The organism is Cryptosporangium sp. NPDC048952 (genome assembly GCF_043197895.1).
GTDB lineage: Bacteria > Actinomycetota > Actinomycetes > Mycobacteriales > Cryptosporangiaceae > Cryptosporangium.
The window spans coordinates 283,816-339,769 of the sequence record NZ_JBICTY010000004.1 but is presented as its reverse complement, the minus strand read 5'-3'; the positions used below and the strand labels follow the sequence as shown (position 1 = coordinate 339,769).

Genomic DNA, 55,954 nt, shown 5'->3' with positions numbered 1-55,954 from the left:
TTGACGTAGTCGGCGAAGTCGTACTGGGACATCGACGGCCGGTAGTCGATGCGGACCACCGCGCTCCCCGGCGGAATCGGAACGAACGAATAGATTCCCTGGGCGCTGCGCACCAGGAATCCCTGGGAAGCCATGCGGTTGAGCCAGGCCTCCTCTTTGTCGAAGTCGAAAAATAGCTTCAGCCTCCGGACCATCCCGCACCTCCTTGCTCACGCTCGAAAGCGCGAATCATGTGCGCCATTCTCTGTGCGTCGTGCGCCAGCACTTTGGCGCCGATTTCCGTGAGCTGATACACCTTGCGACGTGGGTCCGCACTCGGCACCCGGACGATCATGTTCTGCTTCCCCAGCGTCTCCAGCGCCCCGTACAGCGTTCCGGGTGCCAGCCGCACCTGCCCCGCGCTCATTTCGTCGACGCGCGACATGATCAGGTAGCCATGGGCCGGGCGGGTGAGCGCCAACAGGATGTAGAACACGGTCTCGGTCAGCGGCAACTGCGGTTCCCGGTTCATGACACCCCAACTATATCGGCGGCCGATATACCGGGCAACTGAGTAATAGTGTCAGATCCTGGTCAGATCGAGGATGCGGACGGTGTCCGGGCCGTCGTGCCAGACCACGATCTCCGGCGCGACGGAGCGGGTGGCGCCGCGGGCCTCCAGTTCGGGCCGGGCGGCCAGCTGCTCGGTGCGGTGGGTGCGCAGGTCCGCGAGCATCAGCGTCGACGCCGTGTTGTAGCGGACGAAGCGGTCGGCGGCGATCGGGAGCCGATCGTCCGCGGTCGCGCCGGGGAGTGGCCAGGCCGCGGATCCGTCGCGCGCCTCGGCGACCTGGGCACTCCCCCGGTGGCCGACGCACCACGTGAGCGAGCACGACCCGTACTTCAGGGCGCCGGGGTTCGCCGTGCGTTTCTCGCCGGTGTCGGCGTTGAGCAGGATCTGGTCGTCGAGGTCGTGGGTGGCGTCGCGTTTGCCGTACCAGGGCCAGCCGAGCTGGGCGTCGTAGCTCCGCAGGTCGGGACGGGTGCGCGTGCCCGGGAGGACGCTGACCCCGGTCGTGTCCGGGGGACGGCCCTGGGTGATCCAGACGTCGTCGTCGACCAGGTCGAGGAACCCGATGACCGCGCCGGTGGCGAGCTTGCGGGCGCCCGTGCCGTCGACCGGGGCGATCCAGACGTCGCCGGTCGAGCCCAGGCGAGGGCTGGCCTGCCAGGCCACCCAGCGGTCGTTGGCCGCCACGTCGAGCGAGATCCCGCCCTGCTGTGCCGAGCCGTCGATCAGGCGCAGGTCTCCAGTGGCCGGTGTCCACACCCAGATGCCGGTCGACGTACTGCCGCCGGCCAGGTCGGTCACGACGAGTCGCCCGTCCCCGAGCACCCGGACGACGCCGTACTGCGCGCCACCGGGCAGCGCCGCCGGAACCTCCACCGCCCGCTCGCTCCAGGCCGGGGATCCCGCCGCCGGGGATCCCGCCGCCGGCGAGGCCGGTCCAGACGCGGCGGGGCCGGACGCAACGGGGCCGGACGCGGCGGCTCCCGGCGCGGCGGGATCGGACGCGGCCGGCGGACCGGCGCACGCGGCCAGGAGGCCGCACGCGACAGCGAGACGTGAACCGGCTAACGCGAGGCGGCGCAGGGACGGCATGGACGCGAGGCTATAGCGTCCCCGCGCGTCACCAGCCCATGGTGCCGGGTGCTCCCTTGAACGGGCCGGTGACGTCCGCGGTGATCCAGCCGCCGTAGAAGTCACCCTCCTGCGGCTGCACCAACTCGCCGGCCACCCGGCACTCGTCGACCCGGCTCGGATAGAACGCGACCGCCCCGGTCAGCTCCACGTACGCGGGCGTGGGATCCGCGTACGACCAGCCCACCCGCGGCACCCGCGCAGCCCCCACCACGAGGTCCCAGTAGTCGGCGACTCCTTTGAACTCGCAGAACGACTGCCCAGCGGCAGGCTCCAGCACCCCGTCGGCGATCTCGTCGCGCGGCACGTAGTACACCGGCGGGTGCGAGGTCTCCAACACCCGCCAGCACCGATCGCTGTCCACGATCACCTGCCCGGCGTGCGCGATCGTCACCCGCCGCCCAGCACGCTCCAACCGCGGCGGCCGCGGATACTCCCAGACCGACTCCATCGGCTCAGCCTGCCAGCCCACCTGCCACTCCGCACGACGGCGACCGCCGCTAGCGGTAGCCGGTGGTGTCGGCGGGCTTGCCTGCCCGGTCGACCTCGATCATGTAGCGCCACGCGTCCGGGCGGCTGCCGTCGACGTCGTCGATCGCGTAGCGCTTGGCGAGCGTGCCGGTGTCCACCGACTGCCCGGAGAGCTCGCCGCGCCGCGGATCGGCGGCCAGCGCCGCGATCGTGCGCCCCACGAACGTCGGCGACTCGGAGATCGCGAAGTGCGGCACCGTGTCGGTGGCGTCCCGCCAGTTGTCCTCCCGGACCCCGAAGATCTCGAGCATCGTCTCCGACCGCAGCCAGCCCGGCGTCACGGTGACCGCGGCGGCGCCGTGCGGCTCCAGCTCGAACGCTTCGGCCTTCACCAGCTGGTGGGCAGCGGTCTTGGCGACGTAGAACGCCGTCGACGTGCCCTTGCGGAACACCGCGTCGTACTCGGGCGTGCCGTCGGTCATCTCCACGACCAGCCCGGCCTCGGCCTTGATCACCAGCGGGAACAGCGCGTGCGCGGTGATGACGTGCGCGTCGATGGCCAGGTGCAGCATGCGCAGGCTCGCGTCCAGGTCGTGCTCCCAGACCGTTTTGCCCCACTCCAGGTGGTGGTCACCGCCCCACACGCCGTCGACCAGGATGTCGAGCCGTCCGTGCGCGGCGTCGATCCGCGCCGCGAGCGCACGCACCTCGTCGGGCACCAGGTGGTCCACCCGGACCGCGGTGGCCTTCCCACCGGCGGCCTCGACCAGTTCGACGGTCTGCTCGATCGTCTCCGGCCGGTCGACCTCCGAGCGGCTGCCGGTGCTCGACCGGCCGGTGACGTAGACGAACGCACCGGCTCGGCCGAGTTCGACGGCGATGGCACGGCTGGCACCGCGGGTCCCGCCGGCGACGAGGGCGATCTTTCCGTTGAGATCCATGACCACACCGTCCCCCGAAACCCTGACAGCCAACGGCAGGGTTACCGGACCGGCAGCGACACCATCGCGTGCATCTCCGAACGGATCAGGATCTCCCGGACGAAGGTCGGCAGGCCGCTGATGATCACCGGGGAGTACACCCGTTCGATCAGCCCCGACAGGAAGTTCAGCGCGGTGGCGCCGAAGAACGTCACCGCGCTCAGGTCGAGCACCACGCGGTCCTCCCGACCGGCGGCCGCGCGGATCCGGTCCAGCACGTCGACGTGCTGGGGGTCGATCGCGCCACGCAGCCAGACCAGCAGCAACCGGTCATAGCGCACCCAGTGCACGGCGTCGGGGTTCGCCGGCAGTGCGGAAGCGAAAACGTCGTCCACGGAACTCCTGCAGTCCGTCGTGATCGAACCGGGCCGCTGCTTGACCGCGGGAACGACGCTCACTCCGCCGTCCCGTTCTCCATTCTGACGCAACCGGCCGGAACCGGCATGCCGAGACCGTGACCGAGCGACCGGTTTCACGAAGTCGCCCGCGATCGCTGCCGATGCACCGGATGACGTGTGTACGGCGATCGGCGGAGGAGGGCGGTCCATGGCGCGTGCCGGACGCCCGGTCAGCCGCGTGGTCGCAACGTTGGTGCTCCTCGGTGTGCTGGTGTGCCTGCACCTGTTCCCCGACCGCGTCGACGCGCTCTACAGCGCGTCGATCATGCTTCTGACGTGCGGCGGGGCCGCGTTGCACGGCTGGACGGCACAGCGGTCGACCGGCCGTGCCCGGCGGGTCTGGATCACGACCACGATCGGGCTGGCCTGCTGGGGCTACGCCGAGGTGTCGGTCGGCATCCCGGCGGTCGTCACCGGCACCGCGCCCGACCGGACCCTGCTCGCGAACGTCCTCAACCTCAGCGCGATGGCGTTCGTCGTCATCGCGATGCTGTCGATCCCCGGGGCGCCCCGCGACCGGTTCGCCCGCCTGAAGATGCTGCTCGACGGCGTCGTGGCGGCAACCGCGCTGGCCGGCATCGTGTGGATGCTCGTGCTGGAACCGTTGATCCGGGTCAAAGGAGCGTCGCCGGCGTTCATCGACCTCGCCTACCCGGTGGGGGCCACCGGGGTACTCGCGGTCGGCGTCGTCCTGCTGGCGGGGCAGCCGCTCCGGCAACTGTCCGCGATGACGCTGGTCACGACCGGCGTCTCGGTACTGACGGTCGGCCTGCTCGTGGAGATCGGGGGCGAGATCACCGGCGACGGCTCGATTCGGCCCTGGGCGCTGGACACCTATCTGATCGCCGCGTCGCTGCTCGTGTCCTCCGCGTTGGCGCCCCTTCCCGACGACCACGAGCGGGACTGGCAGACCGCCGGCGGTGGCCTGCTGCCCTACGTCCCCGTGGCGGTTCTGTATTTGACGGCGGCCCTGTACATGCTGACCGGCCGCACGCTGGAACCGCCGGTCGTGTGGGCGGCGATGATCATGACCGCCGGGGTGCTGGTGCGCCAGCTCCTGGCGCTGCAGGCCAACGCGAGGCTCACCGAGGATCTGGCCGCCCAGCGCGCGAAACTGGTGTTCGAGGCGACCCACGACGCGCTCACCTCACTGCCGAACCGGGCGATGCTCCAGCGCGCGCTGGCCGCACTGCCCGGCGCCACCCGGGCCGGTGACCCACCCCCGGCCGACGGCCTGCCGACGCTGCTCATGATCGACCTCGACGGGTTCAAGAGCGTCAACGACACCCTCGGGCACGCCGCCGGTGACCAGCTGCTGGTCGTGATCGCCGAGCGGATCCGCGGTGCGATCGAACCGCTGGGCGACGTCGCGCTGCCGGTCCGGCTCGGCGGCGACGAGTTCGCGGTGCTGCTGCACAGCGGGGGCTCCCCCGTGGCCGTCGAACTGGCGCAGGACCTGGTGCTCGGCATCGGCACACCGATGTCGCTGGACGGGCACCCGGCCACGGTGGGAGCCAGCATCGGAATCGCGACGCACGGCCGGTCCGAACGGATGCTGCACGACGCCGACGTCGCCCTGTACGAGGCCAAAGCCCGCGGCAAAGGCCACTACCGGCTCTTCGACGAGCGGCTCTCCGCTGCGGTCGCGGCCCGCCAGAGCCTGGAGGCCGACCTCGGCGGCGCCCTCGCCGGTGACCAGCTGTCGCTGGAGTACCAGCCGCTGGTCGACCTGATGTCGGGCGACGCCCCTCGCTGCGAGGCACTGCTGCGGTGGAACCACCCGACGCGCGGGCGCCTCACACCCGACGAGTTCCTCACGGCCGCCCAACACGTCGGGCTGCTCCCGGCACTCGACCGCTGGGTGCTCGCCACCGCCACCGCGCAGGTCGCGGAGTGGCGGGCGACCGACCCGGAGTTCGTGGTCAGCGTCAACGCATCGGCTGCGTACCTGGCGTCGGGCACGCTGCCGCGTGACGTGCGCCGGTCGATGGAGAAGCACGGACTGCCCGGCAGCGCGTTGATCGTCGAGGTGACCGAGGGGTCGCTGATCGTCAACCTGGAAGCGGCCGCCGGACTGCTCCGTGAGCTGCGGGAACTCGGGGTCCGAGTGGCGCTCGACGACTTCGGGGTCGGCTACTCGTCGCTGAACTACCTGCGCCAGCTTCCCGTGGACGTCGTCAAGCTCGACCGGTCGTTCACCCGCGAGCTGGGCACCGGGCCGGACGCGGTGATCCTCGTCGACGGCGTGCTCGACCTGGCCTACCGCCTGGGCCTGGAGACAGTGGCCGAGGGCGTGGAGACCGAGGAACAGGCCGGCCAGCTGCGTGACCTCGGCTGCCGCTACGGGCAGGGCTTCTACTTCGGCGCACCGACCCCGCCGATCGCCGATCACCCGCCGAGCGTCGGCGACGGCTCGCCGCACTATCCACCACCCGCCTCCTTCCGTACGACCCCCGGCACGGTCAATCCCGGTTCTGGGGGCCGCCGATCGGAAGCCGCACGGTGAACGTCACGTCCGGCTGGTAGCGCGAGGACACCCGGACCGTTCCGCCGTGCGCCCGCACCACCGCGAGCGCGAGCCGGTGCCCGAGCGTGGAGTCGCCGGGGTCCGGCCCGGGAACCGCCCGGTCGACGCCGATCAGCGTGAGCTCCGCGACGCCGGGCTCGTCCTTCAGCCGCACGTACACCTCACCGCCGGTGCCACCGGCCACCGCGGCACCCAGCAGGGCGTCGACAGCGGCCCGCAAGCGTTCGACGTCGCCCTGGAGCAGGAGACGCTCGGGCAGGCCGACGTGCACCGACGCACGGACCGGCGCGCTGAGCGCGGCGACGGCCTCGGCCACGACGGCGGCCAGGTCGAGCTCCCGGATCTGCAAGTCCACCAAGCCCGCCTCGACAGCGGCGAGGTCCAGCAGGTCGTCGCGGGCGGCCCGGGCGGCGGCGCCGTCGCGGTCGAACGCCCAGAGCAGCGCGCGGAAGTCGTCGCGGCTGCGGTGCAGTTCCGAGGCCAGGTCCTCGGCGCGACGCCGGGACAGGAAGTGGCCGATCTGGTTGGCGATGTTGCCGAGCTGGGCGACCAACCGGTCCCCGTTGTACTCGCGGTGATCGGCCACGCAGGTCAGGACGCCGAGCACGCGCCGGCCGTCGCGGACCGGCACCGCGACCGCGGCCCGCACCCCGACGGTGTGGGCGCGCCGGGCCCGCTCCGGGAAGTTGCTGGTCCTGATCCTGTCGGTGGCGAGCAGATCGGGGATCCACAGCGGTTCGCCGGTGTCCCACACCGTGCCGCCGATCCCCCAGCCGCGCTCGATCGTCGGCGGGATGAGCGCCTCGAGCGTGCGGCCCGGCGCGTCCCACTGCGCGGTCAGGCGCAGGACATCGGCGACCTCGTCGACGAGCCAGAGCTGGGCGTGGGGCCAGCCGAGCGTGCTCGCGACCGCCCGGACCAGCGCCGGACCGACGTCGACGACGGTCGTGGCCTCCGCCAGCGCACGGGCCACCAGGACCTCGCACCGGCGGAATCGCGCCGCGCGTTCAGCCAGCGTGGTGTCGCGGAACGCGGCGACCGCGCCGGACGTCCCTCCGTCGGCGGTGCGGATCGGCCGCGCGTTGACCTCGGCGTGGCGGGCCTGACCGTCGGGTACCACGATCCGCACGCCGACGCCGTCCACGGTCTCACCGCGCAACGCCCGCTCCACCGGGTGGTGGGCGGGCGTCAGCACGTCACCGTCGGAATCGGCCAGGCTTTCGCGGATCAGCCGCTCGACGGTGCGGTCGGCATCACCGAGCTGGTACAGCGTCCGCAGAGCGCGGTTCGCGAGCACCAGGCGTCCGGCTTCGTCGAACACTGCGACGCCGACCTGCAGGCAGTCGTAGAGCGCGGACGCGAATCCGTCGGGGCATTGAACGCCGCCTTCGCGACGGATCCGGTCCGTTGCCATCGGAGGCCTTCCGCACGCAAATCGGTCAGATTCGATGCGAGCGTAACCGTCCGAACCATATGCCACGATCCCGCGAGGACCTTTAGGGCAAACGGTTTACTACTTCTTCTTGGATGCCTTCTTCTTGCCCGACGCCTTCTCGGTCACGGTGGTGTCGGGGTGACGCTTCGCGGTGGAGCCCTTCACGAACCGACCGGTGATCGCGCTGCGCTTCTGACCGGAACTCTTCTTCGACGAAGCCTTCTCCACGACCGTCGTCTTTGGCTTCTTCTCGACCGTCTTCTTGTCGACGTACTCGCCGGTGACGGCGCTGCGGCCCTTCTTGGCGGCGGTCTTGGCCATGGGGGTGTCTCCTTCAACCATTGGGGACTGGTCTACAGCAGAGGTACCCCGTGGTTCACACGGACGAACCAGTGGTTTTCGCGGTGATCGCCTGTAGTACCAACCGGGCCGCGGGGGTCGGCTCGTGACGGCCCGCGCGGTACAGCACCCCGATGCGGCGCACGCCGAGCGCCGGTGCACTGAGGACCCTGATGCCCGGGGGCAACTCGGCCGGCAGCGCGAGCCCGGGGACCACGGCCGCCGCCAGACCGGCCTCGACCAGGGCGAGCGCTGCGGGATACTCGAGCACCTCGTGCTCCCGATCGAGGACGACGCCGTGCCGGGCGGCCAGCCGATCGAGCGCCGCGTGCACCGCGGTACCGGGCGGGCTACCCACCCACGGACGCGTCAGCGCGGCGTTCAGGTCCGGGCCCCAATCGGGTGGGGTGAGGATGCGGAACGGGTCGTCGAGCAGTCGGGTGCCGCCGAGACCCGACAGTTCCGTGTCCGGATAGCTCTCCGTCGTCACCAGGTCGACGCCACCGGCGCGCAGTGCCGCGAGCGCGGGCTCGGGGTCGAGTTCGCGGACCGACACCCGGACGTGCTTCGTCGCCGCGTGCACCGCCGCCGCGGCCGGTCCCACCAGGTGCTGGATCAGCGTCGGGAACGCCCCGACCACCACCCGGCCCGTGACCTGACCCGTCAGCGCCGCCAGATCCCGCTCCGCCTCGGCCAGCACGACCGCCAGCCGGGCCGCGTGCTCGGCCAGCAGCCGACCCGCCGGCGTGAGACCTACCTGCTTGCCCGCCGCGGACCGGTCGAGCAGCGTCACGCCGGTCTCCGACTCCAGCCGCGCCACGTGCTGAGACACCGCCGACGGCGTCAGGTGCAGCACTTTCGCGGCCGCGAGGACACCGCCCGCGTCGGCGACCGCCCGGAGGACGGCGAGGCGACGGGGATCGATGGGCATTCAGCAAAACTACAGGGCTGGTGCAGAAATCGGCTCTACTGCTAAATGCCCAACTACCTGCAGGATGACGTCATGAGCCTGATCGATCTTTCGCACGAAATCAGTGCCGGCATGACGACGTACCCGGGACTGCCGGGACCGGAGATCACCCCGCATCTCACCCGTGAGGCCTCCCGGGAGGTGTACGCGCCCGGGGTCGAGTTCGCGATCGACAGCATCACGATGGTGGGGAACACGGGGACGTACCTGGACTCGCCGTTCCACCGGTATGCAGGGGGCACGGATCTGGCCGGGTTGCCGCTGGCGTCGGTGGCGGATCTCCCGACGGTGGTGGTGCGGTGTTCTTCGCGTGCGGTGACGGCTGACCTGTTGTCGTCGGTTGACGTGCGGGGGCATGCGGTTTTGTTGCACACCGGTGGGGACCGAGGGTGGGGAACGCGCGCGTACGCCTCGGACGCGCCCTATCTCTCGGAGGACGGGGCTCGATATCTGGTCGAGGCGGGGGCCGTGCTCGTCGGTATCGACAGCGTGAACATCGACCAGGTGACGCCCGAGGGGTTCCGGCCCGCGCACTCGATCCTGCTCGCCGCGGAGATCCCGGTCCTGGAGCACCTCACGAACCTCGGTGCGGTGCCCGACACCGGCGCCCGCCTGCACGCGGCCCCGCCGCCCGTGCGGAACTTCGGCACGTTCCCGGTGCGCGCGTACGTGGTGGTGTGAACGATGTCGGAGATCGCGGGGTGGGGCGGGGCGCTGGTTCTGCTCGCCGGGTACACGCTGCTGTCGCTGGGGCGCATCCCCGGCGGGGGGTGGTACCACGCGTTCAACCTGGTGGGGGCCGCCGGCCTGATCGTGAACGGCGCGGCGCACGGCGCCTGGCCGTCGACCATCCTCAACGTGGTGTGGGTGGCGATCGGGGGCGTGGCGCTGGGCCGCCTCCATCACGCGTCGCGCACTCGTACGCGCCCACTCGCTGCACCGGAAAGCGGCGGCGCCGGCCACGCGCGCCCTACCTAGCGCGGCAGCGCGTATCCCCGGCGGATGGGAGTGGTTGGCGTGTTGGGTGGGCGGGGTGCATCTGGGCTTGTTATTTTTGAGCCATGTCGGAGTCGTATGCCACTGTGGACGCGTTGGCTGCTGCCGCCGGGGTCGGGCGGAGTCCCGCGCGGTTGCGGCAGCTCAAATGGGTCACCGGGGAGCTCGCGGTGTTCGTCACCCAGCAGGTGGACGCGGACCCGACCTTCCGCCGCCCGCGCTCACTGCGTGACTGGTTCGACCCGACCCTCATCGGCCCGTTCCTCGCCGCCGCGGACGCGGGCTCGCTCCGGCGCCGCGGTTCGGCCGGGCGCCCCTCGGGCGACGCGACGCGCAGCGTCCGGCGGAGCTGTCTGCGGATCCTGGCGCACCAGGCCGGATTGGACGATCCGGTGCCGGACGAGGTGCCCCGCCCCGCTCCCCTGACCCGGGTGGACCCGGTGCCCGCGGGAATGGCGCTGGGCCACCTCGCCACCCGCGCGGACCGGACGCGCTCGGCGGGCGCGGTGCGTGCCGCCGCGATGGCCGCTGTCACCCGTGAGTTGGGGCTGCGCACCGGTGAGATGGCGGACCTGACGCTCGCGGACGTCGACCTCGCGGCCGGGAAGCTGACGTGGCGGCCGGCGGCGCCCCGGTCGGGCCCGTCGCCCGAGCCGCGCACCGCCACGTTGACGCGGGGCACGCTCGCGGCGCTGCGGGACTGGTTGGAGGTTCGCCCGGCACTGGTGACGATGGCGCCGCGGTCGAAGGCGCTGTGGGTGTCGATTCGGGGGAACCACGACGGGTCGGGGGTGCGTCGGCCGCCCGGGATGCCGTTGCGTCCGAACGGGATCCGGCGTTCGCACGAGCGTGCCGTGCAGGATTGCAACGTGAACCTGGCCGGTGAGCCGGGGTACGAGCCGCTGCCTCGCGTCCCGGGTCGCCTACGCCCGGACGAGCCCGAGGCCTGAACGTGCGCGGGAGGACTCCGCTGCCGGCGCCCCTTGGCCGCGGAGTCCTCCCGTTGTGGCGCGCCCCGGCTGTCGCCGCCGCACCGGCGACAGCCGGTAGTGCGCTGCCAGGGATCAGCTTTCCGAGGTGGCGTTTCCTCGGGGCATCCGAAGAGTTTCGGCTCTGGAACATCTCCGGACGGACGGCACGCCCCTCGCGCCCGCGATACCGCACCATTTTGCCCACATACGTTACTTTCTATCCGTGTTCATACCTGCACACGAACACCCGATCCGAGCCCTGGCCCGAGCGCTGGCGCTACCCCTAGCGCTGGGCGCAGCACTGCTGGCCGCACCCCCAGCCGCCGCGGCCCCACCCCCCGCCACCCACGCGGCCGGAGATCCCGCCGCCGGCCCGGATACGAATCCGGCGGTGGAGCCGAGGGTGGAGCCGTGGGTTGAGGGAGAGGCGCCGCTGGGGCCCGAGGAGCTGACTACGTCGATCGGCCGGATCGGGTTGGTGTTGCCCGGGCAGCAGGTCACGTTGGTCGGGGCAGGGTTCCGCGCGGGAGAGACGACGCAGGCGACGCTCGACCCGGTCACCCCGGCCGCCGTCCCGCTCGGCACCACGACGGCGGACAGCAGCGGTGACGTCAGCCTCCCGGTCACCCTCCCGACCGGGCTCGACGTCGGCGAGCACACGATCATCCTCACCAGCACCGACGCCACCCGGACCCTCCGGGTACTCACTCCACCCACCACCCTCACCAGCAACGGCACCGACACCCAGGCCGTGGCGCTCCCGATCCCCGTCGGCGGCTGGGTGACCCTGCTCGACGCCACGGAAGAACCCGTCACCCAGGTCACCAGCCGCGACCAGGGCGTCTACTCCCTCGACCCGTCGACCGGCCGCGTCACGTTCGTCCCGAAGAAGATGTTCTGGGGCGCGGTCCGCCCCGCGCACTTCCGGCTCACCGACGCCGCCGGCCAGACCGTGCAGGGCACCTACGCCCCGAAGGTCGACGCCCGCCCCCTGCCGTTCGTCCGCGCCGCGGAGCGCACCCTCACCGACGCGAGCGGCGACAAAGCCCAGGTCGGCTGCACCGCCGGCCCGATCGCCGTCGTCAAGTGCGAAGCGACGCTCACCGCCGTCGTCGGCAGCGAGGACGTCGTCCTGGGCACGGGAACCGGCGAGACCGCGACCCCGGTCGTCGGCACCCGGCTCGCGGACGTGACGCTCACCCCGCACGGCCGCCGCCTGGCCGGACGCCCCGGCGGCATCCCGGCCGACATCACCGTGCGGATGTGGGTCCCGGACGTGCCCGAGCCGCTGGAAGCCACCGGCACCACGGTCCTCACGGCGCTGACCGTCAGCGCGCCGCGGGCGATCCGCTATCCCGCGGGGGTCCTCGACATCCCCGACGCCGACCTGCCCTATGTGAACGCGCTGCGCGCCCGCCTGGCCGACGTCACCACCGTGACCTGCACCGGCGGCACCGACAACCTCGGCGACCCGGAGACCAACCGGAGCGTCGCCGAGGATCGCGCCCGCCGCGTCTGCGAATACCTCACCGCCAACACCGTGAGCGGCCAGGTGCGTGCCGTCGTCCGGAGCGTCGGCGCGGATCAGCCGGTCGCCGACAACTCCACCGAGGAGGGACGCGCCCGCAACCGCCGCGTCGAGATCGCCTTCGGCTACGCCCCCGAGGCGAGCAGCTAGATCAGCTGGTCAGCCGCGTCGATCCCGCGCACGACCCACGACTTCCCGTTCCACAGCACGCGGATGTCGCAGTCGGCGAAACTCTTGCCGTCCAGCCGGCCCCGGGGCTGACCGAGCGGGCTCGTCCCCGAGCGCGGGCTGCGGTCGTAGGACACCGCGACCGTCATCACCTGGCCGGCGAAGTCCTCGATCGTGTTCGCCTCGCGCACGGTGTAGACGCCTCCCTGCAACGACCCACCGTCGTTGTAGTTGTCCTGGATGACGCCGATCGCGGCCGTGCATTCGCTGCACTTGCCGTCGCTGGCCTTGCGGAGCAGATCGACGTCACCGGTCTGCACGCCGTAGCTGAGCACCGAGAACCAGTACTCGGTGAACGCGGCCGCGCCGACCGTGTCGTGCTGGCCCGCCTCGGGCGAAAGCGCCGGTGGCGTCGGCTTCGCACTGGACGGAGCGGACGACGGCTCGATCACCGAGCCGGCGTTCGACTCGGACGAACAACCGACCATCGCCACCACGAGACTCACAGCGGCGACGACTCGAGCTGTCCGGGCAGCACGCATCGCACCACCCCGTCTCGCGATCACGCCCGGAAGATTAACCGTGGATAACCACGAGTGGCGTGCGTTCACGTGAACTGCGTCCGCTATCGAGTCAATTCCCCGGGAAATACCGAAAACCGTGATCTCCGCGTGACACATAGCGGTAGTCAATCAGGAGAAATTTGCACAATGCGTCACAAGAAAATTGCTCTCCGAAGTTGACGCAGCGTTCTGACGATCTGCACTGCCAGTAAAGCTACTGATGCGTAGACTCCGCCCACGAAGCCTCGACGCGGAGGGCAGCACAGATGGCAACCGGGCGGTTTCGCCGACTCCAGGCGTCGCGTCGCAAGGAGCTCGAGGCGGATGCCGCCTCCCAGGCCCCTCCCCGCCCCGGCCGAGCAGCCCCCTGGATGGTGGCCGGTGTCGTCGCCGTGCTGGTCTTCGGCGCCGTGACCACCGGCTACGTGGTCGCCGCGCACGCCGGCTGCGACGGAACCCCGACGACCCTCTCGATCGTCGTCTCCCCCGACCAGGTCGACGTCCTGCGCAAGGCGGCCTCGACCTGGCAGGACGGGAAGCCGTCGGTCGACGGCCGCTGCGCGCGGATCGAGGTCACCGGAGCGGCGTCCCGCGAGGTCGCGGCCTCGCTCAGCCCCGACCAGGAGCCCGGCGGCCAGGACGGGCCCGCCCGCCCGGACGTCTGGATCCCGGAGTCCGACAGCTGGGTGCTCTCCGCGGCGCGCCGCGAGGACGTCGCCCGGATGGTCAGCGGTCAGCGCACCAGCGTCGCCACGTCGCCGGTCGTGATGGCGGTGCCGCGCCCGATGGCCGAGGCGCTCGGCTGGCCGGCCACGCAGGTCTCCTGGTCCGACTTCGTCGGCATGCACTTCCTGAAGAAGACGTGGAAGAACTACGGCCACCCGGAGTGGGGCAGCATCAAGCTCGGCATGACCGAGCCCACGACGTCCACCGCGGGCCTGCTCAGCCTGGTACCGATCTCCGACCGCAACGGCGACGACACGATCTCGCTCGACGAGGCCAAGTCACTGCTGGTGTTCAGCCGCTCGGTCACCGACCGCCAGGCCGACAGCGCGCCGTTCTACGCGGCCCTCCGCGGCGCCGCCGACGCGACCGCCGCGATGAAGACGATCAGCGCGTTCCCGTCCCTCGAGCACGACCTCGCCACCTACAACGCCGCCAACCCGGCCGTGAAGCTCGTGCCGCTCTACCCCGGCGAGGGCACGGTGTTCGCCGACTACCCGTACACGATCCTCAACGCGTCGTGGGTCGACTCGTTCCGGCGGAAGGTCGCGCTGGCGTTCCAGGACTTCCTGCAGACCAGCACCGCCCAACGCATCTACGGCGACGCCGGGTACCGCGCCCCCGACAAGTCCACCCGCTACGCCGAGACCAAGCTCGGCGTACTGGGCTTCTCCAACCAGGTCGGCGCCGTCGCCCGCACGGTCGGGTCCGCGGACACCGTCGACCGCACGATCGTCTACTGGACCGCGCTGGAGCGCACGACGACATTCCTCGCCGTCGTCGACACGTCCGGGTCGATGGTCGAACCACTCGGCGCCAAGACCCGGATGCAGGTCGTCCAGGAAGCCGCGATCAAGGCGATCTCGCTGTTCGACGACGACTCCCACGTCGGACTGTGGCAGTTCTCCACGAACCTCGTCGGCAGCCAGGACTGGCGCCAGGTCATGCCGCTCACCCGAGCCGGGTCGACCGACAAGGCCACCGGGAAGCCGTTCCGCGAGGTCGGCATCCAGAAGGTGCTGGGGCTGAGGCCCGGCGGCAACACCGGTCTCTACGACACCGTGCTGGCCGCCTACAAGTACATGCAGAAGAACTGGCAGCCCCGCCAGCTCAACCTCGTCGTCGTGCTCACCGACGGGCGCAACCAGGACGACAACGGCATCAGCCGGCCCGGCCTGCTCAGCGCGTTACGGTCGATCCGCCAACCCGACCGGCCGGTGCAGGTGATCACGCTGGGTCTCGGTGACAGCGTCGACGAGGCCGAGCTCCGGGACATCTCGAACGCCACCGGCGGCAAGTCCTACAAAGCCAAGGATGCCGACGATCTGGAGCGGCTCTGGCTCGCCACGATCCTCGGTGAGTCACCGCCGAAGTAGGCCGTTCGGCGGGTGGGCGGATCGCCCGGACAGCGTCAGAAGTCGAGACGTGGAATGGGGTGTGCCCGCCCCTCGTTACCTCATCCGGCGTGGCATCGTTAGGGCCGTCGGAATGACGCGGGTCACAAGGTGCGTTTCGCTCATTGTTTCCGCAACTGCAGCATGGTTAGCGAAGTGTTTTCAATTCGTTGCCCACAACTGCGCCCATCCGGGTGATGGTTGGACTTGCGGTGAGGGACGATGATGTGAGCGAGAACACAGGCTCGATGGTGAGCCGCCCGGCAGTACCCGCTTCACCGAGAGACCTGGCATGACAGCACAACAGCAGTTCCACCAGACAGTCCAGAACCACCAGTTCCCCCTGACCGGAGACCCTTCGATGTGCCCGCATGAGCCGCAGTGCCCTTCGTTCGAAGCCCCTGACCGGGACGCCGCGACGACCCTCGCGAACCACCCAGTCCAGGGCTGGAGCCTGCTCTGCAACGGCGTGATCGTTTTCGAAGACACCGGTGAGCTGCTGCCCGACGGCCGCTGCGTCGACCCGTGTCGACCGGAACCCGCGCACGCCGCCGCCTAGCTCACCGGGCGGCACCGACGCCGCGGCCGGGCGCTTCGTCGTTCGCGCGAAACGACGAAGTGGTCGTAACCCCGCGGGGTTACGACCACTCCGTACACCCCGTCAGGAGATCGCGAACGCCTCGGGCGACGGGCACGAGCACTGCAGGTTGCGGTCGCCGTAGGCGCCGTCGATTCGGCGGACCGGGGGCCAGTACTTGTCGGCGGTGCGCCCCGACGGGTACGCACCGAGCGCCCGATCGTACGGGTGCTCCCACTCCCCCGTCACCATCGCCGCGGTGTGCGGCGCGTTCACCAGCGGGTTGTCGTCCGCCGGCCAGGTTCCGTCAGCAACGGACGAAATCTCCGCGCGAATCGCGATCATCGCGTCGCAGAACCGGTCGAGCTCGGCCAGATCCTCGGACTCGGTCGGCTCCACCATCAGCGTGCCGGCGACCGGGAACGACATCGTCGGCGCGTGGAAGCCGTAGTCGATGAGCCGCTTCGCGACGTCGTCCACGGTCACGCCCGTCGACTTGGTCAGCGGCCGCAGGTCGAGGATGCACTCGTGGGCCACCAGGCCCCCGGAACCCGCGTACAGCACCGGGAACGAGTCCTTCAGCCGCGCCGCGACGTAGTTCGCCGCCAGCACCGCCGCCCCGGTGGCCTCCACGAGCCCTTCCGCGCCCATCAGGCGCAGGTACACCCACGGCACCGGCAGGATCCCGGCCGAACCCCACGGCGCCGCCGAAACGGGCCCCGGGCCGGTAGCGGGCCCGGCATCCGAACGCAGCGGGTGGTTCGGCAGGTACGGCGCCAGGTGCGAGCGCACCGCGACCGGCCCGATGCCGGGGCCACCGCCACCGTGCGGGATGCAGAACGTCTTGTGGAGGTTGAGGTGGCTGACGTCGGCCCCGAACTTGCCGGGCTTGGCGAAGCCGAGGAGCGCGTTGAGGTTCGCCCCGTCGACGTACACCTGGCCACCGGCGTCGTGCACGAGCGCGCAGACCTCGGTGATCGTCTCCTCGTACACCCCGTGCGTCGACGGGTAGGTCACCATCAGCGCGGCGAGCGAGTCCCGGTGCTTCTCCACCGAAGCCCGCAGATCGTCGAGATCCACGTTGCCCCTGTCGTCACAGGCGACGACAGCCACCCGCAACCCCGCCATCACCGCCGACGCGGCGTTCGTGCCGTGCGCCGACGACGGGATCAGGCAGACGTCCCGGTGATCCTCGCCGCGCGACCGGTGGTACGACCGGATCGCCAGCAGCCCCGCGAACTCCCCCTGCGACCCGGCGTTCGGCTGCAGCGACACCGCGTCATAACCGGTGACTTCGGCGAGCCACCGCGACAGGTCGTCGATCATCGCCGTGTACCCGGCGGTCTGCGACGACGGCGCGAACGGGTGGATGTTCGCGAACTCCGGCCAGCTGACCGGCTCCATCTCGGTCGTCGCGTTGAGTTTCATCGTGCAGGAGCCGAGCGGGATCATGCCGCGGTCGAGCGCGTAGTCCCGGTCGGAGAGCCGGCGCAGGTAACGCAGCATCGCGGTCTCCGAGCGGTGCTCGGCGAAGACCGGGTGCTCCAGGTAGCTGTCGTCACGGACCAGCGCGTCCGGGATCGCGTCGTTGGTCTCGACGTCGAGCGCCGCCACGTCCAGCGCGGTGACGTCCACACCGACGGCGGTCCAGACGGCACGCAGGTGCTCGAGCGTCGTCGTCTCGTCGCAGGAGACGCCGATCGTGTCGTCGTCGACGCGCAGCACGTTCACACCGGCGGCAGCGGCCGTGGCGATCACGTCGTCCGCGCGCCCGGGCACCGGCACCCGGATCGTGTCGAAGAACGGGCCGGTGACGCGCAGCCCGGCGGCCAGTACCGCGGCCATGCGGTGGGTCCGCAGCGCGATCTGGCGGAGCCCGTCCGGCCCGTGCCAGACCGCGTACGCGCCGGCCATCACCGCGAGCAGCACCTGCGCGGTGCAGATGTTGCTGGTGGCCTTCTCCCGGCGGATGTGTTGCTCACGCGTCTGCAGCGCGAGCCGGTAGGCGGGGGCGCCGGCGGCATCGCGGGAGACACCCACCAGGCGACCCGGGAGCGACCTGGCCAGCCCCTGCGAGACCGCCATGTACCCGGCATGCGGCCCACCGAAGCCGAGCGGAACCCCGAACCGCTGCGCCGAGCCCACCGCGATGTCCGCGCCGAGCGAACCCGGCGAGCGCAGCAGGCACAGCCCGAGCAGGTCGGCGGCCACGGTGACCAGGGCCCCGCGCGCATGCGCCGCAGAAATCCACGCCGACGGATCCCGCAACTCCCCCGAACTCCCGGGGTACTGCACCAGCACCCCGAAGTACGGCTCGTCCGGCAGCTCGTCGGTGATCACCAGGGTGATTCCCAGCGGCTCCGCCCGCGTCTGCAACACCCCGAGCGTCTGCGGGTGCACGTCCGGATGCACGACGAAATTGTTCGACGTGATCTTCTTCGCCGCCCGGCGGGCCAGCGTCATCGCTTCGGCGGCCGCGGTCGCCTCGTCGAGAAGAGAGGCACCGGACACCGGCAGACCGGTCAGGTCGCTGACGACGGTCTGGAAGTTGAGCAGTGCCTCGAGGCGGCCCTGGGAGATCTCCGGCTGGTACGGCGTGTAGGCGGTGTACCAGGCCGGGCTCTCCAGGACGTTACGGCGGATCACCGGAGGGGTGATCGTGTCGTAGTAGCCGAGGCCGATCATCTGGGTCATCGGGCGGTTGCGGGCCGCCAGCGCGCGCAACGCGGCGGTGGCCTCCGGCTCCGAGAGCGCGGCCGGCAGGTCGAGCTGCTGGTCGAGCCGGATCGAGGCAGGGATCGCCGCGGACAGGAGCGCCTCGACGGACGGCTGCCCGACGGCCTCGAGCATCGTGGCGACGTCGGTGTCGGACGGGCCGATGTGGCGGCGCGAGAACGGGCTGACGGCAGCGAGGGACGCGAGCGACGGGCGGTCGGTCATCAAGCACTCCGGGGGTGTCAGGACACGGCGGACCGGTCTCCCCCTCTGTCATCGGTACCTGAGAGCTTCACCCGTCGAACAATGGGCTTGCACCGTCGGTGAGGCGCGTCACTGCGCCTGCTTTCCAGAGTCGTCCGCACCGCACGGTCCGTGGGCCTGAGAGGTTCCGGGGAGGTTGCTCCTTCGGCGCCCTGAGCCGGCTGCCCAGGGACTCTCCCGCACGGGGTGATGACGCAGGTACCAACCTATCAGCCGGTGCGGCGAGTCGCCCTTCGGCGGGAGAGCTCGTCGGAGTCGGGGCGCGACGCCGGAGCCGGGCTCCCGTTCGCACGCTCACCGGGCAACTTGGCCAGTGAACCCTCGATTTCGCGGAACGCACCACCGACGGCGATGCCGAACACGCCCTGACCGCCCTGGAGCAGGTCCACGACCTCTTCCGGTGACGTGCACTCGTAGACCGTGGTGCCGTCGGACAGCAGCGTGATCCGCGCCAGATCCTCGACGCCACGCGCGCGCAGCTGGTCGACCGCCAGCCGGATGTTCTGCAGCGAGACCCCGGCGTCCAGGAGCCGCTTGACGATCTTCAGGACGAGGATGTCGCGGAACGAGTAGAGCCGCTGACTACCGGATCCCTGCGCGCCCCGGATGCTCGGCTCGACCAGCCCGGTACGCGCCCAGTAGTCGAGCTGCCGGTAGGTGATGCCGGCGACGTGACACGCGGTCGGGCCGCGATAGCCGACGTTCTCGTCCGGGCCCGAACCGGGCTCCGGCTCGAACAGGACACCCTGGCCGTCGCCGGCGTAGGTATCCAAAGGAAATCCGTCGGGCACAAAGGGCCCCCCGACCGGGAGCCCGGCCGTACCGTCGCGCTTGACCACCGCTGACCTCCGCGCGTGTGCCGATCCACTGTGCCCCCGAGACCTCAACGTAAGAGGACGGTGAACACCGGTCAACGTCCGGCGGCGGCGTGTCGCGACATCTCTGCGCAACAGAAAAGCATACATTACATCAAAACGGGGCATAATGCCCGGAATACCGTTCGGCCCGGTGCACCGACGGTATTCCCCTGACAGCCGCTACGCCACCGGGTCGGCTCAACCGGCCCCTGAACGGCGGCCGCTCAGCTTCCGGCGAAATCCTCCGGTGAAATCGTGTCGAGGAATTCGCGGAACTTCGCGACCTCGTCCTCCTGCTCGTCGGGAATGATGATCCCCGCTTCCTCGAGCACCGCCTCCGCACACGTGATCGTCACCCCGACGCGCAGCGCGAGCGCTATCGCGTCGGACGGCCGCGAGCTGACCCGCACACCGTCACCGATAACCAGTTCCGCATAGAACACGTTGTCGCGCAGCTCGACGATCTCGACCTTGCGCAGCGGTGCGTCCAGCGCCCCGAGCACGTCCTTGAGCAGGTCGTGGGTCAGCGGCCGGGTGGGCCGCACCCCCTGCTGCTCGAACGCGATCGCCGTGGCCTCTACCGGGCCGATCCAGATCGGCAGGTAACGATCACCGGCGACCTCCTTGAGCAGGACGATCGGCTGGTTGTTCGGTAGCTCGACCCGCACACCGACGACGTTGAGCTCCTTCACCCGTGCCTCACCCAGCCTCCGCACTCACGCGCGCGGGGCCCGGCGAGGCCCCACCGCGCGTCCTAGCTTGCCTCTGTCGAACGTACACGCCACGGCCTTCCCCGGCGCGGCGCGCTCACCCTCCGAGGGACCCGCGCAGGCGCGCCTGGACGAGCGCGGTGTGCAGCCGCAGCGAGAGCGCCGCGAGCTCGCGCACGGTCTCCTCGGCGCGCGCCTTGGCCTCCGGGCCGCGCTGCCGCGCCACCGGGGCCACGACCTGCTCGAACAGTCCGACCTCCCGGTCGGCCGCGGTCTTGTACCCGCGCAGGTGCCGAGGTTCGAGACCGAACTCCGCCATCCGCGCGACGGTCTCGGCCACCACGACGCCGTCCGCGTCGTACCAGCCGGCCCCGCGGGCAGTGATCAGACCGAAACTCTCGATCTGTTTCAGCTGTGCGTCCGTGATGCCGGTCCGTTCCAGCAGCTCGGAGCGGGAAAGACGGACATCGATCTCAGGTCGGGAGAAATCGCCCGCCGCCGGAAGGGACTCGGCGTCCACCAGCTCACGTGCCGGGGAGGGCGCACCGCGCCCGGACCCCTGCAGGTGCTCGCGGATCACGCGCAGCGGGAGGTACTGGTCCCGCTGCGCGGCCAGGACGTACCGCAGCCGGTCGACGTCCTCCGACGAATACTTGCGGTAACCCGCAGGGGTGCGCTCCGGCTCCACGAGCCCTTCGGACTCGAGGAACCGGAGCTTGGAGATCGTCGTGTCCGGGAACTCCGGCCGGAGCTGGGCGAGAACCTCGCCGATGCTCAGAAAGGACCGGGCGGAGGACCCGGACGGCGTCACGGTGCAACCCCCTCCGCGGCCCGCATTGCTGCAGTCCCCGACCCCGTCACGGAGTGGCTCCCGGACCGGCATGCTTGGGCCCCGACAGGAAGACGAGCCGGAACTTGCCGACCTGCACTTCGTCGCCGTTCGCCAGAGTGGCGGACTCGACCCGCTCCCGGTTGACGTAGGTGCCGTTGAGGCTGCCGACGTCACGGACCACGAAGACACCCGCCTCGCGGCGGAACTCGGCGTGGCGGCGCGAAACCGTCACGTCGTCGAGGAAGATGTCGCTCTCCGGGTGACGCCCGGCCGTGGTGACATCGCTGTCCAGGAGGAACCGGCTACCCGCGTTCGGACCGCGGCGGACGACGAGCAGCGCCGAACCGGCCGGGAGGCTCTCCGCGATGCGGGTACCTTCGGGGTCGTTGCCGCCGCCGGCCTCGGACGCCTCGACGACCGCATCGTCGATCGCGCCGAGAATCATCGTCGAGGTGACGTCAACCTGCTGCTGATCGTCCTCGGAATGGCGGCTCATCGCACACCTCCGGCTTTGCGGGCCCGCAGGCACGGCGGAGCGAGTGCTGGAGGGGCACCCTTCAAGTTCGATCGCCTCCCGGTCTTCGTCTGTCGGCCGCTCGCGCGGCTGAGTACCTGCGTGGGGTTTCTGCGACCAGTTTGGCAGACCTGGTTGCAGTGAGGGGACGACCACCGGCCTCGCGACCGGTGTTCGACCCACGAAGCCTAGTGCAACCAGGTAAGGAGCCGCGCGGCGGCGGCTACTACTCCTTCTCGGTCAGCTCGCGGTACTCGTCGGCGGACAGCAGAGCGTCCAGGACGGTCGCGTCCTCGACCTCCACCTCAAGCATCCAGCCACCGCTGTACGGCTCGCCGTTGATGAGCTCCGGCTGGTCGTCGAGAGCGTCGTTCTTGGCGGTGACGGTGCCGGTCACCGGCGCGTAGACGTCCGACACGCTCTTGGTCGACTCGACTTCGCCGACCGCCTCGCCCGCGGTGATCGTGTCGCCCACATCGGGCAGTTGCACGAACACGATGTCGCCCAGCGAGTCCTGGGCGTAGTCGGTGATACCGATGCGGATGACGTTCCCGGTGGTCGCGCGGATCCACTCGTGCTCGTTGGTGTAGCGCAGATCGTCGGGGATCACGGTCTGGGTCCTTTGCGTGTGAGGGTTAATCGACCGGCTCGGCGTAGCGCGGCGTCGCCGGGGACAGCGTCGCTGAGACGGTGACCGGGTTGGGCGTGTCGATCTGCAACTTACCGCCGGCGTCCTCGACGGAGTCGACGACACCACCGGGGATCGCGAGAGCCGCCCGCATCGTTTCGGGGTCCCCGATCGCGAGCAGCGTGTACGGCCCGCTCAGATCGTGGTTGCCGACCAGCAGGTGGTCGTCCTCGGTGTCCAGGAACGCGGTCGCGGCGACGATCCGCACCGGACTTCCGGTGCGCCCGCCCATCTGCATCGCCTCGGCGCCCGCACCGCGCAGCTCCTCCACCGCGTCGAGGATGAGCTCGGCGCTGAGCGCGCTCGAGCCCGGGCGGAACGTCAGCCGCAGGCCCGCGCCCTCGGCGGGGATCGTTCCGGCCAGGATGCCCAGCTCCTCCGACCGGCGCTCCAGGTCCTCCTGCACGGTCTGCGAGCCCTCCGCGGCCGAGCTGAGCGTCCGCCGGCGTTCCTGCAGTTCCGCGATCTCCGACCGCAGTCGCTGCTCGCGGCTGTCCAGCTCGTCGAGGATGCGGACGAGGTCCTCCTGCCGGGCGCCGGCCAGCGCGCCGTCCTTCTCGTTGCGGCGCAGCTGCGCGGCCAAGCTCAGCCCGAGCAGCGCGCAGAGCGCGACCGCGGCGGCCTTCATCCACCAGCGCCGCGGGTCCTCGCGCCGCCGGTGCGCCGGCGACGCCCCGCCGATGTCGTGCTGTCCGCGGGTCGGCACCGCCAGCTCCCGGCCGGTGGCGTCCGGCCCACCCGCCGTCGAGGAGCTGTCTCCTACCTCGGGCGACGCCGACGAGTCCGCCACCGGCGGCGCCGGAGGCACCGCGGGAGGCGGCTCCGGCGCGCGCGGCGAAGGAGCCGGCTTCGCCAGCGGCACCGTGATCGCTTCGGTGACCGCGTCGTCGTCAGGCGTGGAATCGCTCATGCTCACGCCCGGAAGATGTGGCGCCGGATCGCCGCCACGTTGCCGAAGATACGGACGCCGAGGACGACCACGACCCCGGTCGAGAGCTGGCCACCGACGCCGAGCTTGTCACCGAGGTACACGATCAGCGCGGCCACCAGCACGTTGGAGACGAACGAGACGACGAACACCTTGTCGTCGAAGATGCCGTCCAGCCGGGCCCGGACACCGCCGAACACCGCGTCCAACGCCGCGACGACAGCGATCGGCAGGTACGGCTCGAGACCGGTGGGTACCTCCGGCTTGAACACGAGACCGACGACGACGCCGACGATCAGCGCCAGCGCGGGAATCAATTCGAACCTCCGGGCGGTGGGGTGGATGCGGCGGGACCGGTGGAGCCGGAGGGGCTGCCGCCCGGCTCCACCGACGCCGAGGGGGCGGGCGACTCGGCGACCCGCAACTCCGGTTCGCTGCCCGCGGGCAGTTTCAGCTCGTCGTCGCGGCGCAGATCGAAGCCCATCCGGTACTGCTTGACGTAGGACTGGAACCGGCGCACCGCGGGATCGCGCAGCAACCGGCGGTAGAGCTCGTCGGCGTTGCCGATCGCCGTGATCGTGTACGGGTTGTCCACCGGGCGGAAATCCACCAGGACGGCCGAACCGGCCGACCGGATGGCCGACAGCGCGGTCAGCCGCTGACCGTCGACAGCGATCGCCTCCGCGCCGGCCGCCCAGATCGCGTTCGCGAGGCTCTGCAGGTCGCGGTCCTGCACGAGGAACGCCTCGGCGTCGCCGACCGTCACCCCGGTCACGGGGTCGCGGGTGGGCTCACCGTCGGACACCTCCAGCACGATGCCGGGTCCGGTGACCGGGAGCAGCCCCGTGCTGGCCTCGGTGTCGCGCACGCGCCGGGACAGCGCCCGGCCGGAGTCGTTGTTCGCCAGCGCCCGATCCTGGGCCTCGGTCACTTCCTCGCGCCGCGCGTCAGCCTGTTTCTGCAGGTCGTCGGTCGTGGATTGGGCCCGGCGGATCTCCGCGGCGAGCGCGTCGCGCGTCTTGGCGGTGGCGGGAGCCGTGTCGACGGTCTCCGTGTACGCGATCGAGAGCACGACGCCGATGACCGCGGCGCAGACGACGGTGAGCATGCCGCGACCCCGCCGCGCCAACCGCGAGGACGGCTCGCCGGCCTCGCGGCGCCGGGCCGCTTCGGCGTACCCCGGGTCGAGGTGGTTGTTCATCAGGTCGGCCAGCATCGTGAGGCCGGGCGAGGGGGGCGCGTCTTTGCCGAACAGACGGAACTTCGGTTCGGTCACCCTGCGAGCTCTCTTCGTACCGAACGGACGAGAGAACCGGTCTGCACGACGTAGAGCGCCGCGGCCCACCAGTAGAGCCCCACGCCCCAGATCGCGAACGCCCAGCCGATCGGCATCGCGACAGTGCCGACGATGCCGTCCTGGCCGCCGAGCAGCAACAGCGGGAACGAGTAGAGCAGGTTGAACGTCGCGGCCTTGCCGATGTAGTGCACGGGCAGCGCCTCGTAGCCGTAGCGGCGCAGCACCAGTAGCGCCAGCCAGAGCACGGCGTCCCGCACGACCAGGGCCAGCGCCAGCCACCACGGGATGATGTCGCGGATCGCGAACGTCACGACGGTGGAGAAGACGTAGAGCCGGTCGGCGAGCGGGTCGAGCAGCTGGCCGATGCGGCTGACCTGCCCCCAGGCGCGGGCGAGCGCCCCGTCGAGCCAGTCGGAGAACCCACTGACGACGAGCACCAGCAACGCGAGCAGGTCGGCGTGCGCGACCAGGACGAGGTAGACGAACACCGGGACGCCGAGCAGCCGCAGCGCGCTCAACGCGTTGGGCACGGTCAGCACCCGCGCGGTGACCGGCGGGTCGGCTTGCACCGGAGCCGGTGCCACCTCGGACGCCTCGGGCACGACCCAGCCTCCCCTCCGCTGTTGAACCCCGCTGTTGAACGGCTGTACCCGCTCATGCTGCCACCTCGGACCGACAACAGGGCGACCGCCGGGCGTCCCGAGGCGCCGGACACTCCGCCCCAGCGGTGATCCCGCCGACGTTTCCTCAGCTCAGCGCGTTGCGGGTCGAGTGACGAAGAGACCACACGGATGTGGCCGAACTCGACCGAGGAGACTGCCGGTGACTGGACCGACCCGTTCCTACCCGAGACTGACCGCCGGGGTCGCGGGGGTGTCCCTGGTCGCCCTCGGCCTGGCCGCACCGCCCGCGGCCGCGGCCGAGACGTCCCGTCCCGTGCTGACGCTCCCGGCCGGCGCGTCCGGCGGAACGTACAGCTGGGACACCCCCGACGACAGCGTCACTGCGAAGGCGTCCGACGTCGTGGGCCAGGTCACCGCGACCCAGCCCGTGCGGATCGTCACCGTGCGCACGGTCGCCGGACGCCCCACCGTCACGACCCGCACGGTCACCGGCCGGGCGTCGGCCACCGCCGCGGTCACCGCCGCCCAGGCCGACGACGCCACGGTCTCGGTCGGCATCGACCACGTGCTGCGCCTCACCGAGACGACCAGCAACGACCCCTACCGGGCCTCGCAGTGGGCGCTGACCGCCCTGGGCGCCGAGAAGACCTGGACGGCCACCACCGGCACCGGCGTCACCGTCGCGGTCGTCGACACCGGTGTGCAGCGCAACCACCCCGACCTGGCCGGGACCGTGCTCTCCGGCGTCGACCTGGTCGGCGACGTGCCCTCCAGCACCGACGGAAGCAACGACGAGAACGGGCACGGCACCCACGTCGCCGGCATCGTCGGTGCGATCGCGAACAACAAGGTCGGCGTCGCGGGCCTCGCACCCGGCGTCACGATCCTGCCGGTGCGGGTGCTCGACGGCGACGGAGCCGGCTACGACTCGGCCATCGCGCAGGGCATCGTGAAGGCGGTCGACCGCGGCGCCGCGGTGATCAACCTCTCGGTCGGCGGCACCGAGGCCGGCGCCGCCGCCTCGGCCGTCCGGTACGCGCTGGGCAAGAACGTCATCGTGGTCGCGGCCGCCGGCAACGAGCGGCAGGACGGCAACGCGATCAGCTACCCGGCCGCCGACGCCGGCGTCATCGGCGTGGCCGCCACCGACTCGACGAACAAGGACGCGCCGTTCTCCAACACCGGTAGCTACGTCGACCTGGCCGCGCCGGGCGTCGGCATCTGGTCGACGTTCAAGGGCAGCACGTACAAGCAGCTGTCGGGCACCTCGATGGCGACGCCGTACGTGTCGGCGGCCGCCGCGCTGGCCAAGGCGGTCTCCCCCGGCCTCACGCCGGCCACGATGACGACGCTGCTGCAGAACACCGCCACCGACATCGGTGTGGCCGGGCGCGACGACGCGACCGGCTACGGCCTGGTCAACCCGTACGCCGCGGTGTGCTCGCTGACGTCCTGCGGCGGGAGCGCGCCGACGACGCCGCCGACCACCGAGCCGACCACGCCGACCAACCCGGTCGCCAGCGCGTTCCGCCTGACCACCGGCAGCGGCAAGACCGTCACCGCCGGCACCACGATCTCGATCGCCGGCACGCTGACCTCCGCCGGTGCTCCGCTGAGCGGCGCCTACGCCGAGTTCTGCGTCCGCATCGCACCCGCGAAGACGTTCGACTGCACGGCGGCCACGACCGGGGCCGACGGCTCGATCCGGGTGTCCGGGACGGCGACCGCCACGACGTCGATCTACCTGACCTACCCCGGTGACGCCGGCACCACGGCGTCGCGCACGGCGACGGCGACCTACCCCGTCGCGGCACGGGTCGCGCTGCGCGCCGGCACCAAGTCGGTGACCGCGACGGTTGCCCCCGCCCGCGGCCAGGTCGTGAAGCTCGACCGCTGGACCGGCAAGGCCTGGTCGCTGGTGACCGGCAAGAAGGTCACCGCGTCCGGCGCGGCGTCCTTCACCAAGCTCAAGACCGGCACCTACCGCGTACGCGTGGGCGCCACGACCTCGACGGTCGCGTCGACGAGCGGGTCGCTGAAGGTGAAGTAGTCACCGCTTGAACCTGGAGCCCGCCCAGGGCAACGCTGCCGATCGGGCGGAAGGACGCCGCGTATAAGTAATACTCAAGTCCTTCCGCCCGCTCGGCAGCGTTGTTCTGGGCGGGCCGCCCCCTCAGACGGTGCCGTGTTCGGCTCGGATTACGTGCATGACGGCGTTGATCAGGGCGAGGTGGGTGAACGCCTGCGGGAAGTTGCCCAGGTGCCGGCCGGAGTACGGGTCCAGCTCCTCGGCGTAGAGCCCCAGCGGGCTGGCGAACGACAGCAGCTTGCCGCAGAGCTGGCGGGCCCGGTCGAGCTCCCCGATCTCGGCCAGCGCCGACACGAGCCAGAACGAGCAGATCGCGAACGTGCCTTCCTCGCCGCGCAGCCCGTCGTCGGTCTCCTCGACCTTGTACCGCAGGACCAGCCCCTCGACGGTGAGCTCGTCGGCGATCGCGAGGACCGTCGCCTTGATCCGCGGGTCGTCCGGCGGCAGGAACCGCACCAGCGGCAGCAGCAACGCGGAGGCGTCCAGCGCGTCGGTGTCGTAGTGCTGCGTGAACACCCCACGCGAGTCGGTGCCCCGTTCGCAGACGTCGGCGTGGATCACGTCGGCGATGCGCTGCCACTGGTCGGCGAGCTCGTAGTCCTGCCGCAGCCGGGCCAGCCGGGCACCGCGGTCGACCGCCACCCAGCACATCACCACCGACGAGGTGAAGTGCTTGGGCTCTCCGCGGACCTCCCAGATACCGCGGTCGGGCTCGTTCCAGTGCTCGATCGCCTTCTCCACCTGGCGCCGCATGATCTTCCACGTGCGGTCGTCCAGCCGGTCCCGCGACCGGGTGTGCAGGTACATCGAGTCGAGCACGGCGCCCCAGACGTCGTGCTGCTCCTGGTCGAACGCACCGTTGCCGATGCGCACCGGCCGGGCACCGTCGTACCCGGAGAGGTGGTCGAGCACCTTCTCGGTCAGCACCCGCTCACCGTCCACGCCGTACATGACTTGCAGGTCACCCTGCGAGGCGACGTCCGCGACGAAGTTGAAGAAGTCGTCGGCCTCCCAGTCGAACCCGAGCGTGTACAGGCCCCAGAGGGCGAACGTCGAGTCGCGGATCCAGCTGTAGCGGTAGTCCCAGTTGCGCTCGCCCTGCGGGGTCTCCGGCAGCGACGTGGTCGCGGCGGCCACCAGTGCGCCGCTGGCCGCGTACGTGAGGCCCTTGAGCGTGAGCGCGCTGCGCTGCAGGTGCCCGCGCCACGGGTGGTCGGGGAACGAGCCCCGGGCCAGCCAGTGCTGCCAGTGGTGCGCGGTCCAGGTCTGGCGCGCGTTCGCGTCCTCCACCGTGTACGGCGGTTCGACGCTCGCCCAGGACAGCACGGCGTAGCGCTGGTCGCCTTCCTTGAGCAGCGTGCGCGACGTGGCGCGGCCGCCCTCGAACCCGATCCGCATGTCGGTGGTCAGCCGCAGCTTCGGCCCGCTGTCCTCACCGTTGGCGCTGGTGGCCAGCCCCTGGTGGTAGCCGCGGTCGGTGTAGGACCAGCGGGCCTGGTGCTGCCCGTAGTCGAACATCGGTTCGCAGTCCATGACGACCTGGACCTCGCCTTTCACGCACCGCACGGTGCGCAGCAGCATGTGCTGGGCGTCGTAGTCCGTGGGTGCGCGCCGCTGGGTGGGCGAGAACGCCTCGTTGTGGTGCCACGGTCCGATCAGCAGCGTGTCGCGGACGATCAGCCAGCCGCCGGAGGACTCCCAGGACGTCTCCAGCACCATCGTGCCGGGCAGGTACCGGCGGTCGACCGGCACCATGTTGTCGGCCGGGCCGAGGCGGAAACCGCCGGCGTCCCGGTCGAGCGCCGCACCGAAGACGCTCGGCGAGTCCAGGCGGGGCAGGCAGAGCCACTCCACGTTGCCGCTCGGCGCGACCAGCGCCAGCACTTCGCAGTCGGAGAGGAAGCCGTAATCCGCGATCGGCGGGAACGGCGAACGGGCTGCGAGCGCGTCCGCCGAGACCGGGACGCGGATGCGGTCGAAACCGCCGCCGCTGATCATCGGACGACCACGCTGTGTACCCGTGGGACGGACCGTTGCGGCCCGTCAAGCGCAGACAACGTCATCGGCGCCGCACCTCCTCGTGTTCCGGCCGACGCGCGGCCATACCCTGTACCGGCGGGAGCCTTGACCCCCCACGTTGGGCACCGTCCATGACGGTGCCATCTCGCCGCCGTGACCAGTGTGTAGCACCTCCGCGCGCTTACGGACCAATCGCGAGTTGGGAGCGGTTCAGACTCCGGCAGCCGATCGTTCATCGCCAGGTTCCTAGCCGTTTCCACTCTCCGACACGGTACGTACGGACGGTTTCTGAATCCATCCGGCTCCTCATGTGTCGCCCAGTCTCCAACGCCTCGGTTGCATCGCTGCCACCCGGGGTGGTGACACACAGTCCTGTACGCATGGGGACCGGTACCGGGTTCGAAACAGCACGAAGGCCCGCACGCTCGTCGCGTGCGGGCCCCGGGTCGAGGAGAAGGGTCAGGCGGCCAGAGTCTGGATGGCCCACTGCATTCGCAGGACCGCGATCTCCGGGTGCTCACCGAACTCGGCGGCCAGCCGTGCGGCGCACCCGTCGGCGCCTCCGCAGGTGAGCAGCGCGCCCGCGATGGCGGCCCGCACCTGCTCCGGCGTCGGTAGGTCGGAGGGCTGCAGGACGCTCGCGAAGAGTGCCTCGGCGTCGATGATCGTTGTCATGACCTTCCCCTTCTGTCTGGTGGAGCGACCCGGTTTTCGTCTCTGGTGCATTCAGGGTGCGCCTGGGGAGCAGTCCGTACGATCGGCCGTTGGACAGTTGATCTGTCACCTCCCGAACACTTGCGAATGAGACGTTCGGATGACCCTCGGGTGCAGTTTGCGTCGACGCATGTGGCACGTGCCGTTTCCGCGCTAGGGTGTGCGGATTTCAGCTGCTCAGAGCCTCGTCGAGCGCGGATTCACGCGGGGAGATGACCACGGGCTCCCGGTTCCGCAGGGCGTCCGCCGCAGCTTTCACCGCGGCCGGTACCTCCCGCACCCGGTTGCGCCACAGCCTCTGCAGGCTACAGCGGTCACACGCAGCGCGGATTCCGTCCGCGTCGACGCCGACGTGCCGGCAGAGCGCGACGGCGCGCGGCAGATGGAAGCCCTGGGTCACCAGGAGCGCGCGCTCCACCCCGTAGACGTCCCGCGCGCGCACGCACGTGTCATAGGAATCCAGGCCGTGTGGGTCGGCCACGATCTTCGCGGCCGGTACCCCGTGCCGGGTGAGGTAACGCGTCATCGACGTGACCTCGTCGCCCGAGTTGCCCTCGCCGTCGCCGGAGACCAGCAGTGCCCGCACCTTCCCGGCACGGTAGAGCTCGGCCGCGGTCTCCAGCCGGTTGGCGAGCATCGGCTTCGGTGTTCCGTTCGGGTCCAGTTCCGTGCCGAACACGATCGCGACCGGCGCGTCGGGAGCCTCCTCCGCGGCGAGCCGGTGCCCCGACGAGGCGCTCCACTCCCAGGCCAGGCCGGCTGCACACGCCAGTAGGGCGATCGTCACCACGCCGACGACCAGCGCCACCAGGCGCCGCCGCAGGCTCGGTGACACGTCCGTCGCGTCACTCACACCGCACAGGGAATCAGCCGGTCGCAACTGGGTAGGTTGCTCCACGTGGGAGCCCAGAGCACTGTCGACGCCGAACTTTCCGCCCTGGCCGCCGCGTACGGCGTCGCCACCGAGTACGTCGGTTCGACCGGCCGTCCGGAGACCGTCACCGCGTCCACCGTGGTCGCGGTGCTGGGGGTGCTCGGCGTCGCCGCCGACACGCCGGAGGCCGTCGCCGCGTCGCTCGCCGAGGCCGAGCTGGCTCCGTGGCGGCGACTGGTGCCGCCGACCGTCGTCGTGACCGCTGACGAGCCCGCGACCGTCGTGGTACGCGCCCCGGCCGGTCGGCCGGTGTCCGCGCGCGTCCTCCTGGAGGAGGGCGGTGAACTGCCCACTGCTCCGGGCGACGCCGGTCGAGCGCGCACCGTGGACGGCGAACCGCGCGAGGAACGCACCGTGGCCGTCCCCGCGCTCCCTCCCGGCTGGCACCGGTTGGTCGTGTCGGTCGGGAATGACGCGGGCGTCGGTAGCGCGGGCGAGATCGCGGAGGCCGTGTTGATCGCGGCGCCGGCGCGGGTGCCGTCGCCGGCCGGGAGTGACCGGGTGTGGGGATGGATGCTGCAGCTGTACGCGCTGCGGGGCGACGACTCCTGGGGCCTGGGCGACTACGGCGACCTGCGCGAACTGGTGCGCTGGAGCGGTACCGAGCTGGGCGCGGGCGCGATCGTGTGCAACCCGCTGCACGCCCCGTCCCCGGTGCTCCCGCTGGAGAACTCGCCGTACTACCCGTCGAGCCGACGCTTCCGCAGCCCCCTCTACCTGCGCGTCGCCGACACCCCGGAATACCAGGCGGCCCCGGCGGACCTCCGCGCGAAGATCGACGCCCTGCGCCCCGAGACCCCCGAGGACCGGATCGTGCGCGACCCGGTCTGGCACGCCAAGCTCGCCGCGCTCGAGCTGCTGTTCCCGCACCGCCGCGAGCAGCCCCTGGTCGCGTACCGCGCCGAACAGGGTCAGGGCCTCGAAGACTTCGCGACGTTCTCGGCCCTCGCCGAGGAGAACGGCGTGCCGTGGCAGTCCTGGCCCGACGAACTCCACCACCCGACGTCGGCGGCGGTGGCTGACGCCCGCAACCGGCTCGCGCAGCGCGTCGACTTCCACGCCTGGCTGCAGTTCCTCTGCGACGAACAGCTCGCCGCCGTGGGGGAAGCCGCCCGAGCCGCCGGGATGCCGATCGGAGTCGTGCACGACCTCGCGGTCGGCGTCGACCCCGGCGGAGCCGATGCCTGGGGTCTGCAGGACGCGCTGGCCATCGGCGCTTCGGTAGGCGCGCCACCGGACTCGTTCAACCAGCAGGGACAGAACTGGGGCCTCCCGCCGTGGAACCCGCGGCGCCTGGCCGAGGTCGGTTACGCGCCGTACCGCGACATGCTGCGCGCCGCGCTGCGCTCGGCCGGCGGCGTGCGCATCGACCACGTACTGGGGTTGTTCCGGCTGTGGTGGGTGCCGACCGGGCGGTCGGCGGCCGAGGGCACCTACGTGCGCTACGACCCCGACGCGTTCCTCGGCGTGCTCGCGCTCGAGGCGCACCGCGCGGGGGCGGTCGTCGTCGGGGAGGACCTGGGGACCGTGGAGCCGCACGTGGCGATCGCGCTGGCCGCGCGGGACGTGCTGGGGAGCAACGTGCTCTGGTTCGAGCGCGACGATCCGGATCCGGCGTCGGATGCGCCGGGTGAGTTGCCGCAGCGGCCGCGTCCGCCCGCTGCGTGGCGCGCCGGCGCAGCGGCTTCGGTCACCACGCACGACCTGCCGACCGCGGCCGGGTTCCTTACCGGTGAGCACGTGCGGGTTCGTGCGGAACTCGGAGTGCTGGGCCGGTCGGTGGAGGAGGAGCAGGCCGCCGCCGACGTCGAGAAGGCCGCGCTCATCGGCCTGCTGCGCTCGGAGGGGATCGTCGGGGCCGACGCGTCGGACGAGGAGATCGCGCTCGGCCTGCACGCGGTGCTGGCCCGGACACCGTGCCGCCTGGTACTCGCCGCGCCCGGCGACGCGATCGGCGACGTCCGTCAGCCGAACCTGCCCGGAACGATGGACGAGTACCCGAACTGGCGGCTGCCGCTGGCCGTGCCGGACTCCTCGGGTGGGCACCGGCCGGTGTCGGTGGAGGAGTTCATGGCGTCGGACCGGGTCCGGCAACTCGCGTCGGTGCTGGGCGCCGTGCGTCGAACGTGACCGGGATTCGGTCGTAGCCCCGCAGCGTGCGGGTGGGGCGCTGGTGGAGGTCGCCGGCGAGGGTGAGGTCACCGAAGCGCTCGAACAGGCGGCGCAGCCCGATCTCGCCCTCCAGCCGCGCGAGTGACGCACCGAGGCAGTAGTGGGCGCCGCTGGAGAACGCGAGGTGCTCCCGGGCGTTGGCGCGCCGGACGTCGAACCGGTTCGGGTCCTCGAACACGTCCGGGTCGCGGTTGGCGCCGCCGATCATCGCGGTGACGAACGACCCCTCCCGGACGGTCACGCCGCAGACCTCGGTGTCGCGGATCGCACGCCGGCTGGTGGCCTGCACCGGTGCCTCGAAGCGCAGCATCTCGTCGACAGCGTTCGGCCAGAGGCTCGTGTCGGCGGCCAGGAGTTCTCGCTGTTCGGGATTGCGCATGAGAAGCACCGCGCCGCTGCCGAGCAGATTGACTGTCGTCTCGAACCCGGCGGCGAGCAGCAGGCCGGTAATCGCGAGCAGCTCGCGGTCGTCGAGTTTGCCGCTCCCGTCGTCGAGGTGAACCAGTTTGCTGACGATGTCGTCGCCGGGTTCCCTCCGGAGCCGGTCGAAGTGCGAGTACATCCAGTCCGACATCTGCTCCAGCGCGGTCTCGGACTCCAGGAACTGCTGATACGTCAGTCCGACGTCGAGCACCGGCGCGGCGAGCGTCCCCCAGTGCAGGAACGTCTTGCGCATGTCGAGTGGGACACCGAGGATCTCCGCGATCACGGTGACCGGCAGCAGGCTGGCGTAGCTGGCGACCAGATCGATCGGTTCGCCGCCGGGCCGCTCCTGCATGGCGTCCAGCAATTCGGTCGTTCGTTCTTCGACGCGGCCGCGGAGGGCTTCCACGGCCTTGGCCGTGAACACCCGGCTGACCAGCCGCCGGTAGCGGGTGTGGTCGGGCGGGTTGGTGACCAGGAGCGAGGGCGGGTCGATCGGGCCGACGATGCGTTCGTCGGCGGCGACGCGCTGGAGCAGTTTGCGGGAGATCCAGGGCATGGTCTCGGGGTCGAAGCCGACAGCGAACGCGTCGCTGCGCAGGATCGTCGTGACGGCCGGGTGGCTGACCGCCTGGATCATCAGGCGGCCCTTGACCAGTGGGCCGCGAGCGCGGATCTCGTCGTAGGTGGGGTACGGGTTCGCGCGGGCGGACGGGTCGGCCAGGATGCGGGCGTGCAGGTCGCCACGGCGGTATGCCCGGCCGATGACGACACGCGCGACGCCGTGCAGGCTCACCCAGCGTGCTCTCGTCTTCAACGACATGTCTTCATTCTGAGCAGGGTCTCGGCTTTACCGGACGCGTTTGCGAGACAACGTCACGTTCGCACCTGACAGGGGGCGGCAGGATTCTGGTGCGAGAGTGACTTCCATGACGATGCCAAGTGACGTCGGCGCCTACAACCGGCAGTTGATCGTTCAGTTCCGGGAGGCCGGCGGGGTGCTGGGCGACCGGCCGCTGTTGCTGCTCACGACAGTGGGCGCCCGCTCGGGCACGGAACACACCGCCCCGATGATGTTCATCCCGGACGACGATCGGCTGCTGGTCGTAGCGTCGAACGCGGGCGCCGAGCGGCATCCGGACTGGTACCACAACCTGGTTGCTCACCCGCGGGTCACGGTGGAGGCGCGCGGGGAGACGTATCCGGCCTCGGCCGTGGTTCTCGACGGCGCCGACCGGGACGCGGTGTTCGCTCGGATCGCTGCCCAGTACCCGTTCTTCCACGAGCACCAGGCGAAGACGTCGCGGGTGATCCCGGTCGTCGCTCTGGTTAGGCTGACCTAAGCATCGTTGTGGGAGGCATGGATGGTCGTCCGACCCCGGTTGTACGCGGAGAACGTGGAACTGGCCTACGACCAGCGGGTCGTTGCGTCGGGCCTGGACGTGGACATCCCTGACGGATCGCTGACCGTGATCGTGGGGCCGAACGCCTGCGGCAAGTCGACGCTGCTGCGCGCGCTCGCCCGAATGCTGAAGCCCCGAACCGGGGCCGTGTACCTGGACGGTGCGCAGATCAGCTCGCTGCCGTCGAAGGAAGTGGCCCGGCGGCTCGGGCTGTTACCGCAGTCGCCGACCGCTCCGGACGGCATCACCGTCGCCGACCTGGTGTCGCGCGGGCGGTACCCGCACCAGAAGTTGCTGCGACAGTGGTCGCGGGAGGACGAGCAGGTGGTGGCGTCGGCGATGGCGGCGACCGGGGTATCGGATCTCGCTCTCCGCTTGGTGGACGAGCTGTCCGGCGGGCAGCGGCAGCGGGTGTGGATCGCGATGGCGCTGGCCCAGCAGACGCCGATCCTGCTGCTCGACGAGCCGACGACGTATCTCGACATCGCGCACCAGCTCGAGGTGCTGGATCTCTGCGCCGAGCTCCACGAACGCGAGAACCGGACGCTCGTCGCCGTGCTGCACGACCTGAACCACGCGTGCCGGTACGCGACGCATCTGATCGCGATGCGGGCGGGGAAGGTGGTGGCGGAGGGTCCGCCGGCGTCGATCGTGACGGCTTCGCTCGTGGAGGAGGTGTTCGGCCTGCCGTGCCAGGTGGTCCCGGACCCCGAAACCGACACCCCGTTGGTGATCCCCGCCAACCGGAAGCGCCGCCGCGAGGCTGCGGCTACCGCCTAGCGTCGCTCGGTCTCACGCTCGGGTCGAGGGTGAGAAAAGCGCGCGTGATTCGGCAGCGGTGGAAGTGCGGAGTGCAGCGGCCGCGGCGCGGGACGCGTCGGCGATGCCGGTCTCGCGAACGGCCTGCTTCACCACGGGCACGAGCGCCGGCGCAACGCTCAACTCGCGAACCCCGAGTCCGAGCAGCACCGCGGCCGCCCCGGGCTCCGAGGCGAACTCACCGCACACACTCACTCGCGCCCGCTCCCCCGCGGCCCGACACACCGCGTCGACGAGCCGCAACACCCCCGGATCCCACGGATCCCCGAGCGTCGCGACGCCCTCGTCGCCACGAGCGGCAGCAAGCGTGTACTGCGTGAGATCGTTCGTCCCGATGCTGAACTCGTCGACCAGCGGCACGAGCGCGGCCGCTTTGAGTGCCGCCGACGGCACCTCCACCATCGCAGCAACCTCGAGCCCGGCGGGGGCACCGCGATTCTCGGCCCGCACCACCGCATCCAGCGCCTCCCGCGCCGCGACGAGCTCGTCGACGGTGCTGACCATCGGGAACATCACGGTCACGGGCGTTTCATGCGCGACCCGCACGATTGCGGTGAGCTGCTCCGCGAACAGATCCGGCCGCAACAGCGAGAATCGCAGCCCCCGCACACCGAGAAACGGATTCTCCGACGGCGGCACGGGCGCATAACTCAACGGCTTGTCGCCACCGACGTCCAGCGTCCGGAGCGTGAGACGTCGACCGCCGAGCGCATCCGCCAGCGCGCGGTAGGCGAGGCTCTGCTCCTCGACGTCCGGCGGCGTGGTCCGCCCGAGGAACAGGAACTCGGTGCGAACCAGCCCCGCGAGATCGGCACCCGCTGCCGCTGCCGCGGTGGCATCGGCGAGCCCGGCCAGGTTCGCGCCCACCTGGATCGCGACGCCGTCGCTGGTGCGCGCGAGGCTGTGCGCGCCGGCGGCCGCAGCGCTCCGGCGACGGGCCGCGTCGGCCCGGGCCGCGACGAACCGATCCCGGACCTCCGACGCCGGATCGATCACCAGCTCACCGGTGCTGCCGTCGAACGCGATCGGCGTGCCGTCCGCGAGGTCGAGCACCGAGTCACCCGCCGCAACAACCGCCGGTATCCCCCGGGCCCGCAGCAACAGCACACTGTGCGCCGTGGGACTCCCGTGCGCGAGCACCACCCCACTCGCCTCGACCCCCACCGCCTCCCCCGGCGTGAGCCCTACTCCCACCCACACCACACCACCCTGGGCGCCCCCCGTCGCCGCGCCACCCTGCGCCGCTCCACCCTGCGCAGCGGGGCGTCCGGCCTCGTCGCCGGCGACGGCTGGTGCAGCCGCGTCGCCTGGATGTGCGGCTTCGTCGCCTGCCTCGGCCTGCGCGGAGGCGGGGGTGGCCAGGGCTGTGCTGACCTGGGCGCGGAGGGCGGCGAGATCGTCGGCGCGGGCGCGGAGGTAGGGGTCGGGGAGGGCGCGCCACTCGGCCTCGGCGGCGCCGACGGCCTCGGCCCAGGCGGTCTCGGCGGCGGCGCCGGAGGTGATTCGGGTGGAGGCTGCGGTGCGTAGTTCCGGATCGTCGAGCAGGAGCAGGTGCGCGTCGAAGATCGCCGCCTCGGTGGCACCGACCTCGGCGGTGGCCCGGTCGCGGACGGCGGTGACCTCGGCGGTCACCGCCACGAGGGCGTCCTCGAGCCGCCGCTGCTCGGTCGCAGCGTCCACCGGCCCCGTACGCGGCGCAGCCACGACCGCACGGTCGCCGCGCCGCACCACCCCGACCACCACCCCCGGCGAAGCCGCCAACGCTCCACCCACGGGCGCCGGCGCCGCGACCCCAGGCGCCGGTGCGGTGGGGGTGGCTGGTGTCGCGGTGGGGTGCAGGGGTGGGAAGGGGGCGAAGATGTGGGTGGCCGCGGTGAGAATGCTGGTCAGGGCGGTTTGTTCGCCGGGTGGGACGCTCACCTCGATCTCGTGGCCGGTGAGCGCGCCGAGCGTTGCCACGCGCGACAGGCTCTCGGCGGGTACGGGACCGGCGCCGGTGGTGCGGTTCCGTAGCTCGACCCGCACCCCGACGTGTCGCACCGCCCCGACCAGGGCCGCAGCCGGGCGGGCGTGCAGGCCCTGCGGATCGGTCACCACGAACGTGCCGGTGAGTGCGTCCGGCGACGACGTCGCCCCGCTCGCTGCGGGCTGCTCCGCGGTCGTCGGTTGGCCGGGCGCGACGGGGGCCGGGGACGACGCTGACAGATCGTCGCCCAGGTGCTCGGCCTTGGGGACGAGGCCCGCGGCGGCCTCTGCGGCTACCGCGGTGCGGTCGGCGCCGCCGGCTGCGGCGACCACTGCCCCGACGAGGCCTTCGACGAGTGGTGCCGGGCTGAGCACGACCCCCTCCCGGACGTCGTCGTCGAGCATTTCGAGTGCCATCTCGGCCGACAGCAACGCCGACCCGAGGTCCATCAACACGACCACGCCCGCTGGCCCACTCACCTCGCTGATCGCGTCGGCGATCGCGACCGCGTCGGTGCCGAACGTGTCCTCGTCGAGGCCGGCCGCCACCCCGATCCGCACCGGCTCGCCCTGCGCCATCTCCCCGGCGAGCCGCACCGCCGCCTCCGCCAGCGCACGACTGTGCGACACGACGACAATCCCCACGCTCGCCCCGGCCGTCATCGGACCACCCCGGCCGGCCCCGTGCACCTCACGGAACCGGGGGATGCGGGTGCGGGGGCGGGGTCAGGCATCGGGGGGCAGGGTGGAGGCCGCGGCGGCCACCAGGAGGGTGGACGAGGTGGCGCCCGGGTCGAGGTGGCCGACGCTGCGTTCGCCCAGGTAGCTGGCGCGGCCCTTGCGCGCGACGAGCGGGATCGTGGCGTCGCGGCCCGCTTCGGCCGCCGCGAGCACCTCGGGCCACGACTTTCCGGACTCCAGCGCCTCGGCGGCGGGCACGAGCGCGTCGAGCATCGTCTTCTCGCCGGTGGTGGATTTGCCGCGCGCGGCGACGCCGTCGACGCCCGCCCGGAACGCGGCCGGGAAACCCCCGGCCAGTGCCCCGGCCGCACGCAGGAAGAACGTGCCGTAGAGCGGCCCGCTGGCACCGCCGACGGTGCTCACCAGCACCATCCCGACCTTCTTCAACAGCGCGGTGTCGTCGTCGAACGTGGTCGAGTCCAACGCGGCGACCACGGCGGTGAGCCCGCGCGACAGGTTGGAGCCATGGTCGGCGTCGCCGATCGCGGAGTCCAGCTCGGTCAGCCGCGGGGCCTCCTCGATCACCAGCCGCGCGAACTCGCGGATCCAGGCCTCGATCATGCGCCCCACCGCAGCCCGGGGGTGTCGACCGGCGCGTCCCACAGGCGCAGCAGTTCGTCGTCGAGGGCGAGCAGCGTCAGCGACGCCCCGGCCATGTCGAGGCTGGTGATGTAAGGCCCGACCAGTGACCGCACCACCTGGACCCCCTGCTTCTCGAGCAACGCCGCCACCTCCCCGTAGAGCAGGTACTGCTCGATCAACGGCGTGGCCCCGAGCCCGTTGACGAACGCCAGGACCCCCTCCGACGGCTGGATCTCGGCCAGCACCGGCTCGACGAGCAACGCGGCGGCCTCCTTCGCCGACGGGAGCGGGATGCGCTGGCGCCCGGGCTCGCCGTGGATGCCGACGCCGAGCTCGATCTGGTCTTCGGGCAGGTCGAACGTCGGCTTGCCGGCGGCGGGCACGGTGCCTGACGTCAGCGCCAGGCCCATGCTGCGCCCGCGATCGTTGACGCGCTGCGCGATCGCCGCCACCTCGGCGAGGCTGCGCCGCTCCTCCGCGGCCGCGCCCGCGATCTTCTCGAGCAGCACGGTGACGCCGACCCCGCGCCGCCCGGCGGTGTAGAGACTGTCTTCCACGGCGACGTCGTCGTTGGTGACCACGGTGGCGATCTCGGTGCCTTCCGCCAGCTCGGCGGCCATTTCGAAGTTCATGACGTCGCCGGTGTAGTTCTTGACGATGTGGAGCACGCCGGCGCCACCGTCGGCGTGCTGCGTGGCCGCGAGGATCTGGTCGGGCACCGGTGACGTGAACACTTCACCGGCCGCCGCCGCGTCGAGCATGCCGAACCCGACGAAGCCACCGTGCAGCGGTTCGTGGCCGGATCCGCCACCGGAGACGAGCCCGACCTTGCCGGCGACCGGCCCGTCAGCGCGATGGACGACACGGTGCTCGAGGTCGACCCCGAGCTTCGGATGCGCGGCGGCGAGACCGGCGAGGGCCTCCACCACGACGTCGGCGGGAGCGTTGATGAGTTTCTTCATGCCGAGCTCCTTCTTTGCGGTAGATCCGCCGGAAGATCCTCCGGTAAACCCCGAGACGCCACCGCCGCCGCCAGATCCGCGCCCAGCGCCGGAGCGAACTTGAAAAGGTTCTCACCCCACACCGACAGAACCGGCCCGGTGCGCGCGACGTGGATCCCGTCGCCGAGCCCGGGCGTGGGGGCGCAGTAGACCTCGTCCACCGGCTCGGGCGACACGACGTCGGACAGGAATTCACGTACGTACGCCACGACCGCGGCCCGAGCCCGCCGGTGCGCCTCTGCGACCGGCAACGACCAGGCCGTGTCGGCGGCCGGTAAGTGGGCGCCGATCGCCCAGAGTCCCGGCCCCACGAGATGCCCGTACGTCGTGAACCCGTCCCGCCAGGCGGAACTCCGCTCGATCCAGCACCGCAGTTCGGCGCCGGACGTCAGCGGAAACGTGAACCGGAAGTGGTGCTCGCGCGCGGAAGGAACCGACGGCGTCAGGGCGGCCGCTTCCGCGCCCGCCGCGATCAGCACCGAGTCGCACTGCCAGCTGCCCCGGGCGGAGTGAATCGTCGCGGTGTGCCCGTGCACGGTGATCCGCTCGACGTCGTCGACATGAAGGGAGCGACGCACCGCGGCGGCCAGGAATTCGCCGGTGCGCGCGGCCTGGATGACGCCACCGGCGGGGTCCACGAGGAACGGTCCCGGCGTCGACGGCCGCGCCGGCAGCCCCGGCACGGACGACACCGACGAATAGAGTCCACAGCGGACCCCCGCGGCACGCATCGCCGCGTACCGCTCCGCGGCGCCGGACCCACTGACCACCGTAGTCTCGGCACCGATCAGCACCTGCCCCGACGTGCGCTCCCACCGGCTCCAGCCTTCTCGCGCGCGCACCGCGTAGCGCACGAGGGCGGGAATGTCGTGGGCGTAGCGGAAGATGCGGGTGCCGCCGCGGGACCGGCCGGTCATCGGCGCGGCGCGGTCGAACACCCGCACGGTGACGGGATAGCGCCGCAACGCGTACGCGGTCGACAGGCCGACGATTCCGGCCCCGATCACCCCGATCCGCACCCCTCAGACCTACACCACCGCGGGCAGCGTCGACCAGAAAACGTTGATCCAGCGAAAACCTGGCCAGCGCTGGCAGCCGACCGATCGTCGAGCAACAGTTGTTGCAGTGTAATCAAGGAGGCCCGATGCTCGACGCCTACTCCCAGATCGTCACCCGCGTCGCCCGCACCGTCGGGCCGCAGGTCGCCGCGCTGTCCGTGCGCAGCCGCCGCGGTGAGGGCGCCGGTTCCGCCGTCGTCGTCGGCGGCGACGGTCTGATGCTCACGAACGCCCACGTCGTGGCCGGGGCCGACGGCGGTCGCGTCGCCTTCGCCGACGGCTCCGAAACCCGCTTCCGGGTGATCGGTGCGGACCCGCTGTCCGACCTGGCGGTCGCCCGAGCCGACGAAACGCCTGGCGACGCCGCAGAGCTGGGCGACGCCGACGCGCTGCAGGTGGGGCAGCTGGTCGTGGCGGTCGGCAATCCGCTGGGGCTGTCCGGCACGGTCACGGCGGGGGTCGTGAGCGCGCTGGGCCGCTCGCTCCCCGCGCGCAGCGGCGGCGCCACCCGACTGATCGAGGACGTCATCCAGACCGACGCCGCGCTCAACCCCGGCAATTCCGGCGGCGCGCTGGCCGACTCGGAGGGCCGCGTGGTCGGCATCAACACAGCGGTGGCCGGCGTCGGCGTCGGGCTCGCGGTACCGATCAACACGACGACGCGTCGCATCCTGACAGCACTGGAGGCCGACGGGCGGGTGCGGCGGGCCTACCTCGGGCTGGTCACCGCCCCGATGCCACTACCGGAGAAGCTGGTCCAGAAACGCGGCCTGCGCGTCGTCGAGGTCGTACCCGGCAGCCCCGCCGCCCAGGCCGGCCTCCGCACCGGCGACCTCCTGCTCGACGCCGGCCGCGCGCCCGTCCGCGATGCCCAGGGACTGCAGAAACTGCTCTTCACCGATGCCATCGGCCAGCCGTTACCGCTCACCGTCTTCCGCAACGGCGCCATGGTGGACGTGGTGGCGGTGCCCACCGAACTCACGTGAAGTGCGTAGCAGGCCGCTCCTGCGCCACCCCGTCGATCGTCACGTCGACCTTCTCGTCGTAGAACGCGACCAACCCGGTCACCTTCTGGCTCTCCGGCAGCGGCGACCGGTACGTCCACACGATGTTCCTGTGGACGACGCCCGACTCCAGCTCGACGTCCCAGTACGTGGCGGCGCCCTTGTACGGGCAGTGCGTCACCAGCTCCGACGGCCGGAGCAGGTCGAGCCGGACGTCGGTCAGCGGCAGGTAGTACCGGGGCGGCAGCGACGTCTCGAACAGGATCCGCGGCTGGCGGGAATCGGCCACCACGACCCCGTCGACGCTGACCTGCACGTGCCGGCTGCTGCCGAGGACGTCGACGCGCTTGTACGGGTCGCGGGGGTGGACGTAGACCGGCTCGTCCTCCTCCAGCCACTCGTCCATCGACGCCCAGTCGAGCCGCACCAACTCACGCAGCTCCTCCAGCGGCGACGAAGGGAACGTGACCGCCGCGCTCGGCAGCGTCCGGTCCGGGAGCACCACGTCCTGCACGACGCCGTCGCCCCGGCTGGGCGACCGGCTGACCTCGCCGGTCGCGACCAGTTCGGCGAGGACGTCGTCGCGCGGCACGTAGTAGGTGGGGTAGTACGGGATCTCCCAGACCAGCACCGGGTGGTGCGTGTCGGCGACGGTACGGCCCGCGACCAGCGCGCGGACCCGCTTACGACTCGTCTCGACCCGGACCCGACCTCTCTCGGCTGACATACGCCCACGATCGCACGTCAGCCGATCCGACGCAGGTCCAGCAGGTGCCGCTTCCCGTCGGCACCCACCCAGTCGACCGTTGCCGCGCCGATGCCGATGAACTCGCCCTTCGTCCGCCCGAACTCGACCGCCCGATGGCTCTCCACGTCGACGAGATCGAGGATCCGCGATCCGTCGGGCTGCTGCGCCTGCCGGTAGAGGGGCAGGTAACGGTCGAGGAGCGGCGTCAGACCGGCGTAGTTCGTCCAATGCCCTTGCCAGACCTGCCCGTCGGTGCCGTCGAACCGCATGACTCTGACCGGGTAATCGTCGTCGCCGACCGCGACGCACCACACCGGGCTGCACGCGTCACGCCAACTCGCCAGCGCGGCGAACGCCGTGCGTCGCTCGTCGGTCCGCAGGTTCCAGATTTCCGGTGCCGCGTCCTTCGGCTGGTGCGTAACGTCGGAGAGCAGCAGCCAGGGCCAGTACAGCCGGTAGTACCTACCGCCGGTGCCCGGCAGTAGCGTCGGCGTTCCCCCGGTGGCGGGAACGGTCCGAACGCCGGAGTTCGACGGTCCGTAGATGACCGTGTCGCCGTCGAGCGCGATCGAGAACGTGCCCAGTGAACCGGTCTCGGCGACTTTCCGCGGGATCTGCTCGTCCCAGCGCAACGTGAAGATCTCGTCCAGCTTGCCGGGCTGCTGAATCCGCCAGGCGGCCCACGTCGCGTTGGTGACCACGTCGGAGATCTGCAGGCTGTCCTTCCGGGTTTCCCACCGGGTGAGCACCGTCCAGTTGCCGCCGTCGCTGTCGAGGAGCCCGATCGCCACCTCGTCGTCCGCCTGGACCGTGTGCACGAGGATCCGGCCGTTCGCGAGTACCGCGTCGACCAGGTAGTCGCGGCCCTCGATCGTGCGGGGCAGGAGGGAAAGGGCATCCGGCCAGAGCGCCTCGACGGTGTTCGGGGTCGCGACCGGAAGGGTGTCCTCGCGGGTGACCTTCAGGACGCCGACGATGCCGACGAGCAGCGCGAAGACGGCGACCGCGGCGACCATCGCCCCGCTCCGGCGCCGGGCGTAGCGGCGAGTGACGGTGCGGTAGAGGTCGGCCGGCGGCGGTGGTGCCGCTTCGGCGGCCCGGTTCAGCGTCCTCTGGAGGACGTCATCGACGTCAGACATGTCGCCCCCGCTCGGTGGTCAGGACTTCGGGTTGAGTGAAGTGCTCGCGCAGCGCCGCTAACCCGCGGTGCGCCTGACTGCGGACCGTCCCCCGGCTGATCCGCAGCCGCGCGGCGATCGTGTCGTCGTCGAGCCCCTCGAAATAACGCAGCACCAGGACTGCCCGCTGCCGCGGTGGCACGAGGGCGAGCGCCTTCCACACGCCGATGTCCTCCTCGGCGCGCGCGATACCGGGATCGGTGGTCCACCGCTCCGGCACCGCGTCGGTCAACCGCTCCCGACGACGTTTGCGCCACCAACTGATGTGGAGCCGGGCCATCGTCGTGCGGACGTAGGCCTCAGGGTCGTCCCGGCGCTCGACGCGGTGCCACGCGCCCCGGAGCCGGATCAGCGCCTCCTGCACCAGGTCCGCCGCGTCGTGCGGGTTACCGGCCAGGACGAACCCGTAGCGGGTCAGCGCGTCCGCGCGGCGGGACACGAAGTCTTCGAAGCCGTCGGGCTCCGGCATGGGTTACCTCCCCCGTCGTGTCCCAGGACGCGCGGGGGCCCCCGACTGTTGCAGTGTCTAGCCGGTGATCTGGCCGACCCTCACCGAGACCGTCACCGCGTCGCCGCCGCGCTGCACGACGACGTCCACCCGGTCGCCGACCTTCACCGCGCGCACCGCCGCGTACACGTCCTCCACGTCCTCCACGCTCTTCGCGCCGATCTTCGTGATGACGTCACCGGTCCGGATTCCCGCCGTCGCGGCCGGTGCTCCCGCTTCCACCCGGACGACGACCGCTCCCTTCTCCGCGTTGACGCCCAGCGCGTTGCGGACCGCGTCGGTGAGCTGGGCGAGCGACACGCCGAGGTACGGGTGCGTGGCCTTCCCGGTGCGCAGGAGCTGATCGGCGACATCCACCACCGTCGCACTCGGGATCGCGAACCCGAGCGACACCGCGCCCGACGACGGGGGGATGTACGCCTCGTTGATGCCGACCAGCCGCCCCCTGTCGTCGAACAGCCCACCGCCGGAGTTCCCCGGCGAGATCGCCGCGTCCGTCTGGATCAGATCGACGAGGGGCCGCCCACCGGTCTGCTCGGCGGGGATCTGGCGGCCGACGCCCGAGATGATGCCCTGCGTGACCGTGTTCTCGAAGCCGAGCGGGCTGCCGATCGCGAGCGCGGTCTCACCGGCGCGGGGCAGGTCCTGGCGCACGGCGATCGCGGGCAGGTTGGTGCGGGAGGCCCGGATGACCGCCAGGTCGGCGATCTCGTCGGTGCCGACGACGGTTCCGTTCACGCTCGCCCCGTCCGCCAGCGTCAGCGTGACCGTTCTACTGCTCCCGACGACGTGCTGATTCGTGACGACGGTGTCCTTGCGGTAGACGACGCCGCTGCCCTGCGACCGGCCGGCGGTCACGGTGACGACACTCGGTTCGACGATCTCGACGACGTCCGGGATCGACGTGCCGGCGGCCGCGGTCGCGCTGCGCGACACGTCGGCGGCCGGTTCGGTGTCCGTGCTCGTCGCGCTGCACCCGCCGACCAGCGCCGTCGCGATGATCAGTACCGCTACCCGTCGGCCCATGAACGTGCACCCCTAGCGTCGACCAGTGAGCGCGCAGTTGTCAGGCGCTCACGCAACGCTATCCTCTGTACCCGGATGAACGGGTCTCACGCGCCGCGACGGAGGCGGTGCCAGACGGAGGCGGCCGCTACCGCGACGCGGGCGATCAGGAGGTCGGCGCGGGTCGCCGGGCGCCCGTGCGCCACCGCCGACGCGACAACGGGAACCGCCTCGGGCGCCGGCGGCTCGATCTGGCGGTGGGCCGGGGCCGGGGTCTGGGCGGCCAGTGCCCGTGCCACCGACAGCGCCCGCGGGTCCGGTCCGGTCGTCTCCGCGTCGTCGGCCAGCCCCTCGAACAGGTCGGCCAGGGTGCTCCGGAGTTCGTCGTCGAGTTCGGCCGACTGCCGGAAACGGGACGACGCGGCCCGCAGTTCCGCGACCCCGGTGTCGTACTCCGTGCGCAGCGTGTCCCAGTCGACGTCCGTCATTTCACCCTCCGTGGTCCGGTCGCTCCCTTCCCAAATAACCACGAACCGCTTCTCTCATGCGGGTCCACAGTCGAGAGACCAGGGCCGGATTCCGGCACTCGTGCTCAGAAGTGCAGAATGCAGGCATGAGCGCAGATGCCTCTGGCACTCCTGGAGTGGACGTCCCGGACGGCCGAGGCCGCACCGGGCTGCACCTGACCGGCCGTGACCTGCGCGGGAACCCCCGCGTGGAGGTCGTGGACGTCGAGTTGCTCTCCTCGAGCTGGTACGTGCTGCGGAAGAACACGTTCACCTACCGGCACCGCGACGGACGCGTGACCACCGAATCCCGCGAGACGTACGACCGCGGCAACGGCGCCACGATCCTGCTGTACGACGTCGAGCGACGGACCGTGCTGCTCACGCGGCAGTTCCGGTTCCCGGCGTACGTGAACGACCACCCGGACGGGATGCTGCTGGAGACCGCCGCCGGACTGCTCGACGGGGACGATCCGGAGACCGCGATCCGGCGCGAGGCGGCGGAGGAGACCGGGCACACGGTCGGGGTGGTCGAACATGTTTTCGACGCGTTCATGAGTCCTGGGTCGATCACCGAGCGGCTCAGCTTCTATGCCGCTCCGTACAGCGCGGAGAGTCGCACGTCGGAGGGCGGCGGTGTCGCGAACGAGGGCGAGGACATCGAGGTGGTCGAACTGGACTTCGACAAGGCCCTGTCCCTGATCGACCAGGGCGACATCACCGACGCAAAGACCATCATGCTCCTGCAGTGGGCCTCACTGCGCGGCCCGTTCAGAACGACGCTGACAGGCGAGCGCGCCTCCTCATGACAGCAGGCCAAAGGTCACCACGTCGGCGCGCTCGACTGCCAGCGCCGCCCTGAACGGGCTCCAGGTTCAGGCACACGCGCCTTCGGCGCGCTAGGTGTCGAGGCGGCGGAGTTGGGACGCGATCTGGGCGCGCGCCTTGCGTTGGCCACCTCGGGTGGCGATCGCGGCGGAGAGATCGCGCAAGGTCAGCACCAGACGAGCCCGGTCGACGGGCCAGCCCTGGCGTTCGCATTCGTCGGCCCAGTCGGCGGCCCCGCGGTGCCCGCGCGCCCGGTTGCACCGCGAGCACGCCGCGACCTCGTTCTCCAGCCACGACGGCCCGCCCTTGACGCGCGGCACGAGGTGATCGGTCGTCGGCCGCACGAGTCGCCCGAACTCCCGCCCGCACCACACGCACGCCGCGCCGTCACGCGCCATTCGCTCCGCTAGCCGGTCGGCGCGGCTGAGCTCGCCCGAAGTACTCATCAGGTTCATTCAACGCACACGAAGCGCATCCGCATCCCGACCCCTTGACACCAGGGCGGGCATGATCCGACCCTGTTGCGGAAGGCGCACCGCGTTCTGTAATACGCACTGACTCGAGGTGTCGCGCATGATCCCCGTCTGCCCCCTGGACGACCTCCCTCCCGGCGAGAGCCACCGGCTCGACCGAACTCCCCCGATCAGCGTGTTCCGCACCGACGACGGTGCGCTCTACGCGCTCGACGACACCTGCACCCACCAGGACGCCTCGCTGGCCGACGGCTGGATCGAGGACTGCGCGGTCGAGTGCCCCCTGCACGCGTCCCGCTTCGACCTGCGCACGGGCAAGCCGGACTGTCTTCCGGCCAAGGTCGCGGTGCGCACCCACGAAGTCCGGGTCGTCGACGGCGTGATCCACGTCATCGAGGCTCCCGGCGCCTACTGACCACCACCGGAGGCTCCGAATGCCCACAGTGATCATCGTCGGCGCCGGCATCGTCGGAAGCGCGATCGCCGACGAGCTGACCCAGCGCGGCTGGACCGACGTCCTCGTCCTCGACCAGGGCCCCCTCTACGCCACCGGCGGTTCGAGTTCGCACGCACCGGGCCTGGTCTTCCAGACCAACCCGAGCAAGACGATGACGAACCTCGCCCAGTACACAGTGGAGAAGCTCGCGAGCCTCGACGCGTTCCGCCCCCTCGGCGGCCTCGAGATCGCCACCACCCCGGAACGACTTGTCGAGCTGCACCGCCGCGCCGGCTTCGCGGCGTCCTGGGGGGTCCCCGCGCGGGTACTCGGCCCCGAGGAAGCCGCGGCACTGCATCCGCTGCTCAGCCCCGACAAGATCCTGGGCGGCCTGCACACCCCCACCGACGGCCTCGTCAACGCCGTCGACGCGGTCACCGCGCAGGCCGAACGCGCGATCGCGCACGGTGCCCGGTTCCTCGGCGGCCACCGCGTCACCGGCGTCCGCACGACCCCCGAGGGCCGCGTTGCCGGAGTCGACACCGACCAGGGCAGCTTCGACGCCGACATCGTGATCGGCGCGGCCGGTTTCTGGGGCCCCCAGTTCGGCGCACTGGTCGGCCTCACCACCCCGTTACTTCCCCTGGCACACCAGTACGCCACGACCGGCCCGGTCGCGGGGCTCTCCGGGACGGAATCAGCTCCGATCCTCCGCCACCAGGACGCCGACCTCTATTTCCGCGCGCACGGCGACCGCATCGGCATCGGCTCCTACGCCCACCGCCCGATGCCTGTCGAACGCATCCGCACCCACGACGAATCAGCAGTGATGCCGAGCGTCGAGGAGTTCACTCCCGCCGACTTCGACCCCAGCTGGGAAGACGCGATCGCGCTGCTGCCCGCCCTGGCCGAGACGAAGGTCGAAGAGGGCATCAACGGCATCTTCTCGTTCACCACCGACGGTTTCCCGCTGATCGGCGAGCACCGCGACCTGCCGGGGCTCTGGATCGCCGAGGCGGTCTGGGTGACGCACTCCGCGGGGGTCGCGAAAGCACTCGCCGAATGGATCACCACGGGTAACCCCGGAACAGACCTGCACGAATGCGATCTCTACCGGTTCGACCCCGTGCAGCTCACCGCCTCCTACGTGCGCACCCGCGCCCAGCGGAGCTTCATCGAGGTCTACGACATCCTGCACCCGCTCGACCCGCCCGCGGACCCCCGCCCGCTGCGCGTCAGCCCGTTCTACCCGCGTCAGCAGGAGCTCGGCGCGGTGTTCACCGAGGGTGCGGCCTGGGAGCGTCCGCTCTGGTTCGAGGCCAACACGGACCTCCCCGAAGTCGCAACCGTCCCCGGCCGCGACGCATGGGCAGCACGACACTGGTCGAAGACCGCCGGCGCGGAGGCCCTGGTCACCCGCGACCGGGTCGCGATGTACGACATGACACCGCTGAGCCGCCTCGAGGTCGCCGGCCCCGGCGCGCTGGCCTTCCTGCAGCACATGACGACGAACAACCTCGACAAGGCACCCGGCGCGGTGACCTACACGCTGATGCTCGACGAGGCCGGCGGCGTCCGCAGCGACCTCACGGTGGCGCGGCTCGCCCCGAACCGCTTCCAGGTCGGCGTCAACGGTCCGCTCGACCTCGACCGCTTCCTGCGTCACGCCCCCGACGACGTGATCGTCCGCGACATCACCGGCGGCACCTGCTGCATCGGCCTGTGGGGACCCCGCGCACGGGACGTCCTCCAGCCGCTCACGACGACCGACGTCGGCCACACGGCGTTCGGGTACTTCAAGGCCCGTCACCTGAACGTCGGCGACGTGCCGGTCGACGCCCTGCGCCTCTCGTACGTCGGCGAGCTCGGCTGGGAGCTGTACACGTCAGCGGAGCTGGGCCTTCGGCTCTGGGACACGCTGTGGGAGGCCGGTCAGGAGCACGGCGTCATCGCGGCCGGGCGCAGCGCGTTCAACAGCCTGCGGCTGGAGAAGGGCTACCGCCTCGCCGGCACGGACATGACAGGAGAGCACGACCCGTACTCGTCCGGGCTCGGCTTCGCCGTCAAAACAAACAAAGAGTTCATCGGACGCGACGCGCTGCTCAACCTGGGCGAACCGCAGCGACGCCTCACCGTGCTCACGCTGGACGACCCCACCGCCGTGGTGCTCGGCAAGGAACCGGTGTACGTCGGCGAAACCCCCGCCGGTTACGTCACCAGCGCCTCCTACGGCTACACGATCGGCCGGTGCGTCGCGTACGCCTGGCTGCCGGCGTCCCTGCAGGACGGCGACGCCGTCACGATCGACTACCTCGGCACCAGGCTGGCCGCCACCGTCGGCACCGAGCCGCTCTTCGACCCCACGATGGAACGGATCCGGCGCTGATGAACTCTTTTCAATCTCACGTAACCCCGCAGCCTGAACACGGCCCGCTGCGGTCGATCGAAAAGAATTCATTGACGACAATCGACACCCCGAGCCTGATCAGCACCCTCCCCGGCACCTACTACACCGACCCCGCGGTGTTCGCGCAGGAACAGGAGCGCATCCTCGAGCAGATGTGGTTCTGCGCGGTCCGCTCCGACGACCTGCCCGGGCCGGGAAGCTTCCGCACGGTCCAGGTCGGCCGGGAGAGCGTCATCCTCGCCCGCGGCCGTGACCAGGCGATCCGCGGTTTCCTCAACGTCTGCCGCCACCGCGGAGCCCAGCTCTGCGCCGACGAGGAGGGCGCCGTCGGCCGCGCGTTCCGGTGCATGTACCACGCCTGGACCTACGACCTGTCCGGCAAACTCATCGCCGCGCCGAACATGGCGAGCATGCCCGACCTCGACAAGAAGGCCTACGGCCTGGTCACCGTCCACACCCGCGAGTGGCTCGGGTACGTCTGGGTCTGCCTGGCCGACGAACCGCCATCGTTCGCCGACGACGTCGAGGGCGCTGTCGTCGAACGCCTCGGTGACCTGGAGAGCATCGACGCGTACGACATCGCCGCGCTCAAGGTCGGCCGTCGCATCAGGTACGACGTCACGGCGAACTGGAAGCTCATCGTCGAGAACTTCATGGAGTGCTACCACTGCGCGACGATCCACCCGGAGCTCACCGAGGTGCTGCCGGAGTTCGCGAACGGCTACGCGGCGCAGTACTACGTGGGACACGGCGCGGAGTTCGGCGAGGATGTCCAAGGGTTCACCGTGGACGGTTCCGCCGGCCTCGACCGCATCCCGGGAGTCTCGGAAGCGCAGGACCGGCGCTACTACGCGATCACGATCCGCCCGCAGGTGTTCGTCAACCTGGTGCCCGACCACGTGATCCTGCACCGCATGGTGCCGCTCGCCGCCGACCGCACCGTCGTCGAATGCGACTGGCTGTACCTGCCCGGCGTGGTCGAGTCCGGCCGTGACGTCACCGCGTCGGTCGAGCTGTTCCACCGCGTCAACCAGCAGGATTTCGAGGCGTGCGAACGGACGCAGCCGGCGATGAGCTCCCGCGTCTACGCCAACGGCGGCGTACTCGTCCCGAGCGAGCACCACATCGCGGAGTTCCATGAATGGGTGCGGTCTCGAATCGAGTCCTAAAGGGTGGGTGGGTGGGGGGCGTAGGGCTGGAGGGTGCGGTCTCGGCTGGCGTCCTGAGGTCAACAGAGACGGGCTCCCCCGTGGCGCCCGTCTCTGCTGGTTACGCTCCTATCCATCCGCATTCGCGGCAGTCACGACACCGTCCTGTCGGTTACCGGACGATGTATCGACCCCCGTCCGGTGGTCGTGCGCCGGGTCGCCGTCGGTGTACAGCCTGAGCTGCGACAACACAGCTGGAACAAGCACCCCACGCACCACAGTGGCATCCACCAGAATCGCCACTGCGGCGCCCACGCCGAGCATCCGGTACTCGATCGCGCTGAGCGTCACGAAGATCGAGAACGCCGCGGTCATGATCACGGCCGCGCTGGTCACCACCCCGGCGCTGGCCGCGATCCCGCCGACGATCGACCGTCGCTCGCGGATCCGGCTCAGGATGAACAGGTGGTAGTCCATGCTCAAGCCGAACAACAGCACGAACAGGAACAGCGGTAGCCAGCTCACGATCCCGCCGTAGTTCCCGTGAAAAACGAGATTCAGGACGCCACACGCGGCGCCGATCGACAGCAGGTTGAGCCCGATCGACGCCGCGGCCACCCGCACCGAGCGGAACACGAGCAGGAGCAACACGAACGCGAGCACGAGCACGAACGCCACGACGTAGGGCGTCCGGCGGGTGAGCTGGTCGGTGAAGTCGGCGGCGAACGCGGTGCGACCGGCGACGGCGTGGTTCCACTCGCCGAGCGCGGCGGGAAGGGTTCGCTCGCGGAGTTCGCGCAGGGCCCGGTTCGCGGCGTCGTCGGTGCCGCCGAGGGGAACGCGGGCGAGTACCGCGTCGCCGTAGGGGATCACCGTGACGCGGTCGATGCCGCTGAGCGCGGTGCGGACCCGCGCGAGATCCGGGCGGGCGCCGGTGTCCGACCAGATCACGACCCGGGCCGGTGAGGAAGCACCGGGGAAGGCCGCGTCCATGCGGGTCGCCGCGTCGATCGCCGGAACGCTCCGCGGGAGGCTGTCGGTGACCGCGGCATCCTGCAGGTGCAGCCCGGTCGCGGTTCCCGCGCCCGGGAGGGGGATCGCCGGTACCGCCAACACGAGCAGGAGCAGCGCGGCGGCCCCGCCCCAGAGCACGGGGCGGCGGGTCACGGCGGTCGCGAGACGGGCCCAGGCGGCGGATTCCCGGCCGGACGCCCGGCGCCGGCCCAGCCAGGGCAGGCGTCCCCACTCGACTCGCGGGCCGAGTGCGGCGAGCACGGCCGGGAGCACGGTGAGCGCCCCGAGCACCGAGATCGCGACGACGAGCACGATGCCGACCGCGGCGCCGCGGAACACGTCGATCCCGGTCAGCAGCAGGCCGGACAGGCAGAGCATGACGACCACTCCGGACACCAGGATCACGTGGCCGGACGTGCGGGCCGCGATGCGCACGGCGGTGACGGTGTCGTGCCCTGCCGCGCGTTCCTCGCGAACCCGGCGCAGCGAGAACAGCGCGTAGTCGACGCCGATCGCGACGCCGATCAGCAGCACCATGGTGTTCGCCGCGCTGTTCACCGAGAGCCAGTGGTCAACGACCTGGAGCAGGGCGAAGGTGGCGATCAGTGCGGTGGCGGTGAGCAGCACCGGGATGCCGGCGGCGACCAGGGCGCCGAAGACGACGAGCAGGATCGCCACCGTGAGCGGTAACGAGATCCGCTCCGAACGGCGCACGTCCGCCCCGATGGCCCGGTCCACGGCCTGCGAAAGACTCCGATCCCCCGCTCCCACGATTCGCGTCCCCGGATGCTGCGAGGCGACCCGCTCGACGACGGCCGCCACCCCGTCCGCCCGCGCGGACGACCCCTCGACCGGCCCCGCGACCTGGTAGGTGACGAGCGCGGAGCGCTCGTCACCTACCAGGCGCGCCGCGTCCGCGGTCACGACCGCACCGCTTCGACCGCCCGCGTCGGCGGCGTTCGCGCTGCCGGCATCGGCGGCGCCGGGCGGTGCCCAGATGGCCGAGACCTCGGCCTCTCGAAGGGCGGCGATCAGGGCGGTGACAGCGGTGTGGAGCGTGGCCGGATCGGTGGATTGAACCAGGATGCTCTCCTGGATGCCCTGGGCGTCGTCCTGGGCGTTGAGCACCTCTTGGGCGCGTCCGGACTCCCCCGGATCCACGCTCCGGGCGCCGGACCCCGGTATCAGCCCGCTGAGCACCACGGCCAGCACGACGAACACGAGCCAGCCGACGATCACGGCCAACCGGTGCCGGGTGGACCACGCGGCGAGCCGCTCCACCACGGGCACACCGGAGGAAGATTTGCGCAGACCAGGCACGACCTGGTGTCCTTTCGACGGGAGACAGCGTTCGTGAGAACTCGCCGCGAGGCGAGGAGTGCTTCTTCCAGCTGGGCCGTCGAGTTGCCGCTCGACGGCCCAACCTGCTATTCGACCTCGGTCAGTACCCGCTCCAGCTGCGCCATCCGCGTGCGTAAGTCGGTGAGCTGCCCGGAGAGATCAGCCAACTGCCGGTTGGACTCCTCCTGCCCCCGCACCACCTGCGCCGTGAGATCGCGGTACTCCGACTCGCGCGTCAGCGCCGCCTTCGCCCGCCACGTGGCGAACAGCTGCCAGATCACCACGGTGACGACGACCGTGATGAACGTGAAGATGCCGACTGCCCCGACGGCCTCCGCCACCTCGTGTCCGTCCATGGTCAGGTTCCCTTCGAATCGGGGGTGAGCGTCGGCACCGCCGCCGCGATCGTGTCCGGGGTGAGTTGGAAGACGAACTCGGTGACCTCGTAGAACCGCATCGCCTTGCCGTCCTCGGACAGCTCGAGCTGCGAGGTGACCAGGCCCGCGGCCTGCAGTTTGCGGAGGTGCACCTGGAGCAACGGCCGGCTGATGCCCAGATCGCGGGCCAGCCGGCTGACGTACGTGCGCTCTTTGCGCAGCGCCGCCACGACCCGGAGGCGATGGGGGTTGGCCAGCGTCGACAGGACCGCGACCAGCTCGTCCCCGGTAGGTGGCGAACCGTACATGCCAAGAGAAGTTAGCAGGTGCCAACCCTGACGCGCATCAGGGTAGTACCCCTAACGCGTCACCCAGGCCGCGGCATCCGGCGGCAGCAGATCCCCCACGACGTCGGCACTGCTCAACCGCACGGTGGTCCGCGACGGCAGTAGCACCGGCGACCCGGACAGGTTCACGACGCACAGGAACCCGGGCCCACGCTCGATCGCGATGACGTCGGGCCCGAACTCGTCGCGGAACCGGAACGGAGCGGTCCGCAGCGCCGGAATCGCCCGGCGCGCGCGGAGCGCCTCCCGGTAGTACTCCAGCATCGACGTGGGGTCTCCGGCCTGCGCTTCGGCGGTGAGCGGAGCCCAGGACGCGGGCTGCGGCAGCCAGGTCGTCGGCCCGGGACCGAAGCCGAACGGCGGTGCGTCGCCGGACCACGGCAGCGGCACCCGGCACCCGTCGCGTCCGCGGTCGGTGAAGCCGGAGCGACGCCAGGTCGGGTCGACGAGCGCATCCTCGGGCAGGTCCTCCACCTCGGGCAGCCCGAGCTCCTCACCCTGGTACAGGTAGACGCTGCCGGGCAGCGCGAGCGTCAGCAGCAGCGCGGCGCGCACCCGCCGGGCGCCCAGTTCCAGATCCGCTGGGCGGCCGAGCAGGTCGGCGAGCTGCCGGGTCGGGATCTCCTGGTCGCGACGGGCGTAGCGGGACAGGTGCCGGGCCACGTCGTGGTTGGACAGCACCCAGGTGGGTGACGCGCCGACGGCCAGGTGCTCGGCGAGCGTCCGGACGATCGTGCGGCGCAGGTCACCGGCCTGCCACGGCGCGGTCAGGTAGAGGAAGTTGAACGCGGTGTGCAGCTCGTCGGGGCGCAGGTACCGCGAGAGCCGCTCGGGTTCGTCCACCCAGGCTTCGGCGACGAACATCCGCGGTGGGTCGTAGGCGTCGGCGACCCGGCGCCACTCGCGGTAGACCTCGTGGACCTCCTCGCGGTCCCAGTGCGGGTGGGCCCCGGCGTGCGCGAACACCGGCTGCGCCGCCGCCCGGGCGCCCAGGTCGGGCAAGCCGGGCTCCTTGATCAGCGAGTGCGCGACGTCGATCCGGAAACCGTCGACACCGCGGTCGAACCAGAACTCGAGCGTCTCGGCGAAGTAGGCGCGGACGCCGGGGTGGTCCCAGTTCAGGTCGGGCTGCGCGGGATCGAACAGGTGCAGGTACCACTCCCCGTCGGGAACCTGGGTCCACGCCGGGCCGCCGAACACGCTGGACCAGTCGTTGGGCGGCATCGAGCCCCGGCCGGGCCGGAACAGGTAGCGCTCGCGGGCGGGCGAGCCCCGGCCGCTCGCCACCGCCTCGACGAACCACGGGTGCGCACTCGAGGTGTGGTTGGGCACGATGTCCAGCAGCACCCGCAACCCGAGCGCGTGCGCCTCGGTGACCAGCGCCTCGGCCTCCGCGAGCGTCCCGAACCGCGGGTCGACGTCCCGGTAGTCGCTGACGTCGTACCCGCCGTCGGCCATCGGCGACGGGTACCACGGGTTGATCCAAATCGCGTCGACGCCCAGCCCGGCGATGTAGCCGAGCCGATCGCGCAGCCCGGCGAGGTCACCGAGCCCGTCGCCGTTCC

At 71.1% G+C, this 55,954-nt stretch carries 54 protein-coding genes and 1 riboswitch (2 of these 55 running past the window's edge); of the genes, 16 read left to right on the top strand and 38 right to left on the bottom strand.

Features of this window, described 5'->3' with window-relative positions; translation table 11 throughout:
• The 6 genes in view from ACGFY5_RS24075 to ACGFY5_RS24050 are tightly spaced (at most 51 nt apart) and all read right to left on the bottom strand, a layout consistent with a single transcriptional unit that may run on beyond the window.
• Positions 1–194, bottom strand: partial view of a DUF2812 domain-containing protein gene (locus ACGFY5_RS24075; RefSeq protein ID WP_392723039.1) — the start only. 403 nt of this gene lie to the left of the window's left edge; only the first 194 of its 597 coding nucleotides appear in the window; the start codon lies at positions 192–194; its stop codon lies beyond the left edge, outside the window.
• A complete protein-coding gene (locus ACGFY5_RS24070) occupies positions 179–511 on the bottom strand; it encodes a PadR family transcriptional regulator (RefSeq protein ID WP_392723038.1) in 333 nt (110 codons plus the stop codon). The genes ACGFY5_RS24075 and ACGFY5_RS24070 overlap by 16 nt, the downstream gene beginning before the upstream one ends.
• Positions 512–562: 51 nt before the next feature.
• A complete protein-coding gene (locus ACGFY5_RS24065) occupies positions 563–1,642 on the bottom strand; it encodes a hypothetical protein (protein ID WP_392723036.1) in 1,080 nt (359 codons plus the stop codon).
• 28 nt (positions 1,643–1,670) lie between these two features.
• Positions 1,671–2,132 (bottom strand): DUF427 domain-containing protein, encoded by a 462-nt coding sequence (locus tag ACGFY5_RS24060; protein ID WP_392723908.1) that lies wholly within the window; start codon positions 2,130–2,132, stop codon positions 1,671–1,673.
• Between the two features lie 49 nt (positions 2,133–2,181).
• Entirely contained in the window at positions 2,182–3,093 is a 912-nt protein-coding gene (locus tag ACGFY5_RS24055; protein ID WP_392723035.1) for an SDR family oxidoreductase, read from the bottom strand.
• A gap of 41 nt (positions 3,094–3,134) precedes the next feature.
• Positions 3,135–3,467, bottom strand: coding sequence for an STAS domain-containing protein (locus ACGFY5_RS24050; protein WP_392723034.1), 333 nt, complete (start codon positions 3,465–3,467; stop codon positions 3,135–3,137).
• A gap of 211 nt (positions 3,468–3,678) precedes the next feature.
• Between ACGFY5_RS24050 and ACGFY5_RS24045 the strand changes: the two genes are divergently transcribed.
• Entirely contained in the window at positions 3,679–6,036 is a 2,358-nt protein-coding gene (locus tag ACGFY5_RS24045) for a putative bifunctional diguanylate cyclase/phosphodiesterase (RefSeq protein ID WP_392723032.1), read from the top strand.
• Here ACGFY5_RS24045 and ACGFY5_RS24040 read toward each other — a convergent pair.
• The 3 genes from ACGFY5_RS24040 to ACGFY5_RS24030 form a co-directional block, all read right to left on the bottom strand.
• The gene (locus ACGFY5_RS24040) at positions 5,993–7,471 is read right to left on the bottom strand and encodes a GAF domain-containing protein (RefSeq protein WP_392723031.1); all 1,479 of its coding nucleotides are present in this window, start codon (positions 7,469–7,471) and stop codon (positions 5,993–5,995) included. The genes ACGFY5_RS24045 and ACGFY5_RS24040 overlap by 44 nt on opposite strands.
• A 99-nt stretch (positions 7,472–7,570) precedes the next feature.
• Entirely contained in the window at positions 7,571–7,813 is a 243-nt protein-coding gene (locus tag ACGFY5_RS24035) for a hypothetical protein (protein ID WP_392723029.1), read from the bottom strand.
• A 55-nt stretch (positions 7,814–7,868) separates the two neighbouring features.
• Entirely contained in the window at positions 7,869–8,762 is an 894-nt protein-coding gene (locus tag ACGFY5_RS24030) for a LysR family transcriptional regulator (RefSeq protein ID WP_392723028.1), read from the bottom strand.
• 72 nt (positions 8,763–8,834) lie between these two features.
• On the opposite strand from ACGFY5_RS24030, the gene ACGFY5_RS24025 reads away from it, so the two are divergent.
• The 4 genes from ACGFY5_RS24025 to ACGFY5_RS24010 all read left to right on the top strand — a co-directional run bounded on the left by ACGFY5_RS24025 (position 8,835) and on the right by ACGFY5_RS24010 (position 12,446).
• A complete protein-coding gene (locus ACGFY5_RS24025) occupies positions 8,835–9,482 on the top strand; it encodes a cyclase family protein (RefSeq protein WP_392723027.1) in 648 nt (215 codons plus the stop codon).
• Positions 9,483–9,485: 3 nt separating this feature from the next.
• Entirely contained in the window at positions 9,486–9,779 is a 294-nt protein-coding gene (locus tag ACGFY5_RS24020; protein ID WP_392723025.1) for a hypothetical protein, read from the top strand.
• Positions 9,780–9,862: 83 nt separating this feature from the next.
• On the top strand, positions 9,863–10,747 hold the full coding sequence (locus tag ACGFY5_RS24015; protein WP_392723024.1) for a hypothetical protein: 885 nt from the start codon (positions 9,863–9,865) through the stop codon (positions 10,745–10,747).
• 244 nt (positions 10,748–10,991) lie between these two features.
• A complete protein-coding gene (locus tag ACGFY5_RS24010) occupies positions 10,992–12,446 on the top strand; it encodes an OmpA family protein (RefSeq protein WP_392723023.1) in 1,455 nt (484 codons plus the stop codon).
• Here ACGFY5_RS24010 and ACGFY5_RS24005 read toward each other — a convergent pair.
• Positions 12,443–13,006: a DUF6318 family protein gene (locus ACGFY5_RS24005; RefSeq protein WP_392723021.1), complete on the bottom strand. Its 564-nt coding sequence runs from the start codon at positions 13,004–13,006 to the stop codon at positions 12,443–12,445. The two genes, ACGFY5_RS24010 and ACGFY5_RS24005, sit on opposite strands and share 4 nt — an antisense overlap.
• A 287-nt stretch (positions 13,007–13,293) precedes the next feature.
• Here ACGFY5_RS24005 and ACGFY5_RS24000 point away from each other — a divergent pair, with 287 nt between their 5' ends.
• Complete coding sequence (locus ACGFY5_RS24000) at positions 13,294–15,126, top strand: substrate-binding domain-containing protein (protein ID WP_392723020.1); 1,833 nt, start codon at positions 13,294–13,296, stop codon at positions 15,124–15,126.
• A gap of 379 nt (positions 15,127–15,505) precedes the next feature.
• Complete coding sequence (locus ACGFY5_RS23995; protein WP_392723906.1) at positions 15,506–15,703, top strand: DUF5999 family protein; 198 nt, start codon at positions 15,506–15,508, stop codon at positions 15,701–15,703.
• Positions 15,704–15,805: 102 nt separating this feature from the next.
• On the opposite strand, the gene gcvP is transcribed toward ACGFY5_RS23995, so the two are convergent.
• From gcvP to ACGFY5_RS23945, 10 genes are all read right to left on the bottom strand, one after another.
• Entirely contained in the window at positions 15,806–18,661 is a 2,856-nt protein-coding gene (gene gcvP, locus ACGFY5_RS23990) for an aminomethyl-transferring glycine dehydrogenase (protein WP_392723018.1), read from the bottom strand.
• A gap of 134 nt (positions 18,662–18,795) precedes the next feature.
• A riboswitch (glycine riboswitch) is annotated at positions 18,796–18,890 on the bottom strand.
• A gap of 19 nt (positions 18,891–18,909) precedes the next feature.
• Positions 18,910–19,473 carry a MerR family transcriptional regulator gene (locus tag ACGFY5_RS23985; RefSeq protein ID WP_392723017.1) on the bottom strand — a complete coding sequence of 188 codons (564 nt, stop codon included), beginning with the start codon at positions 19,471–19,473 and terminating at the stop codon, positions 18,910–18,912.
• Positions 19,474–19,781: 308 nt separating this feature from the next.
• On the bottom strand, positions 19,782–20,249 hold the full coding sequence (locus ACGFY5_RS23980; RefSeq protein WP_035856122.1) for a bifunctional nuclease family protein: 468 nt from the start codon (positions 20,247–20,249) through the stop codon (positions 19,782–19,784).
• Positions 20,250–20,364: 115 nt separating this feature from the next.
• Positions 20,365–21,078, bottom strand: coding sequence for a MerR family transcriptional regulator (locus tag ACGFY5_RS23975; RefSeq protein WP_392723016.1), 714 nt, complete (start codon positions 21,076–21,078; stop codon positions 20,365–20,367).
• Positions 21,079–21,124: 46 nt separating this feature from the next.
• A complete protein-coding gene (locus tag ACGFY5_RS23970; protein ID WP_392723014.1) occupies positions 21,125–21,595 on the bottom strand; it encodes an FHA domain-containing protein in 471 nt (156 codons plus the stop codon).
• A 244-nt stretch (positions 21,596–21,839) separates the two neighbouring features.
• The gene (gcvH, locus tag ACGFY5_RS23965; protein ID WP_392723012.1) at positions 21,840–22,223 is read right to left on the bottom strand and encodes a glycine cleavage system protein GcvH; all 384 of its coding nucleotides are present in this window, start codon (positions 22,221–22,223) and stop codon (positions 21,840–21,842) included.
• A gap of 25 nt (positions 22,224–22,248) precedes the next feature.
• Positions 22,249–23,211, bottom strand: a complete 963-nt coding sequence (locus tag ACGFY5_RS23960) for a DUF881 domain-containing protein (protein WP_392723010.1) — start codon at positions 23,209–23,211, stop codon at positions 22,249–22,251.
• A gap of 2 nt (positions 23,212–23,213) precedes the next feature.
• On the bottom strand, positions 23,214–23,546 hold the full coding sequence (locus ACGFY5_RS23955) for a small basic family protein (protein ID WP_392723008.1): 333 nt from the start codon (positions 23,544–23,546) through the stop codon (positions 23,214–23,216).
• Positions 23,543–24,505, bottom strand: coding sequence for a DUF881 domain-containing protein (locus ACGFY5_RS23950; RefSeq protein ID WP_392723006.1), 963 nt, complete (start codon positions 24,503–24,505; stop codon positions 23,543–23,545). The genes ACGFY5_RS23955 and ACGFY5_RS23950 overlap by 4 nt, the downstream gene beginning before the upstream one ends.
• Positions 24,502–25,128, bottom strand: a complete 627-nt coding sequence (locus ACGFY5_RS23945; protein ID WP_392723005.1) for a CDP-alcohol phosphatidyltransferase family protein — start codon at positions 25,126–25,128, stop codon at positions 24,502–24,504. The genes ACGFY5_RS23950 and ACGFY5_RS23945 overlap by 4 nt, the downstream gene beginning before the upstream one ends.
• A 220-nt stretch (positions 25,129–25,348) precedes the next feature.
• On the opposite strand from ACGFY5_RS23945, the gene ACGFY5_RS23940 reads away from it, so the two are divergent.
• A complete protein-coding gene (locus ACGFY5_RS23940; protein ID WP_392723004.1) occupies positions 25,349–27,199 on the top strand; it encodes a S8 family serine peptidase in 1,851 nt (616 codons plus the stop codon).
• A gap of 123 nt (positions 27,200–27,322) precedes the next feature.
• Here the strand turns inward: ACGFY5_RS23940 and ACGFY5_RS23935 are convergent, their stop codons facing one another.
• The 3 genes from ACGFY5_RS23935 to ACGFY5_RS23925 all read right to left on the bottom strand — a co-directional run bounded on the left by ACGFY5_RS23935 (position 27,323) and on the right by ACGFY5_RS23925 (position 30,824).
• On the bottom strand, positions 27,323–29,236 hold the full coding sequence (locus ACGFY5_RS23935) for a glycoside hydrolase family 15 protein (RefSeq protein ID WP_392723003.1): 1,914 nt from the start codon (positions 29,234–29,236) through the stop codon (positions 27,323–27,325).
• Positions 29,237–29,716: 480 nt separating this feature from the next.
• Complete coding sequence (locus ACGFY5_RS23930) at positions 29,717–29,932, bottom strand: hypothetical protein (protein ID WP_392723001.1); 216 nt, start codon at positions 29,930–29,932, stop codon at positions 29,717–29,719.
• Between the two features lie 208 nt (positions 29,933–30,140).
• Positions 30,141–30,824, bottom strand: a complete 684-nt coding sequence (locus ACGFY5_RS23925; protein ID WP_392722999.1) for a vancomycin high temperature exclusion protein — start codon at positions 30,822–30,824, stop codon at positions 30,141–30,143.
• 45 nt (positions 30,825–30,869) lie between these two features.
• Here ACGFY5_RS23925 and malQ point away from each other — a divergent pair, with 45 nt between their 5' ends.
• A complete protein-coding gene (gene malQ, locus ACGFY5_RS23920; RefSeq protein WP_392722998.1) occupies positions 30,870–33,035 on the top strand; it encodes a 4-alpha-glucanotransferase in 2,166 nt (721 codons plus the stop codon).
• Here the strand turns inward: malQ and ACGFY5_RS23915 are convergent.
• Positions 32,974–34,323, bottom strand: a complete 1,350-nt coding sequence (locus ACGFY5_RS23915) for a cytochrome P450 (RefSeq protein ID WP_392722995.1) — start codon at positions 34,321–34,323, stop codon at positions 32,974–32,976. The genes malQ and ACGFY5_RS23915 overlap by 62 nt on opposite strands.
• Positions 34,324–34,429: 106 nt before the next feature.
• Here ACGFY5_RS23915 and ACGFY5_RS23910 point away from each other — a divergent pair, with 106 nt between their 5' ends.
• The gene (locus tag ACGFY5_RS23910; RefSeq protein WP_392722993.1) at positions 34,430–34,843 is read left to right on the top strand and encodes a nitroreductase family deazaflavin-dependent oxidoreductase; all 414 of its coding nucleotides are present in this window, start codon (positions 34,430–34,432) and stop codon (positions 34,841–34,843) included.
• Positions 34,844–34,864: 21 nt separating this feature from the next.
• Positions 34,865–35,683 carry an ABC transporter ATP-binding protein gene (locus tag ACGFY5_RS23905; protein WP_392722992.1) on the top strand — a complete coding sequence of 273 codons (819 nt, stop codon included), beginning with the start codon at positions 34,865–34,867 and terminating at the stop codon, positions 35,681–35,683.
• 12 nt (positions 35,684–35,695) lie between these two features.
• Here the strand turns inward: ACGFY5_RS23905 and dhaM are convergent, their stop codons facing one another.
• The 4 genes from dhaM to ACGFY5_RS23885 all read right to left on the bottom strand — a co-directional run bounded on the left by dhaM (position 35,696) and on the right by ACGFY5_RS23885 (position 41,030).
• A complete protein-coding gene (dhaM, locus tag ACGFY5_RS23900) occupies positions 35,696–38,350 on the bottom strand; it encodes a dihydroxyacetone kinase phosphoryl donor subunit DhaM (RefSeq protein WP_392722990.1) in 2,655 nt (884 codons plus the stop codon).
• Positions 38,351–38,413: 63 nt separating this feature from the next.
• Positions 38,414–38,989 carry a dihydroxyacetone kinase subunit DhaL gene (gene dhaL / locus ACGFY5_RS23895; RefSeq protein WP_392722989.1) on the bottom strand — a complete coding sequence of 192 codons (576 nt, stop codon included), beginning with the start codon at positions 38,987–38,989 and terminating at the stop codon, positions 38,414–38,416.
• A complete protein-coding gene (dhaK, locus tag ACGFY5_RS23890) occupies positions 38,986–39,972 on the bottom strand; it encodes a dihydroxyacetone kinase subunit DhaK (protein ID WP_392722987.1) in 987 nt (328 codons plus the stop codon). The genes dhaL and dhaK overlap by 4 nt, the downstream gene beginning before the upstream one ends.
• Positions 39,969–41,030: an FAD-dependent oxidoreductase gene (locus ACGFY5_RS23885; protein ID WP_392722986.1), complete on the bottom strand. Its 1,062-nt coding sequence runs from the start codon at positions 41,028–41,030 to the stop codon at positions 39,969–39,971. The genes dhaK and ACGFY5_RS23885 overlap by 4 nt, the downstream gene beginning before the upstream one ends.
• 125 nt (positions 41,031–41,155) lie before the next feature.
• On the opposite strand from ACGFY5_RS23885, the gene ACGFY5_RS23880 reads away from it, so the two are divergent.
• Positions 41,156–42,055, top strand: a complete 900-nt coding sequence (locus ACGFY5_RS23880; RefSeq protein WP_392722985.1) for a S1C family serine protease — start codon at positions 41,156–41,158, stop codon at positions 42,053–42,055.
• Here the strand turns inward: ACGFY5_RS23880 and ACGFY5_RS23875 are convergent.
• The 5 genes from ACGFY5_RS23875 to ACGFY5_RS23855 all read right to left on the bottom strand — a co-directional run bounded on the left by ACGFY5_RS23875 (position 42,048) and on the right by ACGFY5_RS23855 (position 46,000).
• On the bottom strand, positions 42,048–42,800 hold the full coding sequence (locus tag ACGFY5_RS23875; protein WP_392722983.1) for a DUF427 domain-containing protein: 753 nt from the start codon (positions 42,798–42,800) through the stop codon (positions 42,048–42,050). The two genes, ACGFY5_RS23880 and ACGFY5_RS23875, sit on opposite strands and share 8 nt — an antisense overlap.
• A 17-nt stretch (positions 42,801–42,817) precedes the next feature.
• Positions 42,818–43,960 carry a hypothetical protein gene (locus ACGFY5_RS23870; RefSeq protein WP_392722981.1) on the bottom strand — a complete coding sequence of 381 codons (1,143 nt, stop codon included), beginning with the start codon at positions 43,958–43,960 and terminating at the stop codon, positions 42,818–42,820.
• On the bottom strand, positions 43,953–44,468 hold the full coding sequence (locus tag ACGFY5_RS23865; RefSeq protein ID WP_392722980.1) for a SigE family RNA polymerase sigma factor: 516 nt from the start codon (positions 44,466–44,468) through the stop codon (positions 43,953–43,955). The genes ACGFY5_RS23870 and ACGFY5_RS23865 overlap by 8 nt, the downstream gene beginning before the upstream one ends.
• Before the next feature lie 57 nt (positions 44,469–44,525).
• A complete protein-coding gene (locus ACGFY5_RS23860; RefSeq protein WP_392722977.1) occupies positions 44,526–45,533 on the bottom strand; it encodes a S1C family serine protease in 1,008 nt (335 codons plus the stop codon).
• 86 nt (positions 45,534–45,619) lie between these two features.
• Positions 45,620–46,000, bottom strand: coding sequence for a hypothetical protein (locus ACGFY5_RS23855; protein WP_392722976.1), 381 nt, complete (start codon positions 45,998–46,000; stop codon positions 45,620–45,622).
• 125 nt (positions 46,001–46,125) lie between these two features.
• Between ACGFY5_RS23855 and ACGFY5_RS23850 the strand changes: the two genes are divergently transcribed.
• Positions 46,126–46,827 (top strand): NUDIX domain-containing protein, encoded by a 702-nt coding sequence (locus ACGFY5_RS23850; protein WP_392722974.1) that lies wholly within the window; start codon positions 46,126–46,128, stop codon positions 46,825–46,827.
• A gap of 90 nt (positions 46,828–46,917) precedes the next feature.
• On the opposite strand, the gene ACGFY5_RS23845 is transcribed toward ACGFY5_RS23850, so the two are convergent.
• Positions 46,918–47,292 (bottom strand): HNH endonuclease, encoded by a 375-nt coding sequence (locus ACGFY5_RS23845; RefSeq protein ID WP_392722972.1) that lies wholly within the window; start codon positions 47,290–47,292, stop codon positions 46,918–46,920.
• Positions 47,293–47,419: 127 nt separating this feature from the next.
• Here ACGFY5_RS23845 and ACGFY5_RS23840 point away from each other — a divergent pair, with 127 nt between their 5' ends.
• The 3 genes from ACGFY5_RS23840 (at position 47,420) to ACGFY5_RS23830 (ending at position 51,331) form a co-directional block, all read left to right on the top strand.
• Positions 47,420–47,734 carry a bifunctional 3-phenylpropionate/cinnamic acid dioxygenase ferredoxin subunit gene (locus ACGFY5_RS23840; RefSeq protein ID WP_392722971.1) on the top strand — a complete coding sequence of 105 codons (315 nt, stop codon included), beginning with the start codon at positions 47,420–47,422 and terminating at the stop codon, positions 47,732–47,734.
• A 19-nt stretch (positions 47,735–47,753) separates the two neighbouring features.
• On the top strand, positions 47,754–50,141 hold the full coding sequence (locus ACGFY5_RS23835; RefSeq protein WP_392722970.1) for an FAD-dependent oxidoreductase: 2,388 nt from the start codon (positions 47,754–47,756) through the stop codon (positions 50,139–50,141).
• Positions 50,142–50,212: 71 nt separating this feature from the next.
• Entirely contained in the window at positions 50,213–51,331 is a 1,119-nt protein-coding gene (locus ACGFY5_RS23830) for an aromatic ring-hydroxylating dioxygenase subunit alpha (RefSeq protein WP_392722969.1), read from the top strand.
• A gap of 108 nt (positions 51,332–51,439) precedes the next feature.
• On the opposite strand, the gene ACGFY5_RS23825 is transcribed toward ACGFY5_RS23830, so the two are convergent.
• The 4 genes from ACGFY5_RS23825 to ACGFY5_RS23810 all read right to left on the bottom strand — a co-directional run.
• Positions 51,440–53,644 (bottom strand): MMPL family transporter, encoded by a 2,205-nt coding sequence (locus tag ACGFY5_RS23825; protein WP_392722968.1) that lies wholly within the window; start codon positions 53,642–53,644, stop codon positions 51,440–51,442.
• Between the two features lie 107 nt (positions 53,645–53,751).
• A complete protein-coding gene (locus tag ACGFY5_RS23820) occupies positions 53,752–54,021 on the bottom strand; it encodes a hypothetical protein (RefSeq protein WP_392722967.1) in 270 nt (89 codons plus the stop codon).
• Positions 54,022–54,023: 2 nt separating this feature from the next.
• On the bottom strand, positions 54,024–54,350 hold the full coding sequence (locus tag ACGFY5_RS23815; protein ID WP_392722966.1) for an ArsR/SmtB family transcription factor: 327 nt from the start codon (positions 54,348–54,350) through the stop codon (positions 54,024–54,026).
• A 51-nt stretch (positions 54,351–54,401) separates the two neighbouring features.
• Positions 54,402–55,954, bottom strand: partial view of a glycoside hydrolase family 13 protein gene (locus ACGFY5_RS23810; protein WP_392722965.1) — the 3' portion only. 55 nt of this gene lie beyond the right edge of the window; the window shows 1,553 of its 1,608 coding nt (coding positions 56–1,608); the start codon falls outside the window, past its right edge — the gene reads right to left on this strand; the stop codon is at positions 54,402–54,404.

Coding starts and splice junctions, on each gene's coding strand:
- ACGFY5_RS24070 (WP_392723038.1), bottom strand. CDS start 511: ATGAACCGGGAACCGCAGTTGCCGCTGACCGAGACCGTGTTCTACATC.
- ACGFY5_RS24065 (WP_392723036.1), bottom strand. CDS start 1,642: ATGCCGTCCCTGCGCCGCCTCGCGTTAGCCGGTTCACGTCTCGCTGTC.
- ACGFY5_RS24060 (WP_392723908.1), bottom strand. CDS start 2,132: ATGGAGTCGGTCTGGGAGTATCCGCGGCCGCCGCGGTTGGAGCGTGCT.
- ACGFY5_RS24055 (WP_392723035.1), bottom strand. CDS start 3,093: ATGGATCTCAACGGAAAGATCGCCCTCGTCGCCGGCGGGACCCGCGGT.
- ACGFY5_RS24045 (WP_392723032.1), top strand. CDS start 3,679: ATGGCGCGTGCCGGACGCCCGGTCAGCCGCGTGGTCGCAACGTTGGTG.
- ACGFY5_RS24040 (WP_392723031.1), bottom strand. CDS start 7,471: ATGGCAACGGACCGGATCCGTCGCGAAGGCGGCGTTCAATGCCCCGAC.
- ACGFY5_RS24035 (WP_392723029.1), bottom strand. CDS start 7,813: ATGGCCAAGACCGCCGCCAAGAAGGGCCGCAGCGCCGTCACCGGCGAG.
- ACGFY5_RS24030 (WP_392723028.1), bottom strand. CDS start 8,762: ATGCCCATCGATCCCCGTCGCCTCGCCGTCCTCCGGGCGGTCGCCGAC.
- ACGFY5_RS24025 (WP_392723027.1), top strand. CDS start 8,835: ATGAGCCTGATCGATCTTTCGCACGAAATCAGTGCCGGCATGACGACG.
- ACGFY5_RS24020 (WP_392723025.1), top strand. CDS start 9,486: ATGTCGGAGATCGCGGGGTGGGGCGGGGCGCTGGTTCTGCTCGCCGGG.
- ACGFY5_RS24015 (WP_392723024.1), top strand. CDS start 9,863: ATGTCGGAGTCGTATGCCACTGTGGACGCGTTGGCTGCTGCCGCCGGG.
- ACGFY5_RS24005 (WP_392723021.1), bottom strand. CDS start 13,006: ATGCGTGCTGCCCGGACAGCTCGAGTCGTCGCCGCTGTGAGTCTCGTG.
- ACGFY5_RS24000 (WP_392723020.1), top strand. CDS start 13,294: ATGGCAACCGGGCGGTTTCGCCGACTCCAGGCGTCGCGTCGCAAGGAG.
- ACGFY5_RS23995 (WP_392723906.1), top strand. CDS start 15,506: ATGTGCCCGCATGAGCCGCAGTGCCCTTCGTTCGAAGCCCCTGACCGG.
- gcvP (WP_392723018.1), bottom strand. CDS start 18,661: ATGACCGACCGCCCGTCGCTCGCGTCCCTCGCTGCCGTCAGCCCGTTC.
- ACGFY5_RS23970 (WP_392723014.1), bottom strand. CDS start 21,595: ATGAGCCGCCATTCCGAGGACGATCAGCAGCAGGTTGACGTCACCTCG.
- ACGFY5_RS23960 (WP_392723010.1), bottom strand. CDS start 23,211: ATGAGCGATTCCACGCCTGACGACGACGCGGTCACCGAAGCGATCACG.
- ACGFY5_RS23935 (WP_392723003.1), bottom strand. CDS start 29,236: ATGATCAGCGGCGGCGGTTTCGACCGCATCCGCGTCCCGGTCTCGGCG.
- ACGFY5_RS23930 (WP_392723001.1), bottom strand. CDS start 29,932: ATGACAACGATCATCGACGCCGAGGCACTCTTCGCGAGCGTCCTGCAG.
- ACGFY5_RS23915 (WP_392722995.1), bottom strand. CDS start 34,323: ATGTCGTTGAAGACGAGAGCACGCTGGGTGAGCCTGCACGGCGTCGCG.
- ACGFY5_RS23910 (WP_392722993.1), top strand. CDS start 34,430: ATGACGATGCCAAGTGACGTCGGCGCCTACAACCGGCAGTTGATCGTT.
- ACGFY5_RS23905 (WP_392722992.1), top strand. CDS start 34,865: ATGGTCGTCCGACCCCGGTTGTACGCGGAGAACGTGGAACTGGCCTAC.
- dhaM (WP_392722990.1), bottom strand. CDS start 38,350: ATGACGGCCGGGGCGAGCGTGGGGATTGTCGTCGTGTCGCACAGTCGT.
- dhaL (WP_392722989.1), bottom strand. CDS start 38,989: ATGATCGAGGCCTGGATCCGCGAGTTCGCGCGGCTGGTGATCGAGGAG.
- dhaK (WP_392722987.1), bottom strand. CDS start 39,972: ATGAAGAAACTCATCAACGCTCCCGCCGACGTCGTGGTGGAGGCCCTC.
- ACGFY5_RS23880 (WP_392722985.1), top strand. CDS start 41,156: ATGCTCGACGCCTACTCCCAGATCGTCACCCGCGTCGCCCGCACCGTC.
- ACGFY5_RS23875 (WP_392722983.1), bottom strand. CDS start 42,800: ATGTCAGCCGAGAGAGGTCGGGTCCGGGTCGAGACGAGTCGTAAGCGG.
- ACGFY5_RS23870 (WP_392722981.1), bottom strand. CDS start 43,960: ATGTCTGACGTCGATGACGTCCTCCAGAGGACGCTGAACCGGGCCGCC.
- ACGFY5_RS23865 (WP_392722980.1), bottom strand. CDS start 44,468: ATGCCGGAGCCCGACGGCTTCGAAGACTTCGTGTCCCGCCGCGCGGAC.
- ACGFY5_RS23860 (WP_392722977.1), bottom strand. CDS start 45,533: ATGGGCCGACGGGTAGCGGTACTGATCATCGCGACGGCGCTGGTCGGC.
- ACGFY5_RS23855 (WP_392722976.1), bottom strand. CDS start 46,000: ATGACGGACGTCGACTGGGACACGCTGCGCACGGAGTACGACACCGGG.
- ACGFY5_RS23850 (WP_392722974.1), top strand. CDS start 46,126: ATGAGCGCAGATGCCTCTGGCACTCCTGGAGTGGACGTCCCGGACGGC.
- ACGFY5_RS23845 (WP_392722972.1), bottom strand. CDS start 47,292: ATGAGTACTTCGGGCGAGCTCAGCCGCGCCGACCGGCTAGCGGAGCGA.
- ACGFY5_RS23840 (WP_392722971.1), top strand. CDS start 47,420: ATGATCCCCGTCTGCCCCCTGGACGACCTCCCTCCCGGCGAGAGCCAC.
- ACGFY5_RS23835 (WP_392722970.1), top strand. CDS start 47,754: ATGCCCACAGTGATCATCGTCGGCGCCGGCATCGTCGGAAGCGCGATC.
- ACGFY5_RS23820 (WP_392722967.1), bottom strand. CDS start 54,021: ATGGACGGACACGAGGTGGCGGAGGCCGTCGGGGCAGTCGGCATCTTC.
- ACGFY5_RS23815 (WP_392722966.1), bottom strand. CDS start 54,350: ATGTACGGTTCGCCACCTACCGGGGACGAGCTGGTCGCGGTCCTGTCG.